The organism is Nannocystis sp., from assembly GCF_016714285.1.
In the GTDB taxonomy this organism is placed as follows: Bacteria; Myxococcota_A; Polyangia; order Nannocystales; family Nannocystaceae; genus Nannocystis.
In genome coordinates this window covers 1-57,671 of sequence record NZ_JADJNN010000011.1, presented here as the reverse complement: position 1 = coordinate 57,671, position 57,671 = coordinate 1, and the positions used below count along the sequence as shown (strand labels likewise).

Sequence of the window (57,671 nt, the reverse complement as noted above, 5' to 3'; positions counted from 1 at the left end):
ATGGTTGTCCGTTCCTCGTGATGGAGCTGCTGATCGGCGAGTCGCTCGCGGCTCATCTGCGCCGCCGCGGGCGCCTGGCGCCGCGCGAGGTGCTGGCGATCGGACACGCGCTGTGCGACGTGCTGGCGCGGGCCCACGCGTGTGGCGTGGTGCACCGGGACATCAAGCCGGACAACCTGTTCCTGACGACCTCCGGCGAGCTGAAGGTGCTGGACTTCGGCATCGCCCGGGTCGTCCAGGAGGGCCGCGAGTCGGCGACGCGGACCGGGCACATGCTCGGGACGCCGGCCTTCATGCCGCCGGAGCAGGCGTTGGGCCGCCGCCACGCGATCGACGGGCGGTCGGACCTGTGGGCGGTCGGAGCGACGATGTTCACGGCGATCGCCGGGCGTCCGGTCCACCAGGGCGACGCGCCGGAGGAGGTGATGGTCCGCTCGGCGACCGAGCCGGCGCCGGGGCTCGCGAGCGTCGCGCCGGAGGTGCCGGCGGCGATCGCCGCGGTCGTCGATCGGGCGCTGGCCTTCGCCCCGGACCAGCGCTTCGCCGACGCGGCGGCGATGCAGGCGGCGATCGCCGCGGCCCACCTCGCGGTGTTCGGCGCGGGGATCGAGGCGACGCCGCGGCCCCGCGGCGAGCCGACGACCGTCACCGAGCCCATCGCCACGACCGACACGCTGCCGTCGGATCCTGGCCATGCGCGCACGCTGGCGGGCACGCGCCCACCGTCGTCGCAGACCGGCGTCGATGCGCTCGGGGCGACGCGCGTCGCGGTCCGACCGAGCACCGTGAGCGGAGCAGATCGGGAGCTATCGCCGCCACCGCCGCCGCGACGCTCGCGGGCGCGGGTGCTCGCCGCGGCCGCGGTGATCCTCGCGGTGAGCGCCATGGGATTCGCCGCGTGGCGAGCGAGCGCCGGGTGCACGACGAACGCCGACTGCGCTGGCGGCGAGGGCCCGGCGATCTGCCGCGCCGATCAGGGCCGTTGCGTGCCGCTGACGACCGGGCTGTGCCGGGTGCTCGCGGACGACGACGCGGTGACCCGCGATGACACGCTGTGGATCGGCGCGATGTACCCGGAGCACGATCAGAGCTCGGACTACGGGCGTGAGGCCGGTCGCCTGCTGGAGCTGGCGCAGCGCGACTTCCAGGGCCTGACCGGCGGGTTGCCGCCGAGCCGGCCGGGCGGGCTGCCGCGGCCGATCGGGGTGATCGTCTGCGATGATACCGACGAGTATGAGGCGAGCGCGGCCCACCTCGTCGACGAGGTCGGGGTCCCGGCGATCCTCGGGTTCGGACGCAGCAAGGAGGTGCTCGACCTGGCGAATCGTCACTTCGTGCCGAAGGGGGTGCTGGCGCTGGCATCGAACACGGCGGCGATGCTGTCGAGCATCCCGCACCCGCAGGGCGAGGTCCGGCTGGTCTATCGGGTGACGACGAGCACGGCGCTGCGGGCCCCGCCGTCGGTCGCTCTGGTCCGTCAGGCGATCGAGCCGGGGCTCCGCGATCCGGGCGGCGCGCTCGGGCCGGACGGGACGCTGCGGGTGGCGATCTTGCAGTCCAGCGAGGCCGCGGGCACGAGCTACAGCGACGCGCTGCTGACGGAGATGAGGGCGACGCGCCCGGGCGGCCGCGAGGACGTGCGCCCATTTGTGATCGCCGACGACAGCGCCGTCGACCCGGCGCCGCTCGAGCGCGTCGCCGCCGAGGTCGCCGCCTTCGCGCCCCACGTGGTGTTCGACGGCGGAGCGCCCTCGCAGCTGCTCGCGCACATCGAAGCGGCGTGGCCTGGCGAGCCACGCCCGCAGTACGTGTACGGCGCCCGGGACTTCTCGACGGTGCTCGAGCTGGCCCGCGCGCACCCGGACTTCAGCGGCCGCTTCCACATGATCTCGAACCGCGACAACCCGACCCACGCCAAGGTGCGGGCGCACTACATGGCGATGTTCGGCGACGGCGGGGCCGAGTTCTCGCCGACGCCCTACGACGCGTTCTATGTCCTGGCATACGCGGCCGTGGCGGTCGGCGACGGGCCGCTGACCGGTCGCTCGCTGGCCCGGGCGATGCCCCGGCTGGGGCCGCCGGGCGTGGCGATCGGGGTCGGGCCCGCGGACATCTATCCGGCCCTCAAGGCGCTCGGCCGCGGCGACAACATCGATCTCCAGGGGACCCGGACCTCCCTCGACTTCGATCCGGAGACCGGCGACGCGACCGCCGACTTCGCGCTGTTCTGCATCGACGCCGCCGCAGGTCGGATGCGCGAGACGAACGCCCACTACGACGCGGCGAGCCGCAGGTACACAGCCCCGGCTCGCTGCCCGTGACGGCCGCTCGCGGGGCCCGTCAAGCCCTGGCGCGACGACGTCGGCGCCGCGCCAGCGCGAGCCCGGCGAGCGCGAACAGGGCCGGGCTCCCGCCGCCGGGCGTGTTGCAGCCGCAGCCCGCATCGCCGTCGCGCGGGCCCCCGGACAGCGCGGTGCCGTCGTCGGGGCCGGCGGAGCCGATGCCGTGGGTCGTGCCACCGGTCGATCCGTCGCTGTCACCCGAGCCGTCGCCGCCGCCCGAGCCGTCGCCGCCGCCCGAGCTGTCGCCGGTGCTGCTGTCGTCGGTCCCGCAGCCCTCGTCGGTGTCGCCGTCGCAGTCGTCGTCGATCCCGTTGCAGATCTCCTTGGCGCCGGGGTTGACCTTCGGATCGCCGTCGTCGCAGTCGGGGCCGTCGTTGACGCCATCGCCGTCGGCGTCGACGATCACGTAGTCGAGCTTGAGATAGGCCGCGTCGGCGGCCGAGCCCTCCTTCGACCAGAAGTGGGTGCCGTTGCCGTCGGTGGGCGGCGAGTACACCGCGTACGAGACGGTGCCGGAGCCGGCGAGCGGGGAGGCGAGCTCGACGGAGACGAGCACGTCCGCCGCCGCCGGGCCGATGCGGCCGAGCGAGGGCGCCTCGAAGGCCGGCCGGGTGTTCCAGGTCATCGTGCCCTCGGACCACGAGTTGTCGGTCACCGCGTGCACCTCGCCGCCGTCGCCGTCGGACGAGGGTGCGGTGCTGCTGTGCATGAACAGCCGGGTGCGCGTGACCTTGCCGTCGATCGGGGGCACGTTGAACTTGAGGTACGCGGCGGTGCCGTCGTTCTCGACCGCGAGGTCGGTGATGTCGGGGAACACGACGGCGGGCCAGCCCGGTCCGGTCGTGACGTCCTCGATCACGGGCACGGTGATGCTCATCATGTCGCTGGGCATCTGCTCCCAGCAGACCTGGTCGTTGCTCGCGGTCGCGTTGACGATCGGCCAGGTGCTGCCGCCGTCGGGCAAGAGGAAGATGAGGAGATTGATCTCGTTGACCGCGTTCGCCTCCGGGTTGCCGCCGAGCGCGTCAAACTGGTTGTCGCCGCACACGAGCGAGTAGCCGGCGTCCATGGGGTTGACCCACATCTTCACCGTGCACGCCTCGCTGCCGTCGACGAAGACGGTCGCCGACGCGTTGGGGTCGGCCCAGTTCTCGCCGCAGACCCCACCGCAGCAGGAATTGCCGTACTCCATCTTGAGCGTGCCGGCCGGGTGCGCGTCGTTGGGCGGATCGTCGGGCCCGTAGACCTTGATGCCCATGTCAGCACCCGTCGCGCAGCGGGTGTCGCGAAACTGGGCCAGCGAGCCCTTGGTCCCGAAGAAATCGCCCGGGTTCACGCCGACGACGTCGAAGGTGAGCGTCACGTCGGTCGAGGCGCTGCCGGCCTCGGCCATCGCCTGGTTGAACTCCGCGACGGTGCCGCAGACCTGCCCGGCCGCCGCCGTCGCCGGCATGAGCCCGATCGCGAGACATACGGGGGTGAGAGCGAATGCCGCGCGGTGCATCATCCTCGGAGGATAACATCGGGCCGCGCGCATGAGCGGGATCGAACGTCAGGGCAATTTCTACGTATCACATGCGGGATCGACCTCAAATACGCGGTCGCTGGCAAGGGTACTGGCGCCGCGACGTCGAGCCCGGCACCGCCCCGCTGCAGCGATTCGCAGATATCGCGCGTTTTTTGCGGCCCTCCGCGAGCTGGGGTAGTTTGTCAGCCCGATGTCGGGGGCTCTCACTGCCCTGCTGTTTCTCCTGCTCGAGGTCCTGAGCGCCGATCCAGCGGCGTCGTCGACCGGAGCTAACGGCGATCCAGCGTGCGATCGCTGGCGCGAGCAGACGACCTTGCTCGACCAGCCCGGGTGGATCGTCCACGTCGTCCGGCCGCGCGAGCGCGTCGGGCAGATCGCCGTCCGCTACGGCGTGAGCCGCGATGAGCTCGCGGCCTGGAACAGGCTCCCCAACCCGCGTGCCCGGGTGCGCGCCGGGACGAAGCTCAAGGTGCTCACGGATCGGGTGCCGCCGCCGCGCGAGCAGATCACATATACGGTGGCACCGGGCGACACCTGGACCGAGGTGGCGATCCGTCACCGCGTGGCCCCGGGCGACCTCAAGGGCTGGAATCTACGCAGCGCAGGGCGCCCGCTCGCGGCCGGAATGCACCTGAAAGTATGGATCGATCCCGGCGCCCCACGGACCGTCAATTGCCGCCGCGGCGAAGCGCCGTCGCCGATCGAATTCCGCAAGGACGCCGAGAGCCGCGGCAGCCCGTCGAGCGGGCGGCTGCTCCACGGGATCCTCCTCCCGCTCTCCGCGCTGTGGCGGCGCGGCAAGCAGGACGAGCTGTGGGCGAGCTCGCATACCCTGGCGACGATGATCGAGGCATTCACCCGGCTCCGGGTCGACAGCGGCTACGACGGCGAGGTCTTCATCGCCTCGATCAGCAGCCGACGGGGCGGTAAGTTCAGGCCGCATCGCTCGCACCGCACCGGCCTCGACATCGACATCCGCCTGCCCCTCCTGCCGACGGTCCCGATCGAGACATACCCGACCCCGGACACCGTCGACTGGCCGGCGCTCTGGGAGCTCATCGAGGCCCTCATCGACACCGGCGAGGTGTCCGTGATCTTCCTCGACCAGCGCCTCCAGGAGCACCTCTACTGGGCCGCGCGCTGGGACGGCAAGACGCCCGAGGAGCTGGCACCGATCATTCACTGGCCGCGCAAGGATCGGATCTGGGAGGTGATCGTCCGTCACGCGCGCAACCACAAGGGGCACATCCACGTGCGCCTCCTGTGCGGCCCCGACGAGGCCCGCTGCACGCCCCGACGCGACGAGACCCTCGCGCGGCGCGGCTGGATCGAGCCGCGCCCGAGCGGCAAGGAGTCGCGCGAGGGAGCCCGCGCGCGGCGAGAGGCGTGGGTCCTCGCGCAGCGCCAGGTCGACGGCGCAAGCGACAGCGGCGGCCCCGGCGACGACGCGCCCTGATCGGCCCTTCGCGTGGGACGCGTGCGCCGTATCGTCGGGCGGGCCCCGGGGTCGACGGCGCGGTCTCAGGGGACCGCGTCCGGGATCTCGTGGATCTCGAGGCGTGCGACACCCAGCCGGAGGCGGCGGGTCCCTGGGCGGCGCTCGATGATATTCCCGGCGTCGTGCACCCCCGCGGCGGCGAGCTGGCGCCGGACGCGATAGATATCAATGTACAGTCGGCTCGTGTCGGTGCGCATCTGATTGAGCAGCACCTCCTGATGGACCCAGCCCTGCTCGTCCGGGGGCAATGCGCGCGAGGCGAGGCGGATCCGGGCGAGCAGCAACAGCACATAATGGTGCGCCCGCGCCTTGAGGTCGATGGTGCCGCCGGGGTGGAGCGCGCGCAGCTCGATGTACTCCTCGTCGTGGCTGACGCTGAAGCACAGGGAGAGCGCGGAGATCGTGAGCTCGGCCCGGTTGTTGCCGGCGACGTCTGCCCCGGCCTGGTCCGGGCCGGGCGCAAGCTCGGCGGGGCTGTCGAGCCGGCGCCAGTTCCCTGCGCTGGACCCGGCCCGCTCGAGCTCGGAGGAGACGCGCTGGGCGAAGAGATTGGCCACCGATTCCACGCGCGCGGGGTGACGGATGGGCCTCCGGGCGATCACGCCGATATGGCCGACGATCGCACCAGTGGAATCAACGAGCGGTGAGGCGACATACGCCTCGGCGCTGTGCTGACGCAGGAATGGGTCGCCGGGAAGGTCCGCCGGACGCCGTCCGGGATCACCACCGCGCGGCGCGCGAGCATATGCTCGCAGGCGGTGCCGGGCAGTTCGTACTCGGTGGCGGGGGCCTCGTTGCCGTCGACGCCGAGGCCCACGGTGCGGACCTTGGCGGGCGACCCTGGCTGGAGGATTCCGACGAAGCCGACCTCCGCGCCGACGATCTCCGCGAGTTGCACCGCGACCTCGTTGCAGAACGCGGCGCCGCTCAGCAGCGCCAGGCCCGTCGATAGCACCTCCATGACGGCGCGGAGCTGGGCTTGCTCGGTGACATCACGGACCATCGATCGAAAGTGGGTGGTCATCCCGCGCCCGTCCCGGATCCTGCGCCCGAAGATCTCGACCGTGATCCGCTCGCCGCCCTGCTTGACCCACCGGGTGTTGGGGGCCGCGAGGGTATCCGCGCCCTCGTTGTCCGCGAGCAGTCGCTGCCGATCCTCCGGCGCGGCGTAGAAGTGCAGCACGTTGGTGCCGATCAGCTCGGCCGCCGAGTCGTGGCCGAGCATGCGCGCGAAGGCGGGGTTGGCGGCCTCGATGGTGCCGTCGATGCGGGTCTGGACGATGCCCTCGATGGCGTCCTCGAACAGGCGGCGATAGCGTTCCTCGCTCTCGCGCAGGGCGTCCTCGGCGGTCTTGCGCGTGGTGATGTCCGTGATCGTCCCGATGCTGCCGACGACGTCTCCGTGCGCGTCGCGCAGCGGCGCGGACTGGCCGAGCACGTGGACCTCCGGTCCGCCCGCGGCGAGGAAGCGAAACTCCATGCGAAAGGGGCGTCGCTCGCGGGTCGCAAGGCGCCACTGCGTGAGCACTGCGTGGCGATCCTCGGGGTGGATGGTGTCGAGCCAGCCGAGGCCGAGCGCCCGCTCCGGCGCGACGCCTGCGATCGTGCAATAGGTCGGGTTGGCGAACACGCAGGTGCCGTCGACGTCGGTGCGAAAGACGCCGACCGGGGCGGTCAGGGCGAGCCCCTCGTAGAGCTGCTGGCTCGCGTGAAGCGCCTGGTACGCGTCCTGAAGCCGGCGCTTCGCGCGTTGATGCGACACCGCCATCTCGATGCTGGCGTGCAGCACCTCGGGCAGGAAGGGCTTCACGACGTAGGCGAAGCCCTCGGTGGCGACCGCGCGCTCGGTGAGCATGGGGTCGGCGTACGCGGTGACGAAGACCACGGGCACGTCGATGACCGCGCGCAGCTGCTCGGCGACGTCGATCCCGTTCATCCCGGGGCCCAGGTTGATGTCCATGAGCACGGCATCCGGGCGGAGCGCGAGGATCTCGCGGAGCGCCGTCCTGGCGTTGGCCGCGTGGCCACAGACCTCGTAGCCGAGGCAGCGCAGCTGGTCCTGAATCTCGAGCGCGACGATGGCTTCGTCCTCGACCACAAACAACTTCGTCATGATGGTATCCGTATATCGTTATGGGATGATTGGTGGGCCGCCTCGTCGGCCGCGGCCACCGCGAAGGAGACGCGGACGTGGGCCCCGTGGTCGGTGGTGGCCGACACGGTGCCGTCGAGCTGGACGACCAGCGTGCGGACGAGCTCCCAGCCGAAGGAGGTCGCGGCGCGCAGGTCGAAGCCGTCCGGGAAGCCGACGCCGTCGTCGTCGACACTGAGCACGATGCGGCCGTCCTGCGCCCGCACGCTCACGCTCGCCGTGCCGGTGCGTGCGCCGGGATACGCGTACTTGAGCACGTTGGTCACGAGCTCGCACATGAGCATGCCGCTCGGTAAGGCGAGCTCGATGGGCAGGCGCACGTCGTCGCTGGTGACTTCGATGCGAATGCCATCATTGGGCGGGAAGGAGCGGGCGAGGTCGGTGATCAGGGCCTTCAGGTAGTCGCCGAAGTCGACGCGCGCGACGTCCCGGCTCTGGTAGAGCCGCTCGTGCACGAGGGTCATGGCGAAGATGCGGCGACGGAGCTCGGCGAAGGCGGCGCGGCCCTCCGGCGTCGGCACGCGCTTGTTCTGGAAGTACAGCAGGCTCGAGACCATCTGCAGGTTGTTCTTCACGCGGTGGTGGATCTCCCGCAGCAGGGTCTCCTTCTCGCGCAGGGACGAGGCGACCAGCAGCTCGGCGGTCTTGCGGTCGTCGATGTCCGTGTGGGTCCCGAGCAGCCGCAGCGGCCGGCCGTCGGCGGCGCGCTCGACGACCTTGCCGTTGGCGAGGATCCACTTCCAGGCGCCGCTCTTCGTCCGCGCCCGCAGCTCGGCCTGGAACTTCGCCGTCTCGCCGGCGAGGCACGCCTTGAAGGCGGCCACGACCCGCTCCAGGTCGGACGGGTGGATGTTGGCCACGCTGTCGGTGGCGGTCCGGTCGCGCAGGCCGTCGGTCGCGAAGCCGAGCATCTCGGCGTAGCCCGGGCTGTACTCGGCGGTCATGGTCTCGAGGTCCAGATCCCAGGTGCTCTGCCCGGAGGCCTCGAGGGCCAGCTGTAGCCGCTCCGTGCTCTCCTGCAACGATTGTTGCGCCTCGACGACATTCGTGACGTCGAGGACCAGGGAGACGACGCCGCTCCGGCCGCTCGCGTCGGGGAGCGGCACGTGGGTGACGTCGAACCAGCGTGAGCGAGATTGCAGCTGGACCGTGACGAGCTCGCCGGCGAGGGCGCGGCGCAGCCGGTCCGTGTAGTCGGGTCGATCCGCGTACAGCTCGAAGGCCGAGCGACCGAGGAGTTCGCCGGGACGCAGTCCCAGCACATTGAGTATGCTCCCCTCCATCAGGGTGAAGCGGCCCTCGGGGTCGAGGGCGAACAGCGCCATCGGTGCCGCGTCCATGGCGGCCCGGAGCAGGTTGTCGCGCTGCAGCAGCGCGTCCTGGGCGCGCCGGTGCTCGGTCACGTCCTTGAGGGTCAGGAGATACCACTCGATCTCGCCGGCGGCGTCGAGGATCGGCACCATGGCGAGGTCCCAGTAGGTGGTCCCCCACTCCGGGTGCGCCGGGAATTCGAAGGGGCGTTCGGACCGGCGGTAGATCTGCTTGCTCTGGCGGTAGGGCGCAATCTCCTCGGAGAAGGGCGACGGGAACACCGCGAAGTGGTTCTTGCCGATGAGGTCGGCGACCTCCATCTGGCAGGCGCGGGCGTAGGAGTCGCTGACGCGGACGAAGTTGTAGTCCCGGTCGAGGATCACGATGTTATCGATCGAATGGTGGAAGAGCAGCTCCAGCATGCGCGATTGCTCGGCGATCTGCCTCTCCGCGGCCACCTTCGTGGTGATGTCGAAGACCAGCGAGAAGTAGCCGACGACCACGCCGTGGTCGTCGAGGTCGGGCAGCAAGTTGACGGAATACTCGATCGGAGGCGCACCCGGAGCCGAGTGGGATTCAACGTAGGATTGGCGGTGCCCTGCGAGTACGCCTGCGATCCTGTCCCGGTGGCGTGCGTAGCTCTCCTCGCCGATGATCTCGCGCACCGTTCGGCCGATGGTCGAGTCGGGCGAGGGCCCCACGGCCTGGGCGTGGACGCGGTTGACGAAGCGGTAGCGCTGATGCCTGTCGACGTAGGTGAACGCGATCGGCAGGTTGTCGGCGATCACCCGGAGCTCGTTCTCCTTGGCCCGGCGGGCTTGATCTGCGCGCACGCGGTCGCTGACGTCGCGGGCGAGGAGGATGAAGCGCGAGGCCCCTGGCGAGGTCTTGCGCGCCACGGAGGGCTCGTACCAGCGTGCCCCGTCGGACATCTCGAGGCGATAGGCGCGGCCGAGGGCGTGACCCTCGCGGGCGGCCTCGCGGACCGCGGCGAGGCAGGCGTCGGCGGCGTCGGTCGGGAGCACGTCGTGGAAGGTGCGCCCCAGGAAGCGCTCGGGCGGGACCGCGAGCATGCTCGGGTGCGGGGCGTGGTAGTCGAAGAGGCGGCCGTCTTCATCGACCTCGAACATGAGGTCCGGCAGCGCCTTGAGCGTGGCGTCGAGCATGTCTCGCGCGCGTCGCTGGGCCTCCTCGACCTGCTTGCGCTCGGTGATGTCCTGGTTTGTGCCCGCCAGCTTGACGGGCAGGCCGCGCTCGTCGAGGGTCACCCTGGCTCTGCCGTGGAGGATCCGGACCTCGCCGTCCGGTCGGACGATGCGATACTCGTGATCACACTCGCCGGAGGCGATCGCGGTCCGGAACTCCCGCTCGAATCGGGCGCGATCGTCCGGATGGATCGTGGCGAGGAAGCGCTCCTGGCTGAGGGCGGTCCCGGGGGCGAGGCCGTGGATTTGGTATTGCTGCTCGGACCACCAGTTCGCGCCGCTCTGCAGGTCGAGCTCCCACGAGCCGAGGTGGGCGATCCGCTGCGCCTCGGCCAGGCGCTGCTCGCTGGTCCGCAGGGCCTCCCGGGCCGCCTGACGCTCCGTCACGTCCTGGCCGATGGCGAGGATGCAGGTGGCGCGTCCCTCGTCGTCGTGGAGGTGCTCGTCGGTCCACTTGATCTGCCGCTCCTCGCCGGTGCGGGTGACGATCGGGTTCACGTGGCCCCGCACGTGCTCACCGCCGCAGCTGCGGTCGAGGAGCGTCCGGATCAGTGCGTGGTCCCGCGGGGGTAAGAAGGCGTCGATCCAGTCCTTGCCGCGGACTTCATCCAGGCGGTATCCGGTCAGGCGCTCGAAGAATGGGTTGACATACTCAATCCGACCCTGGAGGTCGAGGACGAGGATCACCACCGGCGCGTCCTGCAGGACCCGGAGCGCGAAAACGGAGCAATCGAGGGGGTCCATTGGCACCGGACTGCCTTCTATCACGAAATCATACCGGGGATCGACGGGGGGGGGGCGACGGGTGCGACAACAGGGCCTGAAGACTCCGAGATGATTCCGATTCATCGACGGTCATGAATCTGACGTCAGGACATATATGTTTTGCCTTTGCGGGCTGCGCAGGGCTGCTCGCGGCCCACACTGTCCCACCTTGTCCGCGATCGCTTGTCGCGCACCGGCATTTACATTTGACCGTCATCCAGATGCCGACCGTCGCGGGCGCTGTCGCTCTCCACTCACTGCAAGAAGTTTGAAATGGACGTCCCGGTCAGTGGGAATATAGTCGGACTGAAGTCACATCGCTCGCATTAATTTCGCGACGCTGCTGCACCGACATCGTAGGAGTGCGCCGCGGCGCGCGGCTCTCTGCGCGCCGTTGCGGCCAGCCATAAATCACCGTAGTTATGCGGATGGATCACCACATCGAACATAAGCACGTATTGTTCGTGGACGACGATCCGGCGTCGCGGCGGCTCGTGGCGAAGATGCTGCGGAGCGGCGTGCCCGGGGTGCGGGTGACCTGCGCGGGCGACGGCTCACAGGCGCTCGATGTCCTCGGGCGCGAGCAGGTGGACCTCCTTATTACGGATCTGGCGATGCCGGTGGTCGACGGGATCGAGTTGCTGGTCCAGGTGGCGCGCCGACGGCTCGTGATCCCGCTGCTCGTGGTGACCGGGCACGGCTCGCCCGCGGCCGAGACGCGCGCCCTCTCGGGCGGTGCGATCGAGTACTTCGAGAAGCCGCTGCGGGCCGAGCCCTTCATCGCGTGCATCCTGAACCTGCTGCGCGCCGGCTCGCAGGGCTCGCAGCTGGACGTCGTGTCGCTGGCGGGGATCGTCCGCATCATCAGCATGGAGCGGAAGACCTGCGCGCTGCGTGTGACCTCGGACGGGGCGCTCGGCGTGCTGGTCTTCGCGTCGGGCGAGCTCGTCGACGCCCGCGAGGGCGAGCTCTGCGGCTTGCCTGCGGCTTTGGCGATCCTCGCCCGGCTCGACGCCTCGATCACCCTCGATATCCACGCTCGTGCCCGCACGCGGACGATCCACGCGAGCGTCACGGAGGTGCTGCGACAGGCGAGTGGCCGGGGCAATGTGGGCGAGGAGGTGTTCTTGAGCTCGCCTACCACGGGGTCGTCAGCGGCGGCGACGGGGGGGCCGCGCAGCCTGCCCGAGCTGCCGCCGGACTTCGCGGCGCGCCCGGGCCCGTCACGCGAGCACCCCGCGTCGGGCCCCGCCGTGGCACCGACCGCGCCGCGTCAGCCGATCGTCATGCCGGCGCCGATGCCTCCGCCGGCGGCGACGCGCCCGGTCATCGCGCCGCCGCGCCCGGTGGTGGGCTTTACGCCAGAGCGAGCGCATGCGGTCGCCGCTGCGCCGGAGCTGCCGCCCCCGCCGCGCCTGCCGTTGCGCTCGCCGCCGCTGGTCTCGCGACCCGGGACGCCGCCGCCAGTGCCGACGCCTCCGCGGGTCAGCGCAGTGCCCCGGGTTCCGTCGCCACCGCCGCCGGCCGCGGCCCCGCCGCGGGTGGTCGCGCCGCCGCCGACGGCGAGCGTGGCGACCGAGCCCGCGACGCTGGATACGGCGGTCCCTGCCGCGCCGCAGGTGCTGGTGACGCCGACGCAGGTCGCGTCACCGGCGGCGAGCGAGGCCCCGGCGCCCGCGGTGGCGCTGGTCGTCGATGCGCCTCCGGCCGCGGCCGCCGTCGCGTCGCCGCCGGAGACCGCGATCGTGCCCGCCCCGGAGCAGGCCGTGGTGCCGGCGTCGCCGGTGGTCCCGGCCGGCGACGATCTGCTGCCGGGCAGCGACTACTTCGAGCTCGTGGACCACGCGCGCGACCTCCTGCGCGTGGCGGAGTTCGACGTCGCCGAGCGGCTGCTGCGGCGGGCGCTGCAGCTGCGGCCAGGCGACCGCGTGGTCCAACAGAATTTGCGGGTGCTGGCCAAGCGACGCGGCTCCCGGCCGGAGATCAACCATTGATGGTACGCGGCTCGCCGCGAGGAAGAATGTGCACATGGCAAACAGTCGTTCCGAACAGATCAGCAAGCTCCTGAAGACCCTCTCCACGACCACGCCCGACATCGAGGCGGCGGCGGTCGTCGACAACGATGGCCTCATGATCGCCTCGGCGCTACCGGGCGATGTCGAGGACGATCGCGTCGCGGCGATGAGCGCGGCGCTCCTCGGCATGAGCGAGCGGATCGTCCGCGAGCTCGGCCGCGGCAGCTTCTCGCTGGCGATGCTGCGCGGCTCGGGGGGCTACACGATCCTCACGCGCTGCGGGGCAGAGGCGGTGCTGGCGGTGCTGGCCACCGACTCGGCCAAGCTCGGCCTCATCTTCCTCGATGTCTCGCGCGCCGCGAAGGACGTCGGTCGCCTGCTCGGCGGTTGAGGCAGGCAGGGGGCGTGGCGAGCATTCGTGGGCTGAAATTGGGATCGCAGGGATCCGACCGCTCGAGGCTCCTCGACCCGCCAGCGCCTGGCGCCGCGGCGCAGATCACCGCGAGCCTCCGCGCCATGAACGCGGCGGGCGGCTATCCGATGTCGCTCGTGTGCACCGATCGGGGGTTGCTGATCGCCTCCGAGGGTGAACTTGTCCGCTCCGAGGTCCTCGCGGGCCTCACCAGTCTATTCGACGATATCGCCGTGCGCGCCGCCCGGGACCTCGGGCTCGCGGATATCGACGAACTTTCCCTGTCCGACGCGCGCGTCGGTCGCCTGGTCGTGCGTCCCCTGACGCGCGACCACAACCCGAGATTGTTCCTGGTCGTGCAGGTGCCGCGGCACCGCTCATGGCGCAGGAACACCGCCATCGTCGCCCGCGGCCTGCTCGCGATCCTTCGCCCGCTGCTGACGGCGACCACTCCAGCGAAAGAATAGAGGGACCATGAACGAGACAAACGCGGTTTTTCAGGAGATCAAGACATTCATCGGCTTCACCGACGTCGACGTCGCCGCCCTTCAGGCCATCGCGCCGATCTTCGCGGCCCACGGGGCCGCGATCACCGACCTGTTCTACGTCAAGCTCGAGCGCGACCCGGAGCAGAGCAAGCTCATCGAGGGCCGGGTCGAAGCGCTCAAGCGCACCCACAACCGCTGGATGGCGGAGCTGTTCGCCGGCGAATACGGCGAGGCCTACTTCAACGATCGCTGGCGGATCGGCCTCGCCCACGTGCGCGTGGGGGTCAAGCCGTGGTGGGTCGAGGCGGTGACCAGCTTCCTGCGCACCGAGGGGCTCGGCCTGCTCACCAACGAGATCAGCGATCCGGCCCAGCGGACCCGCAGCGTGCAGGCGCTGGTCAAGATCCTCGACATCGACCTGATGATCATCAACCTGGCGTACTCACAGGAGACCATCGACCGGCTCAGCCAATTCACCGGCATGAGCCGCAAGCTGATCGAGCGCTGCGTCCAGCTGAAGAAGTGAGATGAATTGGCCGGCCCGCGGCGTCGCGGGCCGGCGGGTGCGCGTGATGACAGCGACCAGGGCGTTCGGCGATCGGCCGCGCGCCGGCAGGAGGTCAATCGTGGAGCCCTGGAACCCCATCGTCGGCGAGCGCTTCGGCCAGGAGGAGCGGCTCACGGTCCGCCTGCGCGGCCTCATTCGTGCCTATCCACGCAGCGTCGGGATCGTCAAGGAGTTCCTGCAGAACGCCGACGACGCGGGCGCGACCCTGCTGCGGGTGATCTGGGACGAGCGCGAGCACCCGCGCGAGCTGCTACCCGATCCGCGGCTGGCGACCTTGCAGGGGCCGGCGCTGCTGCTGGTCAACGATCAGGTGTTTCGCCCGGCCGACCTCGACGCGATCCGCCGCATCGGCGAGAGCTCGAAGTCCGCGCTCGGGCCCAAGACCGGGCGCTTCGGGCTCGGCTTCAACACGGCATACAACGTCAGCGATCATCCGAGCTTCGTCTCGGGCCGGCACGCGGTGGCCTTCGACCCGCACGGCCGCAGCGTCGGCGGCGAGGGGGAGGGCAGCGGCCGCCGCTGGGAGCTCGCCGACCTGTGGCAGTTCGCGCCGGACTGGCTGCAAGCGTTCTCCGCGGCGGGGCTGGTGGCGGGCGCGCCGGAGCATCCGGCGACGGTCTTCCGCCTGCCGGCCCGCGACGCGGCCCAGGCCAGCAGCAGCGAGATCTGCGACGAGCCCTTCGAGCGCGAGCACTTCGAGCAGATGCTGCACGACCTGACCGAGTGCGGCGATGAGCTGCTGCTGTTCGCGCGCAACGTCCTCGATCTGTACGTCGAGCGGGTCGACGCCGCGGGCGTGCACCACGAGCTGCTGCGGATCTCGACCCTCGAGCGTGAGGCGCTGCTCGCTCACCGGGCGCTCGGCAACGCGGCGGTGGAGGGCGACATCGCCGACAACCTCGCGGCCTGGCGGATCTCCGCCGACGAGCTGACGCAGACCAGCTACCGCCATACTCTCGAGCTCCGCACGCCGCGGCGCTGCGAGCAGCGCCCGTGGCAGATCGCGGCGGGCCTGTTCGTGGACGCGGTGGGCGAGCTCCTGGGCCTCAACGAGGTGATGTTGCGTCTGCACGAGAAGGCGATCCCGTGGGCAGGCGCGGCGATCCGCCTCGAGGTCCGCGAGGACGGCAGCGTCGTGGTCGCCAACCAGCGCGGCAAGCTGTTCTGCACCTTCCCGCTGGCGGACCAGCCCGAGGGGTTGCCGCTGCACTTCAACGCCTGCTTCGACCTCGACTCGTCGCGGCGGCAGCTGTCGATCGACGAGGCGGTCTACGCCGAGGCCGATCAGGTGCGGGTCGCCTGGAACCGGGCGCTGCTGCGGCACGCGCTGCCGCAAGCGGCCGCGCTGGCGATCGCGGCGCTGGTGCCCGAGGTCGCCGCGGCGAACCTCGGCCGCTTCTATGCCCTGTGGCCCGACCTCACCCGCGGGGAGGCGCAATGGCGGGACTTGCACGCGGGCCTGGTGGCGCGATTGGCCGAGCTGCCGCTGATCCGCACGCGCGCGGGGCACGAGCTGGGGTGGGGGACGCTGCTGACCAGCCGCCTGCCGCCGCCGCTGTTCGGGCCGGACCTGCAGGAGGCGCTGCGCGACGACGGGCTGCGCCTGCCCGACCCCGACCTGCCGGGGCGGATGGTCCGCGGCGCCGAGACGGCGGGGGTCCTGACGCGGCGCTATCGACCGGCCGAGCTGCGTGAGTGGCTGCGCTGCGAGGCGCCGCTCGGGGTGCCGCTGCCCGAGGCGCCGCGGGCCTGCCTGCGCGAGCGCTCGCACATCGTCGACCTGCTGCAGTTCTGCGTCTCGGACCGCAAGGACGACATCGCCGGGCTGCCGCTGGCGCTGACCTGCGACGAGCGGGTGCGGACCTTCGGCGCCGCCGGCGAGCTGTTCCTCGCCGACGACACGACGCGGCGGATCTTCGCCGACCAGGCGGCGTGGTTCATCGAGCCGGCGGTGCAGCTGCACACGCGCCTGCAGCCGTGCGAGGCGGCGCAGCTGCGCGAGATGGCGGCGGCGCAGGTCGTCGCGCGGTTGACGGACAGGCTGTCCCTAAAGCCAGGTGAGACGCTGGCGTGGCAGCCGGACGGCGAGGCGCCGCCGAACGCGGCGTGGCTGGCCGTGGTGCTGCGCTACCTCGCGGAGCGCGTGCCAGCCAGCCACGACGCGGCGCTCGCGACCCTGGCCTTGTTCCCCGATCCGGAGGGCCAGCTGCACTGCGCGGCCGGGGGGCAGCTGCTGATCCCCGGCGAGGACCTCGAGCGCGGGCTGCAGGCCGCGCTCGCGGCGATCGGGGTCCACCTGGTGGCCGGCGGTTACGAGGTCGTGGATGCGGTGCGCGCCTTTCATGCCCGCCACCCGGGGCCGATCGCGGCGCTCAGCGGGCCGAGCCTGGCGCTCCGGCTGCTCGGCGTCGGCGAGGCGCTCGCGCGCCTGGCGGGCGGCGCCAGCGAGCGCGCCGCGCTGCTCGACTACCTCGCGGCGCCGCGCTGGCTCGACCGCTATGGCACAGCAGAGCGGGCCGTCCTGCGCGAGCTACCGCTGCTGCGCACGCTCGAGGGCGGGGTGGCCTGCGCCGCGACGCCGGGGGTGTTTCTGCCGGGCGGCTTTCGTCCGCCGGCCGTGCTCGAGGTCGAAGTGCTGCTCGTCGACGCCGGCCCCGGCGGTCGCTGGCGGGCGTTCATCGCGCTGCTCGGGGTCCCCGAGATGGCCCCAGCGCACTACCTCGGCGCCGTGTTGATCCCGGCCTTCGCCGGGCTCGCGCCGGAGCTGCAGCGGGCCGCGCTGATGTGGCTGCGTGACGAGGTCGAGCTCCGCAGCCTCGACCCCGAGCTCGCCGCGCTGCTGCGACGCACGCCGCTGGTCCGCGCCCGCGACGGCGAGCTGTACCCGGCCGCCGAGCTGCACGCGGCCGACGATCAGGCCGGGCTCGCGCGCCAGGCCGCGAGCCCCGACATGGAATTCTATCGCGGCGACGCGGCCCGCTGGCGGGCGCTGTTTGTGTGGCTCGGGCTCGGCGAGGACCCGCCGCCGGCGCTGCTGCTGCGCGAGCTCGACGCGCTGCTCGAGCTGCACACCGCGGACCGCGAGGCCGCGCGGACGCAGCTGCTCGCCCTGTTCGTGCATGTGCATCGCCGGCTCGACGCGCTCCGCGGGGCCGACGCGGAGCTGCTGACGGCGGGGCTGCGCTCGCGGGCGTGGTTGCCGGCCCAGGTCACGCCGCCGCGGGAGGTCGCCGGCTTCGTCGCCGCGAGCGATCGCCTGTACCGCCCCGACGAGCTGTACCCGCCGGAGAGCCTCGAGCTGATCGCCAGCCAGGGCCCTGTGTTCGCCGCGCCGATCGATCGCCTGGGCCCGGGTCCGTGCGCCGCGCTCGGCTTTCGCCCGGTGAGCAGCGCCGCGATCGTGGCCCACCTCGAGCTGCTCGCCCGGCGCTGGACCGACGACGATCACGGCGGCCTCCGTCCGGCCAGCGTCGGCGTAGCGACGGCGGCGATCTACGCGGCGCTCGGCGATCCTGCCCGCGAGCTGTCCGCCGAGCTGCAGGCCGCGCTGGCGACCCGGGCCTGCATCTGGGATCCGGCGCGCCTGCGCTTCTGGCTGCCCGCGCATGCCTTCGCGGCGTCGGTCTCCGATCTGTTCGGCGAGCTGCGTGGGCAGGTGCCCGGCGACAGCGACGAGCAGCGCCGCGGGCTGGCGCGCCTCGGTCGCCGCGAGAGCCCGGACGCCGGTGACATCGTCGCGGCGCTCGCGGGCGTGCGCGACGCGGGCCGCGGACGCCCGCTCGGGGAGGCCGACCTGGCGCTGGTGCTGCGGCTGCTCCGGCGACTGCAAGACCTCGAGCTGCCGGACGAGGTGCGGGCGCGCTTGCTCGTGCCGACGAGCGCCGGCCAGCTGCGCCGCGCGGACGAGGTCCGGGTCGACGACGCCCCGTGGTACTCGGCCCGCGTCCCGGCCGACGCCCTCGCCTTCGTGCACCCGCGGGTGGGCGTCGAGCTGGTCGATCGCCTCGGCCTGCAGCGTCTGTCGAGCGCCACGCGCGAGGAGCTCGCGGAGCGTCCGGCGCTGTCGGGCGACGCCGACCGGCAGCACTTCTGCCGCCAGCTGACGACCACGATCCACGATCCAGCGTAGTCGGCCGCGTAGACCTTCCCGGTGACCTGCGTCGAGAGCGAGAAGACATTCGTGGGATCGAGGATCAGGGTGAAGCCCGTGATCGCGGTCGCGGCGGCCGGACTGACGCCGATATCTCCGGTCACGGCCGAGTTCGGCACCGTCGAGATCCCAGATTTACCGAGGATCACGAAGTTGCCCGCCGTGCCGAGGTTCACCGGGACCCCGGGCTCCTCGATCATGCCGGTGGTCCCGGTCGATGAGCTGTCACCGCCGGTCGAGCTGTCACCGCCGGTCGAGCTGTCACTGCCGGTCGAGCTGTCGCCGCCGGTCGAGCCGCCAGTCGAGCCGCCGGTCCCCTGCACGCTCCCCGTCGAGCTCTCGCCGTGCGACGCCCCGCTCATGCTGACGCCGCCGCTGATGTCGCTGCTGGCCGTGTCGCTCCCCTCGGTCGCGCTGTTGGCCTCCGTCGGGGTCTCACCGCCGGTGGCGCTCTCGCCGTCGGTACCGCTGTCGGTCGCGCCGCCGCTGTCCGTCGCGGTCGCGGCTCCGCCCGATCCGCAGGCCGCGGACAGCAAGGTTGATGAAAGCAGCATCGCCGCGAACTGAGCGATGTGGGGAGTACAATGAGCCATGAGGACCTTTCGTCGAGCGATATTCTATGGATGCGCCAAGAACGGCGGCGCATCGCCGCGTCACGCGAATGCGTGATCATCGGGCCTGGATATCACTGCGTCAAGGTCGCCGCGGTAACGCCGCCGCGGTGCCCTCACGCCGGATCGGTCCAATTACGAGATCTCAGACCCTGAAGCGACAGAAAATCGAGCCGGGCCTCGCTGTCGCTCGCGCCTCGACCGACTGCCCGATCACAGCACGCCGCCGCAGAGCCAACCTGGCGTCGGCGAAGGCGCGCGAAAATACTGTGATAGATCGACCGACGCCGTGGCACAAACCCGGTTGAGAGGTATCGAGCGGTTCATCGCCGCCTCGGATGCGTGTCGTGGATCCGGCCGGAGCCTCGCGGCCGATCTTGGCCAGTTGGGATAACAAAATGCTAGCAATCGCCGAACATTTCGACCATGACGGCTCCATCGATCCGATCGAGGCGCTGTCCCGGCGCCAGCTCGAGGTGCTCGAGCTGCTGGCCAAGGGCCTTACCAACGACGAGCTCGCCGGGATCCTCAAGATCTCCCCGACGACCGTCCGCACCCACATCACCGCGATCCTCGCCCGCCTTGACCTGACCAATCGAACCGAGGCCGCGACCGCGTATGTCGCCTGGAAGGCCGGGGCCCGGCCAAGCACCAGCCTTCGCCGCCGCCCGGCGATCGCCGTCTTGCCGCCCGTCGCGTTCGCCGAGGACCCGCGCACCCGCGCGGTCGCAACGGCGATCGGACACGACATCTCGGCCCTGTTCTCCCGTCGGTGCTGGTTCCCGGTGATCGCCCAGTCCGCGACCGCCCACGGCCCCGCCGCCACCTTCTTGCTGGAGTCCACGCTGCGCGGGTCGTCCCGGTGGCGGCTGTCCGTCTGCATCAACGCCGCGGCGACCGGTCACTGCCTGTGGACGGCCTGCCACGATATCGCCGAGGACCCGCTGTTCGCCGGCCAGGACGCGGTCTGCGAGGCGGTCGTCGCCGCGGCCTACCCCGTGCTCATCGCCCACACCGAGGCCGGCCTGCGCCGCGTCTCCGATCGCCGCGAGCTCCAAACCTGGGAGCTCGCCCTCGAGGGCATGCGGCTATACGGGACCCGCGTGGCGGACGCCAACACCGCGGCACGGTCGTGCTTCCGGGCGGCGATCGAGCGCGAGCCGGACCTCGTGCTCGCCCACTACGGCCTCGGCCTGACATGCCACGCCGACCTGCTCCATCAGTGGCGGCCCCGCGAGGACGCGCTCGGTGACCTCCGGGTCAGCGCCGAGCGCTGCGTCGCCCTCGCACCGCACTCCGCCGAGGGCCACTACCTGTTCGGCTGTTACTTCCTGACGCTCGGCGACGCCGGACCGGCGACGCGTTCGCTCGAGGCGGCGATCCGCCACGACCCGAGCTTCACCGCCGCGACCCTCCTGTTATCGCAGACGCTGAAGAGTCCGGGCGCTCCGAGGCTGTGAACGGTCACTGAAATGGACGCCAAATACTATACCCTGAGCATCTCGATCCACCGGATCTCGGAGACCTACTTGGTCGAGCTGTCGCACAGCGATCCCGACAGCCAGGCGCAGATAGCTCCGGTGCGGGGCGCGGCGGGCTTCGATCCTGCCGCGTTGCTGGGGCTCGAGGCGTCGCAGGAGCAGTATGGCAAGGCGCTGGCCCGGCAGTTATTCGCCGACAGGGAGGTGGCGGAGCGCTTCGTCCAGGTCGAGACGGCGGCCCAGGCGTCCAGCAGCTTTCTCCGGATCCTCGTAGGTATTGACCCCTCGGCGCAGGAGCTCCAGGGGCTGCGCTGGGAGCTGCTGCGACACCCGCAGTCGGGAGCGGCGCTCGGCACATCCGAGACGGTGCTGCTGTCGCGCTTCATGGTCGCCCGTGACTGGCGGCCGGTGAAGCTGCGGGCCCGCAGCGAGCTGACGGCGCTCATCGCCGTCTCGGCTCCGGCGCCGGACAAGCTGCAGCGCATGGCGCTCGCGCCGGTCGACTTTGAGGGCGAGGTGGGGCGCATCCGCACGGCGCTCGCGGGCGTCGAGCTTCGCACCCTTGGTGGCCCCGGCTCGCCCTTCACCCTCGATCGGCTGCTCACCGAGCTGCGGCGCGGTATCGACATTCTCTATCTGGTCAGTCACGGTGTATTCCCGCGTGGCACGGGGACCCCGGCGTTGATCCTGCAGGACGCCGCGGGCGAGGTGGCCGTGGTCAAGGGTGACGATCTGGCGCTGCGGATCGGCGAGCTGCAACGCGGGCCGCGACTCGTGGTGCTGGCCTCGTGTCAGAGCGCGGGCGATGGACAGCAGATCGCAGCGGGCCAGCGCGGCACGGCGCAGGCCTCGCTCGCGGGGCGTCTGGCCGACGCAGGGGTACCCGGGGTGATCGCGATGCAGGGCCTGATCACGATGGCGACGGTGGAGAAGATGATGCCGGCGTTCTTCAGCGAACTGCTGCGCGACGGGCAGATCGACCGCGCCCTGGCGGTGGCGCGCGGCAAGGTCCGTGAGCGCAGCGACGCGTGGATGCCGGCCCTGTACACCCGGTTGACCGCGGGTCGGCTGTGGTACACGCCGGGCTTTCGCGGCGAGAAGAGCAAGGAGGTGTGGCGGCGTCTGCTCAAGCCGGTCGCCAAGGGGAAGGTGGTGCCGATCGTCGGCCCGCGCCTGCTCGAGACGGCCTGCGGGACCTCGCACGAGATCGCTACGCGGCTGGCGGGGGCCCACCATTATCCGCTGGCGACGCACGAATGGGACGACCTGCCGCGCGTGACCGAATATATGAGCGTCAAGGAGTCGCGCTTCAACGTGATCCAGGCGTATCAGGATCAGCTGCTCCACGACCTGATCGAACAGCACCGCGGCTGGCTGCCGCCAGGAGAGATCCCGCCGGCGAACAAGAAGCCCAAGCTGGGCAAGTTGCTGGCGCTGGTCGGTGACCACCTGCGCGCGAGCACGACCGACCCCCATCGCATCCTGGCCGAGCTCGGCGCCTCGGTGTACGTGACCACCAACTTCGACCCGCTGCTCGAGCGCGCGCTCAAGGCCCGTGAGCGCGCGCCGCAGCAGGTGCTGACGCGCTGGCGCTATCAGCGGACGCCGCTCGGCGCCGACGAGGAGAGCCTCGCCGTACCCACCGTCAAGGCGCCGCTCGTGTATCACGTGTTCGGCGCGTTCGGGGCCCATACGGATGAGGGCCTGGTGCTCACCGAGAACGACTATTTCGATTATCTCATCACGACCTCGTCGGCCAAACTCATGCCGGCCGAGGTCGAGAGCGCGCTGGTCGACAACTCGCTGCTGTTCCTGGGCTTTCGCCTCACGGACTGGCACTTCCGGGTGCTGTTTCGCCTGATGATGAGCCTGCCGGGGCGTGAGCGGCTCAAGCAATACTGCCACGTGGCGGTGCAGCTCGACCCTGACATGCAGACGATGGCCGACGTCGAGGGGGCGAAGGTCTATCTCGCGGAGTACCTCGGAAAGGAGGCGAACATCGACATCTTCTGGGGCAGCTCCGAGGAGTTCCTGACGGCGCTGCGCGACGAGCTGGCCGCCGCCGGGGACCTGGACGCGGAGGACAGCGCGCCGAAGGAGAACGACCATGAGTGGGATTTCTGAGCGCAACCCCTTCGTCGGTCCGCGCCCGATCGAGCAGGGCGAGCCGCTGTATGGGCGAGATGTCGAGGTCCGGGAGTTGTACAATCGGCTGCAGGCGCGGCGGATCGTCGTGCTGCACTCGCCGTCGGGGGCGGGCAAGAGCTCGCTCGTGCAGGCGGGGCTGATCCCGCGGCTCGTCGCGGGGGGCTATGATGTTTGGAAGGCGATCCGCGTCAACCTCGACCCGGGCGATCTGGATGATATTCCGGAGGGCACCAATCGATTTCTATTGAGCGCGATGATCAGCCTCGAGGACGAGCTGCCCGAGGCCAACCGGCGCAGCCCGGCCGCGCTGGCGAGGATCGAATTTCTCGACTATTTGGAAAAACGACCGCGCCGCAAAGGCCGCGGTGGCCAGCCCGTGGTGCTGATCTTCGATCAATTCGAGGAGGTGCTCACGATGGCGCCGCTGGCGGTGGAGGCGAAGCGGGCGTTCTTCGCGGCGGTGGGAAAGGTGCTTGAGGGCGAGAAATACTGGGCCTTGTTCCTCGTCCGCGAGGACCACCTGGCCGCGTTCGCGTCACATCGATCGAGAGCCTGATCGATGCGGCTTGTCGACGCGTTGTCCGGAACATGACCACGGAAGAGTGGGCCCATTTCATGGCCGATGAGCCCTACCGCGAGACCTGTCCCGGCCGACATTGACCCCGTCGTCACACGACGTGGCTCGAGTGCGGCCAGTGCAGGTTGGTCAGCATGGCGCCCACGAGCTTGAACCGGTAGGCTGCCGGGCCCCGATCGGACGGCGGTGATACCGGTGCGGCCAAGAGTCCAGGCATGGAGGACGGTCTTGAGCCGCGGCGCTGGACCGCGAACATCTGGCTGACGTGAACGAGGCCTTGGGTTGCCCAGAATCGTGAGCCGGAGCACGAGATACGCGGCCGACCGGGCCCGTGGGTCCGGCGAAGGGCGTGCGGGGCCGAGCGCGACGCACGGGGCGCGCGGTCAGCAGGGGAACAGCAGGGCTTGACCCGGAGGATGGGGCCGAAGTGGTCGCGGCGGAGCTCGGGCGCCGTGGAGGATTCGGGCGATGTCGTCGGGGTCGCGGACGACGTCGAGGACGCGCATCCGCCCGCCGCACTTGCGGCAGACGGTCACGTCGACGGCGAACACTCGAGCGAGCAGATTGGCCCAGCCGAGACGGCGCGGGCTCGCCGCGTCGTCCTGTTCTGCCCCATATGCACCAGCGACGAGTATCTGATCTACGAGTGGGAGGACACGCTTTGGGCCGAGGGCCCCTGCTCGTGGTCGGCGCCTTCGTGGCCCGGCCTTGAGGAGCGCGAAGGTATTGCAGGTGATGTGCGCCGGCGACTTCGCCTGCCGCCCCTGAGACTGCCGCCCCTGACCCGGGCCGCGATATCCTATGGCCGCCATGATCACGGACGAGAAGGACCTGCTCGCTGCCCTCGCCGTCGCCAACGCCCGGCGGCGCAGCTCGGTCATCACGCTGCTCGTGGTGAACGGCCTGCTCGTGCTCGGCCTGGCGATCTTCTTCCTCGCGCCGGAGCTGCGCTGCGAGCCCGACCTCGGCCCGCCGGCGCCCGTGCCGGTCGACCCGCGCGACCTCCCCTTCGCGCCGACCACCGAGCTCGCGCTCGTCCCGGGCGCTCGGCGATCAGCATCCTAGAACGTCACGCCGATGAGGAGGCGGAAGTCGAGGTACAGGTTCGGGGTCATCAGCCCCGTGTGGCGACCCGGCGGTTGGATGAGGAGGCGAGCCTCTCCGCCGAGGAGGATCCTGCCGAGGAGCAATCGCTGGGCGCCACCACCGACAGCACCGTGCATGCTGACCCGGTCGCCGCCGGTGAAAGCTTCGATGTAGGCGGATTGGGCCATCAAGTCGAGGGCGAGGTCTATCGTGCCGTAGCCGAAGTTCTTCGCGTTGCCGCCGCCGAGTCGAAGCCGCGGGCCGAGTCGCAGCCAGTGGGCGATCGCCGGAGTGGCGTGGGCGCGTGCGGAGAATGGGGTGTGCTCGAAGAACCCTCCGGCCTGCAGCTTGATGCGTCCATCCATGGAGTGGAAGCCTGCTTCCACGCCCCAGGAATACATGGGGATGGGCGTGTTCAAGTAGAGGGTGAGGACGCCCGGTGAGACGATGGCGTATCCCCGCGGATTCCTGCGTGCGGCGGTCGCGGCGGAGCCAGCCTCGGCAAACGTGGGGCCTGACCCCGGAGCCGTCACGGACTCGGCGACGACCATCGGGTTTACGCCGAGGAGTGCGGACAGGGCGATGATCGTAAACATAGGAGCGCTCCGGTCACGTCCAGAGCAATTTGCGGGCCATCCCAAGATCACAGGTTGGTCATGCCCGGGGCCGTCGGTGTTTCAAGCCTCGATATCATCGTCCCGTGTCGCCAGCGGCGCGCAGCGAGCGATATCCGCCACGAATCGGCAATTGTGCCCGTGGAAGACCACCAGGGCCGTTCCGCACTCCGAGAAGACCTCGCAGACGCCGTAGCGACCGGACCCTCCTCGTGCGAGGGCGCTCGCCCGCCCCAGTACCCAGGGCCGTTGAGCGCACACCAACAGGAGGGATGTCGAGGAAGCGGGCGTAGCGGACGAGGCGGCCGGCGATGCAGGCGCGCAGAGCGATGGCGCCGAGGATGTGGCTCTTGCCGGTGCCGGGCTTGCCGGTGATGACGAGGTCCTGCTTGCGGGCGAGGAAGCCGAGGCCGGCGAGTTCCTCGACGACGCTGCGGTCGAGGCTCGGCTGGAAGTGCCAGTCGAAGGCCGCGAGGGTGTGGCAGACAGTTATGCCGCTGTCGTGGATCCTGCGCTCGCAGCAGCGCTCGCGGCGGATGCCGGCGGCGTGGCCGAGCACGCGCACGAGGATCTGGGTGTGCGAGGGATGATGACCAGCGGGTAGGCCATCGACGCCAGCGTCGCGCCGGTCAGATCGATACCCCAGGTCGACTGAAACGCCGGAGGATCGCGGTGTAGCGAGAATGTCTCGCATCCGGACCACAGGGTCGACGCACGCCGTGCGTGCGCGTGCACGGCGTGCGCGCCGGGTCGGCGGCAGTCGCCAGCGGCCTGTCCTGGACCCGCCCGCTATCGTCTACCTATGCGGATCTCAACACGGCGCGCCGCGGCGGAGCTCGGGCGCCGTGGAGGATTCGGGCGATGTCGTCGGGGTCGCGGACGACGTCGAGGACGCGCATCCGCCCGCCGCACTTGCGGCAGACGGTCCGGCGAGGTCGAGGTCGAGGGGGAGTTGCTGCCCAGGCGCGGGGACCCGAGACGGAGGGAGGATGCGAGCACGAAGGTGGTGGCGATTTGCGAACACACCGAAGTACCTGACGTGAACGAGGCGTTGGGTTGCCCAGAATCGTGAGCCGGAGCACGAGATACGCGGCCGACCGGGCCCGTGGGTCCGGCGAAGGGCGTGCGGGGCCGAGCGCGACGCACGGGGCGCGCGGTCAGCAGGGGAACAGCAGGGCTTGACCCGGAGGATGGGGCCGAGGTGGTCGCGGCGGAGCTCGGGCGCCGTGGAGGATTCGGGCGATGTCGTCGGGGTCGCGGACGACGTCGAGGACGCGCATCCGCCCGCCGCACTTGCGGCAGACGGTCACGTCGACGGCGAACACTCGAGCGAGCAGATTGGCCCAGCCGAGACGGCGCGGGCTCGCCGCGTCGTCCTGTTCTGCCCCATATGCACCAACGACGAGTATCTGATCTACGAGTGGGAGGACACGCTTTGGGCCGAGGGCCCCTGCTCGTGGTCGGCGCCTTCGTGGCCCGGCCTTGAGGAGCGCGAAGGTATTGCAGGTGATGTGCGCCGGCGACTTCGCCTGCCGCCCCTGAGACTGCCGCCCCTGACCCGGGCCGCGATATGCTATGGCCGCCATGATCACGGACGAGAAGGACCTGCTCGCTGCCCTCGCCGTCGCCAACGCCCGGCGGCGCAGCTCGGTCATCACGCTGCTCGTGGTGAACGGCCTGCTCGTGCTCGGCCTGGCGATCTTCTTCCTCGCGCCGGAGCTGCGCTGCGAGCCCGACCTCGGCCCGCCGGCGCCCGTGCCGGTCGACCCGCGCGACCTCCCCTTCGCGCCGACCACCGAGCTCGCGCTCGTCCCGGACCCCGGCAAGATCATCGGCATCAACTTCAAGGACCGCGGCTTCTACATCGCCCCGCGGCCCGATGGCGCCGGCTGGTACTACTTCAGCCTGACCCCGCCGTGGGAGGTCGCGCCCGACTACCGCGATCGGCTGCTGCAGCGCCTCGCGCACCTGCCCGCGGCCGCGATCGCCGATGTCTACTCGCCGACCCCGTTCGCCACGAAGATCACCCTCGAAGGCGCGGACGACCTCGACCTCTATCTCGGCGACATGAAACCCGAGCCGGACACCAGGCCCGTGTTCCTGCGCTTCGCCGACATGCGCCTCTATCTCATCAGCGCCGCCGACGCGCGCCTGCTCTACCCGACCAGCGAGACGGTGCTCGGCCCGACGCCGAAGCAGGTCGAACGACCCACGCCCTGACCTCCCCCGCGGCGTGGACATCGTTCGTTCCGCCGGGCTAGCATGATGGGCCGTCGCTATCGCGGGCTGGCGCGGTGCGTCAGCGCGTCGAGCTCGCGTCGGAGGATGGCCTCGACCTCCGTACCACCTGTGATCAGCACGCGGGCCTGCCGCAGATCCTCGGTAATAGCGACAGGATCGCCGCCGAGCGTGACCGCCACCTGTGCGCGGGTCAGGACTGCGAGGCCCCGCAGGTCGTCCGGCAAGGCCTCGACGTCGCCGAGCAGGGCGAGCGCCGCGGCGGGATCGCCAGCCGCGAGCGCGTGGGCGTACTTGATCCGCGCGGCGTTCGTCTCCGGGCTCGCCTCGCCGAGCTTGGCGCGGCGGAGCGTCCAGGCGTCGCGGTAGGGTGCGACGGCCTCGGCGATGCGGCGCCGATCATGGCAACGGCGCGAGCACCACGCCCTGCGCATCGAGCCAGCGACCGAGGTTCTGGCTCTCGACCAACGCGGCGGTGCCCTCGACGAGCTTCGTGCTGACGCGGCCATCGGCGGCGATCGTCAGCTCGAAGCGGGCCCGCTCGATCTTCGGCGGCGGCGCCTTCGTGACGCCGTCGCCGAGGGCCTGCTGGCGCCCCTCGATCTGCAGCGGCACCTCGAGCACACACTTCGCTGGCTCGCCCGAGCCGGGCGTGCGCACGCACAGGTGGGCCGACTGCGTCGCCATCGAATAGGCGATGTCCGCCCGGTTGTCCTGCTCGCCCTCGGTCTGCTCGCCGTCGATGCGCAGCAGCTCACGCCCGTCGCTCAGGGTCCTTCGCTCGCCGCGCAGATAGCGAAACGCGTAGAAGCCATAGTCCCAGCCCGCCATCTCGAGCACCGAATAGCCGCGGTCGCTGCCCTCGACGAGATAATACTGCTTGCCACCGAGCTCGTCCTCGACGGTGAGGGTGTGGAGATCGGCGTCGGCGAGCTCCTTCAGCGGCGCGAGCTTGCAGGGGTCGCTCAGCTCCGGTCCGTTGATGCAGCCACACAGCGCGGCCTTCGGACGCCACGCGTGGCAGGCGTCGGGACCGGTCGCGGCGTCGGCCGGCTGCAGCTTGCCGAGCCGCGCCTGCACGATCTTGTTGGGGCGCAGCGTCAGCGACTCCTTGTACGCGGTCGCGGCCGCGGCGACGTCGCCCCCCGCCTCGGCGATGCGCCCGAGGTTGTACAACATCGCCGCGCGGCGCCGCGGCTCGCTGACCTTCGCCAGCGCCGCATCGGTGTGGCTGCGCGCGCCCGTCAGGTCGCCCGCGTTGAACTCGGCCCAGCCGAGCTCGGCGAGCAGCGCTGCGTCTTCCGGCGTACGCTCGACCGCCGCTGCGAAGCCCGCCCGCGCCGCCGCCCAATCGCCGCGCTTCGCCGCCGCGTGGGCCGCCGCGAGATCGTCGGCGCCCTGCGCCGGCTTCGGCTCCTCGCCGCTCGCGGGCTTCGTCAGCGTGCTGTCGGTCACCGGTATGACCGGCATGACCGGCACGACCGGCACGACCGGCACGACCGACACGACCGGCACAGCCGGCGCGGGCGTCTGCGCGGCGACCGGGGCGGCCTGCTCCGGCCCAGGCGTCGGCGCCCCGGAGGTACATGAGCACAGCACCAAACCCGGCAGCCAGGCCGCCCACCCCCTGCATCCACGAGTCACGGCGACCCCTATAACTCGGTGTCTCCGCCGCTGGCGCGGGCCACCGTGATATTGTCGCGTCCTGCTTGAATGCGCGCCGTGAGCGACATGACGAGCGCCGAGCTGGACGCGGTGCAGCTGTGCAGATCAAGCGGCGAACAGCTGGAGCCCCCGAGGCCAGACGCTCGCAGAGCCGCGGGCGCACGCGTGCGCGGCGCATAGTACGATGCGGCATGAACCGCCGACGTGTCGCTACGCTCGTCCTGTTCGCCTTACCGCTCGCTTGCACATCGAGTGGGCCGAGCGCCGTCGAGGACCGGGTGCGGGAGCCGTGGGTGACGCTCAAGGGGGCGGGCTCCTGCGAGTCGAGGATGGCGAGGGATCCCGCCAGCATCTCGACGCCGATCACGTGGGAGGCGTGCGTCGGGGATCCGACGCCCGGGTGTCAGCGCTTCGTGATCGCGAAGCCCCCGGAGGGCGAGTACATCCATTTTCGCGGGGTCGAGGGCGATCAAGCGGCGCTCCTGCGCGCCGAGTGGTCGCGCGGACAGGCGACCCGGGGAAATGACAACCCGAGCGACCCGATTCGCAACGACAGTTATTACGACGAGGACGGCCGGCCGCTGCTCGCGCTGCAGACGAAGGCGATGATCGCCGACTGTCCGCTAGAGACCGCGTTTAGCCGGCGGTCGGCGGCGGTCCTCTCCACCGACTTAAGCGGCATGTCGCCCAGGTTCGGGCCCGACGGGTCGGAGGTCGACGCCGAGTTCATGGTCGTGTTCGCGGGGCCGCCGGAGGCCGCGAGCGAGTGGAGCACCCGCCGCTCGCTGTTCATGGCCAGCGACAAGGTGATCAACGCGAAGCCGGGGATCCTCCCCGACGGGCGCGTGGTGCTGTTCCAGCACGACGAGCCGCAGGTGATCTTGACCGACCCGGACGCCGGCACATGGCGCGGGGTGCGAAGCACGACGACCAACCTGATGGACGCGATGATCGTCGGCGACCGGGCCATGCTGCAGACGGATACGGACGAGCTGCGGTTCATGCGGTTCACCGGGGCCGACAAGGACCTCGTACACGCGGCGCCGGAGCGGGAGTTCGGCGCGCTGGCCAGCAACGGCGTCGACGAGGTGTACTGGCTCGAGCTGCCGAAGTACGGCCCCGACGCGTCGCGGACCGGGCCGGAGCTTGCCACGATCGAGCTGCGCGCGGCGAAGATCCCGGCGAACAACGAGCCGCTCGCGCCGCGGACGCTGGCCAGGTTCGTCGACTGGCGCGACAGCTACCTGTTCAGCGGGAGCCGACCGTTCACCGCGTCGTTTCACTCGTCGCAGCTGCCGCACCTGGGGGTCGGACCGGGCGGCGTGTTCGTGCATGTCGACCGCGAGACCGAGGATGTGGTCATCCTGGCGCGGCCGCAGGAAGACAAGGCGTGGGCCTGGATGATCGGCGACGGGACCCGCACACCCGGGCTCGGATCCGAGACGCTAGTGTGGGTTGATCGAGATGAGCGCACCCCGGTCGCGGAGTTTCGCAGCGTCCTGTTCTACGGGGAGCGCTTCCTCGCGCTGCAGTATCAGCGAGACCGCGATGAGATCCGTCGGTACCCGCTGTCCGGCCTGCAAGTGCCGGCGGCCGAGCTGCACCTGTGACTCACAGCGGTGCGCAAGCGATTGGATCGCAGCGCGGAGAACGAGACTGCCGCCTTCGCGAAACCGGTGATCCAGCGGACTCGGACTGGGGGTCAGCGCGGCGTGGGTACGCCACGTCGGGGGCGTGACAGCTCCAGGCGGGTCGCAGAGGCCCCATAGCGGCGTCCCGCGGGCGGCGGCGCAGCTGCTGAGCGCAGGTCGCTTGTCCTGTCTGGTCTTGTGCGAGAAACCAACCTTGACTAGACAGGATCTACCAATGCGAAGTACGGCGATGCGGCTCGTTGGGGCCATGGGGATCCTCGGGAGCGTGGGCTCGTGCGGCGGGCCGACGGCGCCGCCGGCGATGGAGGTGCCGGTGGTCGCTGCGCCGGTGCAGGCGGCTCCGGTGGCGGCTCCGGTGGCGGCTCCGGTGGCGCCGGTGCAGTCGTGGGTCGACGCGGATCTGGCGGGGCGGGGGGCGTGGGGGGGGTTTCGCGACGACGCGCGGGTGCTGGTGGCGAGCGAGCGGCGCGGGGAGGGGAACTCGCTGGCCGAGCACGATGCGGCGACGGGGCAGCGGACGACGACGATCGTGACGCCGACGTGGGCGGGGCCGCCGGCGGCGTACTCGGCGACGACGCAGACGCTGGCGTTTTGCACGGAGGAGGCGGTGATCGTGCGCTCGCTGGTGGACGGGAAGGAGCGGACGATCGCGGCGGCGCTGCCGGACGAGCTCGCGTTCTCGCCGGCTGGGGACCGGCTGGCGATCACGTGGTCGGAGCCGGGCATCGCAGCGCGCGTCGAGGTGTTCGTGGTCGCCGACGGCAAGCGGATCGCGCGGGCCTTTCCGTTCGGGGCGCGGCGCCTCGACTACGACAGCGGGACGCGCGTGGCGGTGGCGTTCGTCGGCGGCGCCGAGCGCCTGGCGCTGCAGCTGGCCAGCGACACGCCGGCGTACGCGACGCTGGCGGTCGGTGCGGTGCCGGCGAAGCGCTGGACGCTGCGTTCGCTGCGATCCACCGAGGAGGACGAGTTCGGCGGCATGGCGGCGTCGCTGGGGCAGGCGCTGGCGGTCAGCCCGGACGGGAGCTGGCTGGCGGTCGGCAACTTCGAGAAGCGCGCGCTGCTGCTGGCGCCGACGCTGCAGGGCGAGCCGGTCGCGCTGCCGGGGACGGCGATAGCGACGGCGCTGGCGTTCGTACCGGACGGGACGCTCGTCGCGGCGGCCGGGGAGGACGGTCCGCTGCGCCTGTACGCGGTGCCGGCCGGGACCTTGCGGGCGCAGGCGGAGGCGCCCCGGCAGTGTCAGTCGCTGGCGGTGTCGCCGGACGGGCGGCGGATCGCGGGCGGCTGCGACGGGACGCTGCGGATCTGGGACGTGCCGGCGATGCTCGCGGCGCGGTGAGGATCCGGTCGCTCGCCATCCCACCGCTCGGCTGCGGGCTCGGGGGGCGAAGACGCGGGTGTCGTCGGACAGGTCGCTCGCCACGCCCAGGCGCCCGACCCACGCGTCGCCAGGATGATTGCGTGGGTGACGGCGCGGCTCGACCAGGCCGTCAGCTTGGACAACGTCGCCGCGCTCGTCGGCCTGTCGCCTGGACGGGCCCGCCACCTGGCCCGCTTGAAACCCCTATCGAGGGTGTGCTCGTCTCATCGGATGCGGTGGGTCCGGCCGGCGAAACCGTGAGGCGGATGAGCTCTGCCCGCGATGAAGCGCGCACGGCCCCTGTCCGGCGCCAAAACAGGAAGGACGGGTGCGCCTGGGCGGCCCGTCCTCCTGCTCCGTCTGCCGACGCGCCTCCGGCTACTTGGGTCGCTCGACGTAGGTGATGCGGTGGAGCACGCGCCAGGTCTCGTTCGGCTTGAGCCGGTCGATTTGGCGCAGGGCGTACGCCTCCTCGCTGGTGCCGGCGAGCCACTCGGGGTCGACGACCTGGGCGAAGAAGTCGATGAAATGGGCAGTCGCGGGCTCGAGCGCGAAGCTCATGAAGCGGTAGCGATCGACCTTTTCGCCGGGGACGATCGGGCGGTCACGGTTATCGGTGATGCCCTGGTTCTCGCCGTCGACGGTGACGTTGAGCTCGATCGCCCGCGAGCCGACGTTGGTGGTGGTCATCGTGTGCCGGATGCTGAAGCTCGCCATCAGGCTGAGCTCCAGCGTAGCGATGAAGTTGTTCACGGACTCATGCCCGACCATGATCTCGAAGCTCCAGCCCCCGCCGAGGACGTTCGTCCACGAGGTTGCCAGGCTCTGGGACTCCGAGCGGAGGCCGCCGTCGCCGTCCCAGACATAGGTGTTGACGATGTTGCTCATCGGGGTGCGCCCGACGGCGTCGGCCAGCTTCTTCTCCTTGTCGGCGCCGAGGGTCTCATTCCCGGACGCTCCCTGGCCCACCGATGGGATCAGGTCAGACCTGCGATTGATCGCCAGAGCCGCGGCGCGGCTGTTGGCGCGGTCGATCGCGGTCTTGAGCGCGTAGGCCTCGGCGAGCCGGTAGTAGCTGGCCGGGATCGCCGAACCGTACTGACCGCGGGCGTCGGGGATGTGCCCGTATAAGCGGGGGTCGGCGGCGCTGGTTCCGATCTGGCCGTCGAGCGATCCGTTCATCGTGTAGGCGGGGTTGAGCATGAAGGTGATCACGTTGACGTCCGGCGGCACGTTCTTGACCGGCGAGATCTGGAAGCCGACCATCCGCTTGCTGCCCCGCATGCGCATCACGAACATATCGGCGAGCGACGACACCACGCTCGCGTAGCCGACGTTCTTCGGGATGAAGCGCCGGCCGAGCTGCGGCAGGCGAGCCACCGCCTCGAAGCTGCCCTTGAGGGCGAGCCGCTCGCTGGTGATCACGCTGGCGGCCTCGGTGTAGCTGGACTGGTGGACGATGTGACCGCCGATGGTTGTCGAGAGCTTGTCGACCTCGCGCTTCTCGCCGAGGTCGAGGAAGCCGACCTGCACGCCCCAAGCCGCCTCGGCGGTGACGTTGGCCTCGGCCACGACGTCGTGGGTGAAGGAATACGTCGACTCGTTGGTGACCTTGAACTCGACGCTGCTCGCGCCGTTGTAGTCGTCCTTGATCGTGAGGTTCTCGCTCGGCACCGGGGGTGCGCCCTCGATGTAGCCGACCAGCGTGGGCTTCGACTGGACGTTGCCGAGCCAGCGGAGCTCGAGGGAGTCGACGCGCTGCCCGAAGAGCACCTCGGCGCCGCCGTTGCGCGGCCAGGCGACGAAGCGGCGGAGGATGGCCTCCCGATCGTCGCCCGCCAGAGTGCCGTACTCGCCCACCAACGGCGCGCCGGAGTTCGTCGGGAGGCCGGCCGCCGGGCGGCCGATCGGCGCGGTCGACGGGTACCACAGCGGGCCCTTGATCGCGCCGTCGCGGGCGGCGGGCGGCAAGTCGCGGGCGGCCAGGTCGCTGGCGTTCGCGCCGGCGCCCTCGCGCAGCGGCCAGCAGCCGACCAGGCCGGGCTCGTGCCCGGACAGCCGGAGATGCATCTGCGCGGCGATCTCGTCGCCGGTCAGGGCGATGTTCCACAGCCGGACCTCGGCCATCTCGCCCGCGAGAGGGAAGCTGCCGTCGCCGCGTAGGCCGAGGCGGAGCGGGCGATCGCTCAGCTTTTGTTGCGTCCCCTCGCCGCCGGCACGGGTGAGGGTGACGTTCTTGCCGTCGAGGTAGATCTCGGCGGTGCTCGCGTGGCCCGCGTACACGCAGGCGACGTGGACCCACCGGCCCTTCCGCAGCACGCCGCTCTCGCTGTCGACGTGGACCCCGGGGACCGGGATGAAGCGCAGGCCGTCGGGGACCGCGCCGCCAGTGTGGATCTCGAGCTCCTCGATGCCCCTGCCCGTCAGGAAGTGGATGTCAGAGCCAGTGCCGCGCCAGCGCACCCACAGCTCGATCGTGAAGGCCTTGTTGATGAACGCAGTGCGGTGCGGGATCTCGACGTGCGCACCACCGCCGTCAAAGCGCAGGCAGGCCCCGAGCAGATCGGCGCGCCAGCGCTGGTCAACTGCGTCGTAAGTGCAGCGGCGCAAACGACCCTCGGTGCCGATGAAGTAGAGGTTGACGGCGCCTGTGAGGCTGTCGATCGCGGTCGGGCTCGCGTGCGTGCGGGCGAAGCCCAGCAGGGCGCCCTGGACAGTGAGCGGGTCCGCGGCGAGCGCGGAGACCTTCGGCATGCTCATCGCCCGGTCATCGATCGCCCGGGTGGCAGTGAGGTGGTTCGTGATCTCGCCGGAGATCTGAGTGTTGACGGCGACGAGCCTGGCCACCAGATCGTCGCGCCTCCGCTGGATGTCCTGGTAGTTGGCCAGCAACTCCCGCGCGAACGCCAGCTCCTGGTTGCGGTGGTCGAGACTCGCCAGCGCGGCGTTGTGGCGGTCGCGGGCAGCGGTGACCTCCGGGGCCTCCCCTCCCCCCTGCCACTCGGCGCAGAACCTGGTGTTCTCCCACGCTGGCGCTCCGCCGCCCCACGCCACCCCGTGGGTGTGCGAGCCGGGGTCCGTGTCGTAGGTCAGGCAGCCGCCACGGCTCATCAGGGCCAGCTGTGCGCCGAAGGGGATCGGTCCCTGATCGGCGGGGTCGTCGGGGTTGAAGATCCACCAGTTCGCGCCCGGCTCGGTTGTCGTCGTGACCCGGACTCCGTCGGAGGTCAGGAACCTCCCGGTGTGGCCGTATAGCGCGACGTCGTCGCCGTAGTGGACCCGGGCCCGGCCGGCAGTGCTCCAGATCAAGAACAGCTCCCACGGGCCGGGCTCGCTCGCACGGACGTCGACCTGGTCGCCGTCGACCCGCAGGTAGCCCGAGAAGGTCGAATGGCTGGTGCGTAGCGCAATCGTGCCGAGGTGCCCGACGTGCCCCTCGAGGTCTTGCAGCTCCGCCCCGAACTGCCTGCCGCGTGCGTCGGCGAGGTTCGCCGCCTGCTCCTTCTGGGCGACGGCGGCATTTGGTTCGCCGACGAGCAGCGCCTCGACGGCGCGCAGTTGTTCGGCGAGGCCCTGCTCCTGCGCCTCGAGTGAATCGAGGGTCTGCTCGACCTGCATGAGCCCGGCGAACTCCGGCGCGAGCTCGGTCAGCGAGGCGGCAGCGGCGTGGCTGGATTCGGTGACGGTGCTGCGAAGCCGCATGAGCCGGTGCTTGCGGATCTCGAGCGGGTTCCAGGTGCCCCCGCCCGGCGTGAACTCGAGGGTGCGCAGGCGGGTCATGCCGGGCTGGGTGGTGAAGCGGGCGGTCACCCGGACCCAGCCGTCGGGGAGTGTCTCGAACTGGCCCGCGACGCGGGCCGGGGCCGTCCGTTCGCCGCGGACCGTCTCGCCCCAGAACACGACGTCGAACGGAGGGCCGCCGGAGGCCGACTTGAGCTCGAACGACTCGACGTAGGTTGCACGCTCGGCGACCGGGACGAGCGCCGGGTTGCTGTAGCGGTCGACGAGGAGCTGGCCGTCGGCGAGCTTCCGCGCGAGCGGGCGGCCGCTGCGGTGGACTGCGCCGACGACGAGGCCCGCCGTCTGGCCGACGGTGTTGAAGACCCGGCCGTCGACGATGGCGTCGAGCGGCCAGTGGGCGACGAGGCCGAGCTCGCGGCCGGTCAGGCGGTGGCTCATGGTGGCCTGGATCTCGGCCGCGGTCCGGGCGCGCCGCCAGACCCGCACGTCAGCGAGCGTGCCGGGGAATCCGTGGTCGAAGGCGCCGCCGAGGGTGAGCGGCCCCTTGCCGAGGTACGACTGCGGCGGCCTGTCCTCCGCGATCACGAGGCCATCGCGGTAGATCTGCCGGAGGCCGCCCACCTGGTAGACGCAGGCCCAATGGTGCCACTCGAGGTCCTGCTCGGGCGGGCCCTCGAGGTCGTTGTTCCAGAAGCCGAACAACAATTTCGTATGGTCGCGGAAGCCGATGTGGAGCCCCCTGTCCCGCGCCGGATCGCCCTGGCCGACGAGCAGTGAGGTCCTTCCGCTGCCGGCCGTGCGCTTCGCCCAGAATTCGATCGTGAAGCTCGCCTCGGCGAGCGCCGGTGCGACGCCGACGTCGATGCGCTGCGCGTCGCCGTCGAACACCAGGCCGTAGCGGATCGCGGAAGGCGGTGGCTCTCGGTGGTCGTCACGGCAGGTCTCGAGGCGATCGAGCGTGTTCGCCGGGAGGTCGATGTCCTCGGTGCGCTCGAGCAGGAGCTGGTCGGTGTGCGTCGGATCGACCGGGGCGAGCGAGCCGTCGCGGTGAAGCCCGAAGCTGAGGGCAGCGACCTTGCCGTCGGGGCCGGCGGGCACGGCGACGAGAACCCGCCGCTCGACCTTGATGTAGTGGCTCTCGCCGTCGTCGCCTGCGAGCTCACGCTGGAGGTCGTGGACGATCGCACTGATCCCCACGCGCGCCTCGAGGCACCCCTCGGGGCCGTGCAGGGCGACGGCCTGGCGGATAACGCCTGGGATCTGGCGGTAGATGGGGTCGTCGGGGTCGCCCTCGACGGCAAGCCAGTCGCGGAGATCGAAGAGGCTCTCGGCGGTCCGGGACACGGTCGTGCTGCGCAGCAGCTTGGCGGGGCCGTCCACGGTGAAGATGTGCCAACGGTGCCGGTCGAGCTCGTGGGTCGGGGTCAGCACGACAGCGAAGCGGCCGGCCTCGAGCACGCCGAACAGGCGCAGCTCGATGCTCGGCTCGAGGAAGAAGTCGCCGTTGGCGTCGCGGAAGTCGAGAGAGTCGAGCTCCTTGACGGACGCGCCGCGCAGGGGCTCGTGGCGCTTGCGGCTGCGCTTGAAGCGGACCTCGATCTTGCGGACCAGGCGGGACGCCTCCGAATCGAGGGCGAAGCGGTCGACGAGCAGGGTGCCCTCGTCGCTCTGGCGGAACAGGTGGAGGTGCGCGCCGTCCGAGATCACCTGCATGGGCGCGACCGCCGTACGCTTGTGCGACCGGTAGACCGAGCGGGCGAGGCCGTCGATCCCATCGGCGTGCTCGCGCTCGATCACGGAGGTGTCGTCGGCTTCGTTCGGGAGGGGTACCAGCAACCACGGGGTCCAGTGGATCGTGTCGACGACCCTGGCGTGCTCGACGAGGTCGGCCTCGTACCTCCCGGTCTCGACGGCGCCGAGCTTCTCGCGGACGGCGGCGAGGTAGGTGTCCCGGGCCAGGGCTCCCTCCCTGTCGACGAAGTTCTGGCCGACGAGGGGCTCGAGCCGGGCCCCGACGGCGAACGGCGGCGACTTCGCCAGCAACGCCTGCTTGAGCCGGTACATGCCGGCCGGGGCCAACATATAGGCCTTGACCGTCTCACCCGGCGGATCGAGCTTGGCGCAGTAGTAGATCGCCCGATCCGAATCGATCCCGAACAGGAGGATCCGACCCTGGTGCGTCGCGGAGGTCATGTGCTGGAATTGTTTGCCTGGCAGTTGCATCGGATCGCATGGTGGGACCAGACGACCGCGGGGGACCATTGTCAGGGGCTCGTAAGCGCCTTGTCGTACGACGATTCGCGCAGCGCATGGGGCGGGTACTTGCGGCGAGAGCGGCACGTTCGGGGCCCACCGCGTAGGCGGTCGAGCTGGTCGAGCACGAGGTGCGGCATCCGGGTCCGCGCATCCGAGGGAGCCCGATTGAGAGCTCTCGAGCGGTTGAGTCGCGTGACGACGGCAATTTTGAGATAGCTCGCCATCGCGCCCGGTGCGGTGCGACACTCCGGGCGTGGACCGACCGTCGGCGCATCAACCCCGGGCCGCCCTCGGGCTCGCCGTCCTCGCGGCGTGTACGTCGTACATCGATGTCCTTGGGCCGTCGTCGAGCACGATGGACGGGTCCGGCGGCGGTGATACGATCACCGGGCAGCCTTCGAGCACGACGGCCCCGACCAGCGGCGACTCGACCGACCAGGCCGACTCGGCCGGCGGATCGACCTGCCCGGTTAAGCCCCGCGAGGGTGCCATGCTCTGCGACGCGGGGACCTGCGCTTATCCGATCAGCTGCAACGCCCTCAAGCTCGCGTGTCCCGACACCGTCAGCGGCGACTACACGATCGATCCAGACGGCTACGGAGCGTCGAGCCGCTCGTTGTCCACTGCGAGACGGACGTCGACGAGTGCGGGTACACGATGGTCCGCCTGGAAGACGTCGCGCTGGCGAATCACCAGGACAAGTACACCATCAAGTGCGCGGCGGCCGGGATGGAGGTGATCGTGCCCCGGACCAAGGCGCATGCGACCGCGATTTACGTGTGGAACGGCAACATCGTGCCCAATCTCTACAACGTCTACCCGATGTTCGCGGGCGCGACGCCCATCGACTCCTGGCAAGGGATCTGCCGGGGCGCGCCCTGCACGTTCTGGATGACCGACAACGCCGACGGCAACGTCGCCTGCACGCAGAACCTCGAGCCCAACGGCGACAATTCCGTCAATTATCGGATCTACAAGAACAACGACGGCTGCGGGGTCGAGGGCGGCTGGAACGACGCCGACGCCCTCGTGGAGTATGCCGGGTGGGTGATCTGCTCGACCAACGATTGCTGACGTCGAGCGATCGCGCCCTCGTGGAACGCGTGATGGATCGGCCACGGCCGCGGCACCAACCCTCAATGAGGCACTACATCCATATCCTCGGCATCGCGCTCGCCGCCTGTCACACCGACCTCACGGTAGGCAAGCTGTCCGTGACCGACACCGGCGCCGCGTCCGACACCGGGGATGCGTCGACGGCCGACACCGGCGGGCCGCCGACGACGGGCGGTTCGGAGGCGCCGGGGGCCCCGCCCGTCCTCGAATGGACACTGTCGCCCATCAAGCAATTCCACTTCTCGTGGACCCCGATCGTCGCCGGGGCCTATCATCTGTGGGAGAGCGCCGACGTCGGCCTGCCGTACGTGCAGGTGGGGGAGGACATCGCCGCGGACGTGACGACGGTCGCCCTCACCGTGCCGCTGCATGCCCGGTTGAACGCGAGCTACGTCGTGCGCGGGTGCACCGGCATGACCTGCAGCGAGTCGGAGCCGGTGACGATCGGCGGCTCGTTGACCGGGGCGATCGGTTACGTCAAGGCGTCCAACACCGGGGCCGGCGACAGCTTCGGCCGCAGGGTCGCGCTGTCGGCCGACGGCAACACGATGGCGGTCAGCGCTGTCCTGGAGGACAGCGCCGCGATCGGGATCGACGGCGACCAGGCCGACGACGCCGCGGTCGACGCCGGGGCGGTCTACGTGTTCGTGCGGACGAACGACGGCTGGTCGCAGCAGGCCTACGTCAAGGCGTCGAACCCCGGCGAGGGCGACCAGTTCGGGGGGGCGCTCGCGCTGTCGGCCGACGGTGACACGCTCGCGGTGGGCGCCCGCCGGGAAGCGAGCGAGGCCACCGGGATCGACGGCGACCCGCTCAACAATGCCGCCTCGCATGCGGGTGCCGCGTATGTGTTTGTGCGAGTGAACGACGCCTGGTCGCAGCAGGCCTACGTGAAGGCGTCCAATACAGACGACTACAATGAATTCGGGGCGAGCATCGCGCTGTCGGCCGACGGCGACACCCTGGCGATCGGCGCGATCTTCGAGGACAGCGCCGCGACCGGCATCGACGGCGATCAGGCCGACGACTCCGCCTCCGGGGCGGGCGCCGCGTACGTGTTCGTGCGCAAGGACGGGGCCTGGTCGCAACGCGCCTACGTCAAGGCGTCCAACCCGGGGATCAACGACCACTTCGGGGCGAGCGTCACGTTGTCGGCCGACGGCACCACCCTCGCCGTCGGCGCGGTCCAGGAAAGCAGCGAAGCGACCGGCGTCGACGGCGACCAGGCCAACGACGAGGCGCTCGCGGCCGGGGCCGTGTATGTGTACGTGCAGGCGCAGAACGTCTGGTCGCAACAGGCCTACGTCAAGGCCCCCGACAGCTTCCCGTTCGACAATTTCGGGGCGAGCGTCGCGTTGTCGGCCGACGGCGACACCCTCGCCGTCGGGGCCATTTACGAGGCCAGCGCCGCCGGCGGCATCGGCCAGGGTCAGAACAATGTATCGGCCCCTGACGCCGGGGCCGTATACGTGTACGTGCGGGCGAGCGGCATCTGGTCGGCTCAGGAGTACATCAAGGCCTCGAACACCGGCCAAGGCGATCGATTTGGCGGATCGATCGCGCTGTCGGCCGACGGGAACATCCTTGCGGTCGGCGCCGATGGCGAGGACAGCGAGGCCACTGGTGTTGGTGGCGAGCAGGACAGCGACGGCTTCCCCGAGTGTGGGGCGGTCTATGTGTATATTAGGAGGGATGATATCTGGTCGCAGCGGTCGTACGTCAAGGCGTCCGACGCCGCGACACCCGATGGCTTCGGGCACAGCGTCGCGTTGTCGGGCGACGGCGACACGCTCGTCGTCGGCGCGCCCAATGAGGACAGCGCCTCGGTGGGCGTCGGCGGCGAGGAGGCCAACCACGCCGCCCTGTCCGCCGGGGCGGTGTATCTGTACTGATGGCCGCGGAGCCGGCGCGTCGGCTCCGATCGTGCGCGCCATCGAGCATCGAATTGAGGGTGATGGATCCGCGGAAGCCGCGGAACCAACCGGGATGCGACGTCCCCCTTGTTTCCCTGTGCTCGGTTTGATCGCGCTCGCCGCCTGTCCCGCCGACGTCAACCTGGGCCAGCTCTCTCTCACGGACAGCGACGGCAGCTCGTCGGACGCCACCGACAGCGCCGACGTCCCGACCACCGGTGAGCCCACGGCCCCGGAGGACCAGCCGGTGCTCGAGTGGACCCTGTCGCCCATCAAACAATTCCGATTCTCGTGGGCACCGGTCGTTGCTGGCCATTATCAGCTGATGGAGAGCCCGGACGTGGCCGAGCCCTACGTGCAGGTGGGCGAGGACATCGCGGGGGACGCGGCCGAGGTCGCCATCACGGTGCCGCTGTATGCCCGGCTGAACGCGCGCTACGTCCTGCGAGCGTGCAACGGCATGGCGTGCAGCGAGAGCGAGCCGGTGGCGATCTCTGGTTCGCTCGCCGAGGCGGTCGGGTACATCAAGGCCTCGAACACCGGCGTGGACGACTCGTTCGGCTCTCGCGTGGCGATCAGCGGCGATGGAGGCACGCTCGCTGTCTCCGCTCCGTTGGAGGGCAGCGGCGCGGCGGGCGTCGACGGCGACCAGACCGACAACTCGGCCGTCGGTGCGGGTGCCGTCTATCTGTTCACCCGGGTCGACGACGCCTGGGCGCAGGAGGCTTATCTCAAGGCCGCGAATCCCGACCCGGGGGACCAGTTCGGGTTCAAGCTCGCCCTGAGCGGCGACGGTGCCACGCTCGCCGTCGCCGCACTCTACGAGGACAGCCTCGCCGCCGGGATCGACGGCGACCCGGGCAACGCCGGCGTCGACGTTGGCGCCGTCTATGTGTTCGCGCGGACGGGTGGTGCCTGGTCGCAGCAGGCCTATGTCAAAGCCTCGAATTCGGGGTCGGAGGACCGGTTCGGGTACAGCGTCGCGCTGAGCAGCGATGGCGACACGCTCGCCGTTGGGGCCCTCCTTGAAGAGGATAGCCCCACGGGCGGGGCCGCGTATGTGTTCACGCGCACGGGCGTGCTCTGGTCAGAGGAGGCCTACCTCAAGGCCTCGAACGCGAGCGCCTACTCTTTTTTCGGCGGAGACGTCGCGCTCGACGACAGCGGCGACACGCTCGCCGTCGGCGCCTCGGTCGAGTCGTTGACGGGCGCCGTCTATATGTTTGCGCGGGTTGACGGAGTCTGGTCGGAACAGGCCTATCTCCGGGCCGCGATTCCGATCGAACTCGAGACCTTCGGTCACGCCGTCGGGCTGAGCGGCGACGGCAACACCCTGGGTGTCGGCGCTATCGGGGCCACCTTCGTCCCGGTCGGCTATCCGTTCGTGCTCGGCTCCGTGTACGTGTTTCGCCGCGAGGGATCGGCGTGGGCGCAGGAGGCCATCGTCAAGACCGGGAGCCTCGGCGATGACTTCGGGACCGAGGTGCGGTTCTGCACCGACGGGACGATCATGGCCGTCGGCAGCGTGTACGAGGACAGCTATTCGATCGGTCTCAACGGCGATCAGGACGACGATTTCGCGCCGCAGGCGGGCGCCGCCTACGTGTTCCGGCGCGAGGGGGACGCCTGGTGGCAACAGGCCTATGTCAAGGCGCCGAATACCGAGGGTAGCGACTACTTCGGCAGCAGCGTCGCGCTGAGCGACGATGGTAGCATCTTGGCCGTCGGTGCCGCGAAGGAGGCCGGTGGATCGTCGGGCATCGGCGGCGACCAGGCCGACAACGCGGCGCCCGGGGCCGGCGCGGTCTATCTCTATTGATCGCCGCTGCGATCAGGACTGCGTCGTGCTCACCCGGGCAGCGGCGATAGTCATCGCCATCACGATCGATCCGGGCGCGGGGGGACAGGGGTTGGCGACCTGAACGACGCCGCCGCGGCGGTCCAGAAAATCCGGCGGATCGCCGGCAGCCCCGAGAACCTGTTCACCATCTGTCGGTCTCGGTGAGGCAGCCGTCGAAGAAGGCGGTACCCGATTGCCCGCTGACCTAAGGCGTGGGCGCGGCCTTGGGGTCAGGTTCGCGACCATGCTGGCGTTCGCAGGCATGGTACGCCCGGGTTGCGTCGGTCTCACTCTCGAGTAGATATTTTTGGCGTTGGTCGATGGAGAGGCAACTGATCGTGGCTTCGCGAATGGCTTCCAGGAGGAGTGTGAGGTCGAAGAGGAAGACCGTGGTCGTGTTGTCCTCCGAAGCAGTGAGGATGCGCTTGCCGTCGGGGCTCCAGGTGGCGTTGACGACGAGGTCGTCGGTAAGTCTGAAAGAAGTGCCTGAATCATCGGCGTTCCACACCGCGGTCTCGTCCACGGAAATCGTGATGATATGTTCGCCATCGGGGCTCCATCTCGGAGGGGCGAGGAGGCGCCCGACGCCATCGAGGACGATGGGAGGGCGTGAGCCATCGACCTTCCATATCATCGCGTCCTTGTCATCGGAGGCGGTGAGGATGCGTTCGCCGTCGGGGCTCCACGCCACGAATTCGACCGCCTTCTCGTGGCCCTTGAGGATGATGGGAGAGCTCGAGCCATCGGCGTTCCACACCCTGGCTGTCTTGTCACCGGAGGCGGTGACGATGTGTTTGCCGTCGGGGCTCCACGCGGCAGAGCCAATACCTCTCTCGTGGCCTTTGAGGACGAGGGCAACGCTGGGGGCTCCAGCGTCCCAGACCCTGGCCGTGCCGTCCTTGGAAGTGGTGAGGATGCGTTTGCCGTCGGGGCTCCAGGCGCCAGACCAGACGGTGTCGTCGTGGCCGTCAAGGATGATGGGAGAGCCCGAGCCATCGGCGTTCCAGACCCTGGCCGTATTGTCGCCGGAAATCGTGAGGACGCGTGTGCCGTCGGGGCCCCAGGCGGCGAAGAGGACGGAATCTTCGTGGCCTTTGAGGATGATGGGGGCGCCGGAGACATCGGTGTTCCAGACCCTGGCCGTTCTATCATCGGAGGTGGTGATGATGCGCTTGCCGTCGGGGCTCCACGCGGCGGACAGGACGTGACCCTTGTGGCCTTCAAGGAGGAGGACAGTACCGGTGCGATCGACATTCCAGACCGTGGCTATTTTGCCGTCGGTAGGAAATGTGATAATGCGTGTACCGTCGGGGCTCCACTCGGCGGAGTCGAGCGTAACTTCGTCGTCCGTGGGGATGATGGGAGCGCCGGGGGCATCGACGTTCCAGACCATGGCGGTGTTGTCGTCGGAAACAGTGAGGACGCGCTTGCCGTCGGGACTCCATGCGGCGGAATCGACGGAGCCCGCGTGGCTGGCGAGGCTGATGGGAGAACCTGGGCCATCAACGTTCCAGACCATGGCGGTGTTGTCGTCGGAACCGGTGAGGATATGCTTGCCGTCAGGGCTCCACCTGGCGACAAGGACATCGCTGTTATGCTCCGTGAAGGTGAAGGGAGAGCCCGAGCCGTCGGCGTTCCAGACCTTGGCGTTCATGTCAGTCGAAACCGTGACAATGCGCTTGCCGTCCGGGCTCCAGGCGACGGAGTTGATGGTGTCATCGTGGCCCTCGTAGCCTCCGAGGATGATGACCTTGCCCAAGCCATTGGCTTTCCAGACCCTGGCCGTGCAGTCTTCGGAAGCCGTGAGGACGTATTTGCCGTCGGGGCTCCAAACGGCCGCGGTGATGGTGTCATCGTGGCCCTTGAGGATGAGGGGCGAGCCGGAGCCATCGGCGTTCCATACCCTGGCCGTTGCCTCGTAGATAGCCGTGGTGAGGATGCGTTTGCCGTCGGGGCTCCAGGCGGCCGAGGTCACGGACCCCTCGTGGCCCTCGAAGATGAAGGCAACACCGGAGCCATCGGCGTGCCAGACTCTGGCCGTGTTGTCGTCGGAGGCGGTGACGACGCGCGTGCCGTCGGGGCTCCACGCGGCCGAGAGCACGGAGTCTTCGTGGCCCTCGAGGATGAAGGGCGTGCCCGAGCCATCGGCGTTCCAGATCCTGGCTGTGTTGTCATTCGAAGCGGTCACAATGCGTTTGCCGTCGGGGCTCCACGCGGCGAAATTGATGGATCCCTCGTGGCCTGTGAAAATGATGGGAATGCCGGCGCCGTCGGCGTTCCACACCCTGGCCAACTTGTCCTTGGAGGCAATCAGGATGCGTTCGCCGTCGGGCTCCACACGGCGGAATTCACGCGGTCCGCACGGCCGAGGACGAACTTTGGAAGCGGGCGCGAGTTAGTGGAACTTGCGAATTCTCGCCACCGAGGCACGTTCTCGGGCCGTGGCACCTCGACGATCACCATCGATGCCAGACCATGCTGGCCCGTGGCCAGGAGTTCCCCGACGCTCGCTATCATGGTGGCCAGCCGAGCCGCATCCCGCTGTTCGACGGCCTCCGCCTTGGCCTTCACGGCCTCCGCCCCGGCCCTCACGGCCTCCGCCTCGGCCCTCACGGCCACGTGGAGTTGCCTGATGGCCTCCTCCTTGGCAGCCATCGTCTCCTCCTCGGCAGCCAGCGCCGCTACCCCCAACGCTGCCACGACCATCGCCACGACCACCGCCACTGTCGCCAGCACGACCAGGCGGCGTCGCGCAGCCAGGTCCTTCGCCCGCTGCTCGCGTGACGCCGCCAGGAATTCGCGCTCCCCCTCGGTCACCAGGCCCCGATGCTCCTTCGCCCACCTCACGGCCTCCGGCAACGTCTCCGCCCCCAGCAACAGGCCGCGATCGCGTCGCCCGTTCTCCCATAACCGGGCCTGCACTTGCAGCGGATGCAGGTTTGCCTGCTCCCACTGCTGATTGTCCTCCTGCACCGGATCCACCAACCGGTCGTGGCTCAGCTCGAACCAGGTTCCGCCCGCCCGCTGCTCGCTGCGCACCAGGTAGCTGTCGAGCAATTGCAGCACGATGCGATTGTCGAGCCCCGCGCTGCGCCCCGCCTCTTGCCGCACTTGCGAGCGGATCCCCGCCACGATGAGCTTTTCACCGACCCATTCTCGAACGCTGCGCTCGATCGTGCGGTCGCCCCCGGCGACCTTGAGCACGGCGTCCGCGTAGTAACTGGCGAGTGACCTGGACACGTCGCCATACTGCTGGATGTCGCCGGGGTCGATGCTTCGATCGTCTTCGGGCATGGCCGCCCACAGGCGGCGACAGACCACTTGCAGTTGGACCGGCTCCACGTGCAGGCCCTGCTCGGTGACGAAGCTGCCATCGGGCTGCTGCACCTTCACCGCCGAGAGGTCACGGACCAACTGATCGACCGCCGGAAAGCTGCGTCCGCCTTGTTCGGCCAGCCTTACGGCCACCTCTGCGGCGCCTTGCAGCCCGAGGAGGTCGAGGCGAAAGGTATTGGCCATCTGTGTGGGGATATGGTCGCGGTAGGGCGCCAGAGCGCCCAAATAGTCCTCGCGGAGGATGAACAACGCCCAGTATTTTCCGGTGTCCAGCGCCCGGCCAAGCGCGGCAAAGAACTCCTGCCTGGCCTCGGCCTCGCGTGGCGCGGCTGTGAGGATCTCCTCGAATTGATCGAAGAGCAACACCACCGGACGGTCGGCTCGACTCCTGCGACGCGGCCGGCTCTCCACATACTCGAGGAAGTCGACCCTGGCCAACGCTGCGGGGCTCTGGTGGCGGTCGGGGGGCAGTTCGTCCTCGAGGCTGACGATCGCGCTCAGGAGAAAGCGGTTCGTCTGCTCGGGCGCACCGAGATCGTGCGGATCGAGGTTGACGCGGATCGGCTTCCAGACATCGAAGCCGGCCGCCTTCAGCCGCGGGATCAACCCCGCGTGCACCAGCGAGCTCTTGCCGGCGCCTGAGGGCGAGTGCAGCACGACGATACGGCGCGCCTGCAGCTGGTTGTACAGGTCGCGGACCTCCGTCTCGCGGCCATACAGCGTCTCACCCTGCTGAATGGGGCGCGGGCCCACAAAAGGGTTGCCGTCCGATGCCCGGCCTACATGCGACGTCCCAGGCTCCATTCGTCGTCCTCGTCTTCCGTTGGAGTATCTTCGGCGTCGAGGTTGCCAGCGGCGGCCAGCTCGTCGCGCAGGGCGCAGAGGAACTCCTCGGAGCTGCCCCAGAAGATGTTGATATTGGCCTCTTTGCCGAGGTACTCGGCCAGGTACACCTTGGCGCCCTCGACGTCGGCCATTGTCTGCATGTCGGGGTCGAGCTGCACCGCCACATGGCAGTAGTCGCGCAGCTTCTCGCGCCCTGGCAGGCCCATCATCAAGCGAAACAGCACGCGAAAATGCCAGTCCGTCAGACGAAAGCCCAAGAACAGCAACGAGTTGTCGACCAGCGCGCTCTCGACCTCGGAGGGGATCAGCTTGGCCGCGTTGGCGGTGAGGAGGTAATCGAAATAGTCGTTCTCTGTCAGCACCAGACCGTCGTCGGCCTGGGGCCCGAAGGCTCCAAACACGTGATAGACGAGCGGCGCCTTGGGGGTGGGTACTTTGACACCGAGCTCGGCGGCGCTCAGTGGCTTTCGCTTGTGCCGCCAGGGCGTGCGGACCTGCTGCGGGGTCCTGGCGTGGGCCTCGAGGGCCCACTCGAGCAGCGGGTCGAAGTTGGTGGTCACGTAGACCGAGGCGCCCAGCTCGGCCAGGATCCGGTGGGGCTCGGTCGCATTCTGGCGCAGGTGCGCGCCGACCAGGCCGAGCAACCTGCCGAGCTTGGGCTTCTTGTTCGCGGGCGGGATCTCTGCGGGCGGCAACCAGTCACGGTGTTGTTCGATCAAGTCGTGCAGCAGCTGATCCTGGTAGGCCTGGACCACGTTGTAGCGCGACTCTTTGACGCCCATGAATTCGGTCACCCGCGGGAGGTCGTCCCACTCGTGCGCGGCCATGGGATAGTGATGGGCGCCCGCCAGCCGGAGCGCGGTCTCGTGCGAGGACCCGTGCGCCGCCTCGAGCAGGCGTGGGCCGATGATCGGCACCACCTTGCCCCTGGCGACCGGCGCCAGCAGACGACGCCAGACGTCCTTGCCCGTGGTGCCGTGAAAACCCTGCATGTACCACAGGCAGCCCGCAGTCAGGCGCGAGTAGAGGGCCGGCATCCAGGCGTCGCTGCGGCCCTGCACCTTGCCACGTGCGACCGCGAGGGCGCGGTCGATCTGGCCGTCGCGCAGCAGCTCGCTGAAGAATGTGGGCATCATCGCCGCCACGGTCTGCATCGTGATGAAGCCCTGCATCGCCAGCACGCCGGGGACCCCGGCGTCGGCGAGACGGCCAGCGAGCGTGGCCTGAACGGTGGTGCGCTCAGGGGCCGCGAGCTGCTGGCCATCACCGGCGCTCTGGCACGAGGCGAGCACCACCAAGCGTGGGCCCTTTTGGAGCTCGCCGATACGGGTCGCCAACTCCTCACCGGAGACCGGTTTGGCCGCGCCTGCGTCGTCTTGCAGGATCAGCGCCGGGACCCCGGTGCTGCGTTGAAAAACGCCATGGCTGACGAGATATACGATGTCGACACCGTGGCGCAGCTCGTCGATCAGGCGGTCGAGCGTAAATGGCGAGCCCGGACCGCCGAGCGTGCGCACCGCGATGCCGCCGAGCGCCGCTCGGACGCGACCGACTTCACCTTCGTAGTCGACCGGAGCCAGCCCCATGCTCTGCAACCTGGCAGGGGCCGAGACGGCGATCAGGGCGCTGAGCTCGGTGCGGGCGCGCAGCTTCACCGGCCGCCAGTCGCGGGAGACCATGAAGCGCGACAGCAGCACGGTTTCGGATGTGCCGAGGGCGGCGCCGGAACGGGGATGCCGCAGCAGCTCCCAGCGCAGGGCCTGCAGTTCTTGGGCGGAGGGATCGATGCACACGAGCACCCGCAAGAAGCTGTTTGAGGCCTGAGCGGCGGTCTCGACCTGAATGAAGCGCTGCGTGACCTCGGCGTCGGAGAAAAGCTGACTGGCCAGTGTCTTGCCATAGTCGGCGGGCTTCGCCTCGTGCTGCAGAAGTGCGGGCGGATCGATGGCAGCGATGCCACGCAGCGGAGCGACCTGGGCCTGGCTCCCCGGGTCGCTGTGCGCCAACTCGACCTGATAGGTCTCGGCGATCCGATGGATCGAGATGCTCAGCGTGAAATACTTGGTATCCATCGAGATAACCGCCAATGTCCGCATTGGAACACAAGGAGTTAGTCTGGGTTAATATTTGGTATCTAGTGGGGGCGAGTCCGGGTTGGCGACGGGTCTCGTCGTGCACCGCAGGTCGCTTTCGCGCGGCGATCTGGTTAGCGGTCCGGCGGGCCGAGTACGCGGGAACAGCAGTGCCTCGCCGGGAGGGGTCAGGGCGGGAACCGCAGAGCCCGGCCACGAGGATGACGTGGGGGCGACGCTCTGGCTCCGTGGAAGACACGGACGATATCGTCGGCGGTCGCGGTGAATGAGTGGCTCATGCTCTTGGTGCCACGGCGCCAACGGATCCATCACCCCATCGCATAAGAATCGCGGCCGACCCGGTCGCGTGGTCTTGCGGCTACCCTCGCTCTCTGGGCATGCGTCACGTCCTTTGGTCTTGGTTGGTCAACGCCCGGTCAACGACCGCGGTGCCCGCTTGACGAGGACGATCAGCGCGATCGCCAGCGCGGTCAGACCCAGCGAGATCGACTGGCTGGTGGTCAGCATGACCGGGATGGTGGGGTCGAGCCCGAGGCTCGCGTTGAGCCCCGGCGTGTCGAGCTCGAGCACGTAGCCGCGCACGGCGTCGCCGCGGAACATCTCGAGCACGAAGCGCGCCGCCGGGTAGAGGAGGATGTAGTGGAGGGTGACCTGGCCGTGGAACTGCTTGTGCAGGCGCAGGTGTGCGAGCCACAGGAACACCATGAATTCGACGCCCGATTCGGCGAGCGGGATCGGATAGCGGCCCCAACCTTCGACCAGGTAGGCCCTCGAGTTCTCGGGATAATGGACGGAGAGGATACCCTCATGCGGCGCCCCGTAGCAGCAGCCAGCGGCGAGGCAACCGAGCCGGCCGATGGCGTGGGCGAGCGCGAGGTAGGGTGTGCCGAGGTCGAAGAAGCGACGAAAGCGCAGCCAGCCCTCGCGCAGTGGGGCCCTCGATCCGACGAGGAAGTGGTAGGCCAGGTAGGCCGCCGCGCCGAGCGGGCCGCCATAGAATACGAGCCCGCCCTCCCAGACCGTGAGGATCGCGGCGGGATGGGCCAGGAAATGCCGGAGGTTGGCCGCCACGAAGAACAACCGCGCGGTGATCAGGCCCCACAGCAACATCAAGAGCACGAGCTTCTCGAACGCGGCGGGGGTCATCAGCTGGATGCGCTGATTCTCCCGATTGCTGCCGACCATCGCCGCGAGGATGCCGAGCGCTGCCATGACGCCGTAGACGGTGAAGTGAAGCGGGCCGATGTGGATGGGTTCGGGGAACATGGCGGCGGAGACCTGGCGGTGTGGCGGGTCGCGCGGATCGAGTGAAGCGTGCGACCCGCCGCTGGTGCCTGGCGACTACTTGGCCAGCGGGCGGCTACTCGGCGCCTGCTGCTTGTACCCCTCGTACCCGCTGTCACAGGCGGTGAAGGTGGCGAGGGTGGCGAGGGCGACAAGGAGCATCGAGAGGATCTTCATGGTGGACTCGTTTTCCGAGGGTTGGGTGTGATGTTCAGGTCGGCCCCACGAGGAGCCCACGTGCTTTGTTCCCCGGCCCTGGCGGATCCATCACCGAAGATTTCAACAATGACGCGGCGCTGATACGCGCCTGCGGGCCGCAGGGGCACCAGTCGTCGTGCTCGACTGGGGGCACGCCCAGCTCCGAGAGCAGCTGGTCCCAGCCGTGGGCCCGGCCGCGATGGAGGCCATCGACGCACTGGCGATACGACGCGAGGCTACGCGCTCCACCCCGAGCGTTTCGTCCACGGCCCGCCCAGCACCCGCCTGCCGCCTGAAGCCGTCTACATCAACCCCCCGGAGGACATGGCCAAGAGCCAGATCAAGGGTTCACTAAATTGATCCCGGCTGTGTCTCAAAATCGTTGACAGGTACCGACAGGTGCTGCAGATCGGCTCACCGCACGCTTACCGCACCTCGGCCATCGACGAGGTGCACTCGAAAGGCGCCATGTTCGTTGGTACGCGCAATACCCCGTGCGGCGATCACGGGCGACCGATGCGGTCGCGCAGCTCACGGGCCCAGCGTTCGATGTCCTCGATGCTGGGTTCGCCGAGCCCTGGGCCGAGCGTCTGGAGCTGCTGTGCGAGCAGCTCTCGCGCGCGACGGAGGCGGCTGCGCACGGTGCCCTCGGGCACGCCCAGCACGCTGCCGATCTCGCCGGCCGCGAGTTCCTCCCAGTAGAACAGCTCGACAGCGATCTGAAGGTCGAGCGGCAGCGCCTGAAGGGCCGAGTAGAGCAGGGCGAGCTGCTTGCGCTGGTCGTGCAGCACGCTCGGCGTGATGCCGAGGTCCGCCACCGAGGTGGTGAGCTCATCGATATAGCGGCCGTCGCGATACTCATCGCGGAAGCGTCGCAGCAGCAGATTGCGGGCGATGCCGAAGAGGTAGGCCCGAACCACCACCCCCGACGGGATCTCGGCGCTGCGCTCGAGCAGGCCGAGGAAGCTGCGCTGGACCAGGTCGTCGACCCCGGAAGAGACCTTGCTGAAGAAGAAGCGGGAGACGCCGTCGACGTGGCGGGCGAACAGCGCCCGCCCGGCGCGCTGGTCCCCGCCGCGCCAGGATGCGAGCAGGGCCGCGTCGGAGTCCATGCGACGACATTATCCCGGCGGAGCGTGGGCGCGAAATAAAATCTTCGCCTGGCCGTGATCGATGAGCGTCCTCGTGGAACGTGGCAAACAGGAGCTGACGACCATGCGAACAGATGCGATCCTGCCGGCCCGGGCCGTGACGAACACCTCGAGCACTCTGGCGAGCGGCCCGACCGAGGCGGCCCTGGGTCTGGCGCCGATCGACCAGGTGCGACGCCAGGTTTCCGCCGCCCTGTTCGGCCCCGACGCTGCGCCCACGCAGGTCGGCCGCTTTCAGGTCCAGCGACTGCTCGGGGCCGGCGGGATGGGGGTGGTATTCGCCGCCCATGATCCGCAGCTCGGCCGGACCGTCGCGCTCAAGCTGCTCCAGCCGATGAGCAGCGACGAGCGAGCCCGCGAGCGTCTGCTGCGCGAGGCCCAGGCCATGGCCAGGCTGCAACACCCCAACGTCATCGGCGTCCACGAGACCGGCGTCCACGGCGATCAGGTCTACGTCGTGATGGAGTACGTCGAGGAGGGCACGCTGGCCGACTGGCTGCGCGTGCACCCGCGGAGCTGGCAGGAGACCGTCGACATGCTCATCCAGGCCGGCGAGGGCCTGGCGGCCGCGCACGCCGCGGGTCTGGTGCACCGCGACTTCAAACCGGCGAACATTCTCGTCGGCGGCGGCCGGGCGCGAATCTCGGACTTCGGGCTCGCCCGTGCGGCGGTGATGATCGAGGAGATGGAGCGCACCAGCGCGGACGATGGATCGCTGCTGACCTCGCCGCTGACGCGAACTGGGGCGCTCCTGGGCACGCCTGCCTACATGGCGCCGGAGCAGATCCGCGGCGAGGCGGTGCTTGCGAGCAGCGATCAATTCGCCTTCGCCATCGTGCTGTACGAGGCGTTGTTCGGTCACCGCCCCTTCCTCGGCGCGTCGATCGGTGCCCTCGTCCTGGCGATCGATGGTGGACAGATCGCTCGCCCGTCGCGCAAGGTGCCGCTGCCCTCGGCCCTGTTCGCGGTGATCCGCCGCGCCTCTCGCCGGGCCCCGCGCAGCGCTTTCCCAATATGCGCGCGCTGCTCGACGCGCTGCGGGCGGCACGGCGGCCAGCTTGGCGACCACGCCTGATCGTCGGCGGCCTGGTCCTGATCGTCGGCGGCCTGGTCCTCGCCGCCCTCAGCCAGCCCACCGGGGAGACCCCGCCCATAGCGATCGCCGGCGCCATCTGCGACGCCGAGCCGCTCGCCGACGTCTGGGACCCCGCCCGCCGCGATCAACTCGCCGGCCTCCTCCCACCGCAGACCGCCGGCCTCCTCCCCACGCTCGACGACTACGCCGCGCAATGGACCCGCCGCCACGACGATCGCTGCGCCGCCGGTCCCCACACCGCGCAGTGGGCCGACAGCTGCCTCGCCGACCGCCGCAGCGCCCTCGCCGATCTCGTGCAGGCCGTCGTCGACGCCGATGATCACGTTAGAGCCCGCGCCCACCTCGCCCCCGAGCTGCTCCCCGCCCTCGCCGACTGCGACGCCCCGTCCAACTACACGACCCTCGTCAGCGAGGGCGACCCGGACCAGCGAGCCTCCCGCTGGCGCCTCCGCCTCGCCGCCGCCGAGGCGTTCGCGCCCCGCATCGCAACCCGTCCCGCCAGCCAGGACACCCACGACGAGATTAGCCAGCTGCTCAACGCCGGAAGCAAGGACCGCCGCGTCTACGTCGAGGCCCTGTTCGCCCTCGCCGTCGGCAACCTCCGTGTGGGTCTCGGCCAGCAAGCGAAGCAGGCCGACGCCTTCAGTCGCCTCCAGCGCATCGGCAAGCCAACACCGATGGCTTCGCCGACCTCGCCGCCCGCGCCTCGGTGCTCGCCGCCGAGGTGCTGGAGGCCGGTCCCCACGCCGACGAGCAGCGCACCCGTGTCTGGAGCCTCGCCGACGCAGCCCTCGCCCGCCTCCCGGACGCCCATCCGCTGCGCCTCCGCCTCCAGCGCGACCTCGGCTACATCGCCCTCGCCCACGCCCGCCACGTCACGCCGGAGGGCACCTGCACCGGCGACGCCGTCGACTTCCAGCGCTGTGGCGAGCTGTTCACCGCCACCCGTCGCCTCGCCGCGATCGCCCGCGATCCCGCCGCCATGGCCACCGACCACGAGCTGCTCGCCCGGGCCCACCGCTGGGCCGGCAACGAGGCCGCCGCCGCCGTCGCCCGCGCTGGCGCCGATCCCCAGCCCCTCGTCGAGTCCGGGCTCGGCTACCTCGACTTCAGCCGCGCCGAGGTCGTCGCCCCAACCCCTTCGCTCGCCGATCACGTTCGCTGCAACGCCGACCTCAGCGTCTGCGAGGTCGACCGGGCATTCGTCACCGCCGCCGGCATGTTCGCCGACATGAGGATCATGGACTCCGTGGCAGACGGCGTCACCCGCGGCCCCAAGCTCTACGCCATCACCCCCGACAGCCCCTTCTCGATCCTCGGCCTCAAGAACGGCGACCTGGTCGTCGATCTCGCCGGCACGCCGATCGAGGCTAGCAACTTCCTCCCCAGCTTCGAGCGCTTCATCGCCGCCGGTGGCGGCACGATCCGCATCGAACGCAAGGGCGAAGCGATCGAGCGCCGCTTCATCGTGAAGTGACCCGACCCTTCTCGAAGTCGCCGCACCCGGCGAAGCCCTCGAGCTCGGCCTTCACGAACTCGGGCAGCGGACCCTGCCCGCTCTCCTCGAGGCGCGCGAGGAACCCCAGGAGGTGCCGACAGCACCGGACCGCAGGCGACGCGCACGACAAGTCCGCACCGACGGTTCACAGCGAGAGCGGGAGGTCCCAGGCGAGGATATCGCCGGGTGCGAAGTAGTCGGCGGGCATGAAGTAGAGCTTGCCGCTGGGGCTGACGGCGACGCGGCCCTTGCCGGGCATCATCTGGAAGTCCTCGATGTCGCCGGTGAAGGCGTCGACGATGACGACCTCGAGGGTGGACAGGGAGGCATAGACCTTGTTGGTGAAGGGGTCGTGGCTGAGCGAGGTGGCGTGCGCGCCGAGCTCGGCCACGGGCGTGGCGATCTGGGTGACGACGTTGTAGCGCTGGAGGGCGCCGCCCTCGAGCGCGACGAGCAGGTGCACCGGGCTGACCGGCGCCGAGGCGTGCACGCGGGCGGGGAATTTGTTGACGACCTCCTGGGTCCCGCCCACGAGGTCGGCGCGGTTGAACTCGCCGTTGGCGGTGGAGTTGCCGACATACAGCACGCGGGTCCGAAGCCAACCCCCCAGCCAAGAATCGAGAACGCTGTTTGAAGCCATCCCGGCCCCCGCAAGGGGGCTTTTCGGTTTTACGGATTGTCCGCGGTATTACGCCCGAGTACGCGGGAGTTGGCACGGGTACTGGCACGGATACGTCACGGATTTCGGCGGCGAAGTGCCAACGAGGTTGGCGATTCCGCGCCAACCTGTCGCTTATTTCACATCATTCATGTGGATTTTAGCCGGCGAGCTCTGCCTGGCGAGCCGCGGGGCGTACCGCCTGGAGGGCGGAGAGGGTCATCGGCGGCGGCGCGGACGGTGAGTCGGGCGCGGGGCGCGGGCCGGCGAGCGAGAGCTGCACGCAGGCGGCCAGCGCGGGTCGAGAGTCGAGGTCGTCGTCGGCGGCACGAACGACCTCGTGGACCTGCGCGAGCACGGCGGTCATGCGCTCCGGCGTCGGCGGCGGCGCGGCCAGGAAGCGCAGCTCGCCGTCGTTCTGCTCCTCGTACGCGCCGTCGGTGACGAGGCAGTGCAGGTGAACGTAGAGGCCGAGGTCGCTGCGGAAGCGCTGGACGACAGTGACCACGCCCGCGTGCAACGACGCGACCGAGGCCAGGCCCGTGCTGCTGCTTCACGCTGCGCCGCATGTCCTGCATCACCGCCCGCGCCAGCCGCCCGGCGATGGCGGGCCAGCAGCGGCGCGTCGTAGCCCAAACGCACCGCCATCGGGCCCGGGAACGAGCACCACTGCCGGTAACCCCACCGCCGGCAGCACGTGGTCCACCAGCAACGCCGCGCCCTCGGCCATCCGCCGGCCCATACACGAGGGACAGCATCCGCGCGGCCGCGTCGCCCCGAGCTTGACGGGCGCGGACGGCCTTTCAGGGCCACGCTCGTCTGTTGAGCCGCGGATGCCGTGTCATTCGGGGCGGCGTTAGAAGGGCACGGGCCCCCAGCTCGCCGGGGTCTCGTCGTCGCCGAGGTCGGCCAGGCCGCCATATCCGAGCGCGCCCTCGCTGCCCATGCCCCAGCAGTGGACGGCGCCGCTCGTAGCGATCGCGCAGGTGTGGTAGCCGTGGCCGCTGACGTCGGCGATCGGGGCGCCGAGCTGGACGGGGGCCGCGAAGCTGGTGGCCTCGAGGGTGTGCCCGAGGCCGAGCTGCCCGTGGTCGTTGCGTCCGGCGCAGCGCACCTCGCCGGACTCGAGGAGGACGCAGGTGAAGGAGAGCCCGAGGGCCAGGTCGATCACCTTGGCGCCGTTGATGGGCACGTCGCCCGCGTCGCTCGGATCCTCGTCATCGCCGATCGCGTCGGTATGACCATAGCCGAGCTGGCCGTTGAAATTCATGCCCCAGCAGCGGAGGTCGCCCGAGGTCGTGATCGCGCAGTTGTGGTGCGCACCGCTGGCGATCGTCGCCGCCTCGGCGCCGAGCTCGACGGTCTCGGCGTCGGCGGCGAGGGGGATCGGGTCGACGTGGCCGACCCCCAGGCGGCCGTCGTTGGCCCCCCAGCAGCGGACCGTCCGGTCGTCCATCCGCAGGCAGTTGTGGAACATCCCCGAGCTGACCTCCGCGACCACGCCGGCGATCGGCAGGTCGCCGACCGAGGCGGGGTCTCGTCGTCGCCGATCGACTGGCCGGTGCCGTAGCCGAGCACACCTCCTATATCCTCGAGGCCCCAGCAGCGGACCTTTCCGCCGACCACGACCGCGCAATTGTGGCGAGTGCCGGCGGCGAGCTGCACCGCGACCGCGCCGAGGTCGACGTCGCCAGCGACCGCCGGCGCCTCGTCGTCGCCGACGTTCGCGGTGTTGCCATAGCCGAGCTGGCCCTCGAGGCCCCACCCCCAGCAGCGCACCTTGCCCCCGACGACCAGCGCGCAGGTGTGCCCCTGACCGCCCGCGAAGGCCAGGGGCGCCGCGCCGAGGTCGACCGGCGCGGTCGCCGAGGCCGGCTCGTCGCTCAGGTCGAGGGTGTGGCCCTGTCCGAGGTTCCCGACGTTGTTGGCGCCCCAGCAGCGCACCGCGCCGCCCTCGGCGAGCACGCAGCTCGTGTGCCACGAGACGCCGACCAGGAGCGCCCGCGCCGGCTCGCCTGGGGGCGGGCCCCCGAGCGTACAGGCGTTCGAGCAGGCGTCATCATTGTTTGTGTTGCCGTCGTCGCAGGCCTCGACGCCGACGTGGACGTGGCCGTCCCCGCAGAGCGCGAGGAGGCAGGCGCTGGTGCAGGCGTCACCGTCGTCCGCGTTGCCATCGTCACAAGCCTCATCCGGGTCGACGACCCCGTTCCCGCAGTTGTCCGCGTAACCGGTGGTCGGGGGAGCCATCATCATCAGGAGCCATCGTCGTAGGAGCCATCGTCGTAGGAGCCATCATCGTAGCTACAGCCAGAGACGCAATCGCCGTCATCGATACCACCGTCGTCCATACCACCGTCGTCCATACTACCGGAGCCGCAGCCGCCCGCGGTAAAGCTGAGGCCAAGAAATGCGATAAGGATCGCGGTGCGTGAGCGTGGTTCGATATTTGCCATGAATAATCACAGGCATCATCCGACCCGCAACCCTGGGCGTCAAGGCACGCAATCGCGCAGCGTGCATCGCGGCAGTGCCGCGTCACGGGAGGGCCAACATGGAGTCGGACGGCAACCTGCGCGCACGCCAGGCCACCCAGTCGCCGCCAACATGGACGCCGGGCCTGACCGGGCGCTTCGTCACGCTCGCGCTTCCCCTCGCCCTTTAGTGCTGGTGAGGTGGACCCTGAAGGGATGAGCAGGACCACGCAGGGAGCGCGTCGGCGGTGCACGGAGTGCCGGTGCTGGTATCACGCGGAGCCGAGGACGGGGGCGCGCCAGCG

General features: G+C 70.0%; 39 protein-coding genes and 2 pseudogenes (1 of these 41 running past the window's edge). 19 read left to right on the top strand and 22 right to left on the bottom strand.

All coding sequences use genetic code 11. From position 1 onward, the window contains the following. On the top strand, positions 1 to 2,321 hold the 3' portion of the coding sequence (locus IPJ59_RS19825) for a bifunctional serine/threonine-protein kinase/ABC transporter substrate-binding protein (RefSeq protein WP_293272893.1). 280 nt of this gene lie to the left of the window's left edge; the window shows 2,321 of its 2,601 coding nt (coding positions 281-2,601); the start codon falls outside the window, past its left edge; its stop codon occupies positions 2,319 to 2,321. A gap of 19 nt (positions 2,322 to 2,340) precedes the next feature. Here the strand turns inward: IPJ59_RS19825 and IPJ59_RS19820 are convergent, their stop codons facing one another. Then, positions 2,341 to 3,846: a CBM96 family carbohydrate-binding protein gene (locus IPJ59_RS19820; protein WP_293272892.1), complete on the bottom strand. Its 1,506-nt coding sequence runs from the start codon at positions 3,844 to 3,846 to the stop codon at positions 2,341 to 2,343. 214 nt (positions 3,847 to 4,060) lie between these two features. Here IPJ59_RS19820 and IPJ59_RS19815 point away from each other — a divergent pair, with 214 nt between their 5' ends. Further along, complete coding sequence (locus tag IPJ59_RS19815) at positions 4,061 to 5,326, top strand: LysM peptidoglycan-binding domain-containing protein (protein WP_293272891.1); 1,266 nt, start codon at positions 4,061 to 4,063, stop codon at positions 5,324 to 5,326. 65 nt (positions 5,327 to 5,391) lie between these two features. Here the strand turns inward: IPJ59_RS19815 and IPJ59_RS19810 are convergent, their stop codons facing one another. The 3 genes from IPJ59_RS19810 to IPJ59_RS19800 are packed head-to-tail and all read right to left on the bottom strand — an operon-like array spanning position 5,392 to position 10,780. Then, a complete protein-coding gene (locus IPJ59_RS19810) occupies positions 5,392 to 5,925 on the bottom strand; it encodes a hypothetical protein (protein WP_293272890.1) in 534 nt (177 codons plus the stop codon). Between the two features lie 41 nt (positions 5,926 to 5,966). Beyond that, on the bottom strand, positions 5,967 to 7,481 hold the full coding sequence (locus tag IPJ59_RS19805) for a PAS domain S-box protein (RefSeq protein ID WP_293272889.1): 1,515 nt from the start codon (positions 7,479 to 7,481) through the stop codon (positions 5,967 to 5,969). Continuing rightward, complete coding sequence (locus tag IPJ59_RS19800) at positions 7,478 to 10,780, bottom strand: PAS domain S-box protein (RefSeq protein ID WP_293273040.1); 3,303 nt, start codon at positions 10,778 to 10,780, stop codon at positions 7,478 to 7,480. The genes IPJ59_RS19805 and IPJ59_RS19800 overlap by 4 nt, the downstream gene beginning before the upstream one ends. 485 nt (positions 10,781 to 11,265) lie before the next feature. On the opposite strand from IPJ59_RS19800, the gene IPJ59_RS19795 reads away from it, so the two are divergent. The 5 genes from IPJ59_RS19795 to IPJ59_RS19775 all read left to right on the top strand — a co-directional run bounded on the left by IPJ59_RS19795 (position 11,266) and on the right by IPJ59_RS19775 (position 18,413). After that, positions 11,266 to 12,795: a response regulator gene (locus IPJ59_RS19795; protein ID WP_293272888.1), complete on the top strand. Its 1,530-nt coding sequence runs from the start codon at positions 11,266 to 11,268 to the stop codon at positions 12,793 to 12,795. A gap of 34 nt (positions 12,796 to 12,829) precedes the next feature. Then, entirely contained in the window at positions 12,830 to 13,207 is a 378-nt protein-coding gene (locus tag IPJ59_RS19790) for a roadblock/LC7 domain-containing protein (RefSeq protein WP_293258005.1), read from the top strand. A 125-nt stretch (positions 13,208 to 13,332) separates the two neighbouring features. Next, positions 13,333 to 13,695, top strand: a complete 363-nt coding sequence (locus IPJ59_RS19785) for a hypothetical protein (RefSeq protein WP_293258003.1) — start codon at positions 13,333 to 13,335, stop codon at positions 13,693 to 13,695. A 7-nt stretch (positions 13,696 to 13,702) separates the two neighbouring features. Next, positions 13,703 to 14,242 (top strand): protoglobin domain-containing protein, encoded by a 540-nt coding sequence (locus tag IPJ59_RS19780; RefSeq protein WP_293258001.1) that lies wholly within the window; start codon positions 13,703 to 13,705, stop codon positions 14,240 to 14,242. 100 nt (positions 14,243 to 14,342) lie between these two features. Next, on the top strand, positions 14,343 to 18,413 hold the full coding sequence (locus IPJ59_RS19775) for a sacsin N-terminal ATP-binding-like domain-containing protein (RefSeq protein WP_293272887.1): 4,071 nt from the start codon (positions 14,343 to 14,345) through the stop codon (positions 18,411 to 18,413). 29 nt (positions 18,414 to 18,442) lie between these two features. On the opposite strand, the pseudogene IPJ59_RS37960 reads toward IPJ59_RS19775, so the two are convergent. After that, positions 18,443 to 18,538, bottom strand: a pseudogene (locus tag IPJ59_RS37960) (DUF3494 domain-containing protein); the annotation flags it as partial. 905 nt (positions 18,539 to 19,443) lie between these two features. Here IPJ59_RS37960 and IPJ59_RS19765 point away from each other — a divergent pair. From IPJ59_RS19765 to IPJ59_RS19755, 3 genes are read left to right on the top strand one after another with little or no spacing between them, the layout of a single operon-like run. After that, positions 19,444 to 20,505 carry a LuxR C-terminal-related transcriptional regulator gene (locus tag IPJ59_RS19765; RefSeq protein WP_293272885.1) on the top strand — a complete coding sequence of 354 codons (1,062 nt, stop codon included), beginning with the start codon at positions 19,444 to 19,446 and terminating at the stop codon, positions 20,503 to 20,505. A gap of 12 nt (positions 20,506 to 20,517) precedes the next feature. Continuing rightward, a complete protein-coding gene (locus IPJ59_RS19760) occupies positions 20,518 to 22,650 on the top strand; it encodes a CHAT domain-containing protein (RefSeq protein ID WP_293272884.1) in 2,133 nt (710 codons plus the stop codon). Next, positions 22,634 to 23,230, top strand: a complete 597-nt coding sequence (locus IPJ59_RS19755; protein WP_366524643.1) for an ATP-binding protein — start codon at positions 22,634 to 22,636, stop codon at positions 23,228 to 23,230. The genes IPJ59_RS19760 and IPJ59_RS19755 overlap by 17 nt, the downstream gene beginning before the upstream one ends. 404 nt (positions 23,231 to 23,634) lie before the next feature. Here the strand turns inward: IPJ59_RS19755 and IPJ59_RS19750 are convergent, their stop codons facing one another. Then, on the bottom strand, positions 23,635 to 23,802 hold the full coding sequence (locus IPJ59_RS19750) for a hypothetical protein (protein ID WP_293257988.1): 168 nt from the start codon (positions 23,800 to 23,802) through the stop codon (positions 23,635 to 23,637). Positions 23,803 to 24,061: 259 nt separating this feature from the next. On the opposite strand from IPJ59_RS19750, the gene IPJ59_RS19745 reads away from it, so the two are divergent. Further along, positions 24,062 to 24,316, top strand: coding sequence for a hypothetical protein (locus tag IPJ59_RS19745; RefSeq protein ID WP_293272882.1), 255 nt, complete (start codon positions 24,062 to 24,064; stop codon positions 24,314 to 24,316). Here the strand turns inward: IPJ59_RS19745 and IPJ59_RS19740 are convergent. The 3 genes from IPJ59_RS19740 to IPJ59_RS19730 form a co-directional block, all read right to left on the bottom strand. Beyond that, positions 24,313 to 24,933 carry a hypothetical protein gene (locus tag IPJ59_RS19740; RefSeq protein ID WP_293257985.1) on the bottom strand — a complete coding sequence of 207 codons (621 nt, stop codon included), beginning with the start codon at positions 24,931 to 24,933 and terminating at the stop codon, positions 24,313 to 24,315. The genes IPJ59_RS19745 and IPJ59_RS19740 overlap by 4 nt on opposite strands. Positions 24,934 to 25,027: 94 nt before the next feature. Then, positions 25,028 to 25,645 carry an ATP-binding protein gene (locus tag IPJ59_RS19735; RefSeq protein WP_293257983.1) on the bottom strand — a complete coding sequence of 206 codons (618 nt, stop codon included), beginning with the start codon at positions 25,643 to 25,645 and terminating at the stop codon, positions 25,028 to 25,030. A 463-nt stretch (positions 25,646 to 26,108) separates the two neighbouring features. Then, a complete protein-coding gene (locus tag IPJ59_RS19730; RefSeq protein WP_293272881.1) occupies positions 26,109 to 26,276 on the bottom strand; it encodes a hypothetical protein in 168 nt (55 codons plus the stop codon). A 259-nt stretch (positions 26,277 to 26,535) separates the two neighbouring features. Between IPJ59_RS19730 and IPJ59_RS19725 the strand changes: the two genes are divergently transcribed. After that, on the top strand, positions 26,536 to 27,171 hold the full coding sequence (locus IPJ59_RS19725) for a hypothetical protein (RefSeq protein WP_293272880.1): 636 nt from the start codon (positions 26,536 to 26,538) through the stop codon (positions 27,169 to 27,171). A gap of 56 nt (positions 27,172 to 27,227) precedes the next feature. Here IPJ59_RS19725 and IPJ59_RS19720 read toward each other — a convergent pair whose 3' ends face one another. Continuing rightward, the gene (locus IPJ59_RS19720) at positions 27,228 to 27,623 is read right to left on the bottom strand and encodes a hypothetical protein (protein ID WP_293272879.1); all 396 of its coding nucleotides are present in this window, start codon (positions 27,621 to 27,623) and stop codon (positions 27,228 to 27,230) included. Further along, positions 27,589 to 28,695, bottom strand: coding sequence for a tetratricopeptide repeat protein (locus IPJ59_RS19715; protein WP_293272878.1), 1,107 nt, complete (start codon positions 28,693 to 28,695; stop codon positions 27,589 to 27,591). Before IPJ59_RS19715 ends, IPJ59_RS19720 begins: the two co-directional genes overlap by 35 nt. Positions 28,696 to 29,045: 350 nt before the next feature. On the opposite strand from IPJ59_RS19715, the gene IPJ59_RS19710 reads away from it, so the two are divergent. Together IPJ59_RS19710 and IPJ59_RS19705 are read left to right on the top strand one after the other, a co-directional pair. Then, on the top strand, positions 29,046 to 30,464 hold the full coding sequence (locus tag IPJ59_RS19710; protein WP_293272877.1) for a hypothetical protein: 1,419 nt from the start codon (positions 29,046 to 29,048) through the stop codon (positions 30,462 to 30,464). 289 nt (positions 30,465 to 30,753) lie between these two features. Continuing rightward, positions 30,754 to 31,848, top strand: a complete 1,095-nt coding sequence (locus tag IPJ59_RS19705) for a WD40 repeat domain-containing protein (RefSeq protein WP_293272876.1) — start codon at positions 30,754 to 30,756, stop codon at positions 31,846 to 31,848. 399 nt (positions 31,849 to 32,247) lie between these two features. Here IPJ59_RS19705 and IPJ59_RS19700 read toward each other — a convergent pair whose 3' ends face one another. After that, a complete protein-coding gene (locus IPJ59_RS19700; RefSeq protein WP_293272875.1) occupies positions 32,248 to 37,833 on the bottom strand; it encodes a LamG domain-containing protein in 5,586 nt (1,861 codons plus the stop codon). A gap of 690 nt (positions 37,834 to 38,523) precedes the next feature. On the opposite strand from IPJ59_RS19700, the gene IPJ59_RS19695 reads away from it, so the two are divergent. The 3 genes from IPJ59_RS19695 (at position 38,524) to IPJ59_RS19685 (ending at position 42,714) form a co-directional block, all read left to right on the top strand. Next, complete coding sequence (locus IPJ59_RS19695) at positions 38,524 to 38,940, top strand: hypothetical protein (protein WP_293272874.1); 417 nt, start codon at positions 38,524 to 38,526, stop codon at positions 38,938 to 38,940. A 65-nt stretch (positions 38,941 to 39,005) separates the two neighbouring features. After that, positions 39,006 to 40,874, top strand: coding sequence for a hypothetical protein (locus tag IPJ59_RS19690; RefSeq protein ID WP_293272873.1), 1,869 nt, complete (start codon positions 39,006 to 39,008; stop codon positions 40,872 to 40,874). 127 nt (positions 40,875 to 41,001) lie between these two features. Beyond that, positions 41,002 to 42,714 (top strand): hypothetical protein, encoded by a 1,713-nt coding sequence (locus tag IPJ59_RS19685; protein WP_293272872.1) that lies wholly within the window; start codon positions 41,002 to 41,004, stop codon positions 42,712 to 42,714. Positions 42,715 to 42,940: 226 nt separating this feature from the next. Here IPJ59_RS19685 and IPJ59_RS19680 read toward each other — a convergent pair whose 3' ends face one another. From IPJ59_RS19680 to IPJ59_RS19660, 5 genes are all read right to left on the bottom strand, one after another. After that, entirely contained in the window at positions 42,941 to 45,073 is a 2,133-nt protein-coding gene (locus tag IPJ59_RS19680) for a WD40 repeat domain-containing protein (protein WP_293272871.1), read from the bottom strand. Next, positions 45,046 to 46,824 carry an nSTAND1 domain-containing NTPase gene (locus tag IPJ59_RS19675; RefSeq protein WP_293272870.1) on the bottom strand — a complete coding sequence of 593 codons (1,779 nt, stop codon included), beginning with the start codon at positions 46,822 to 46,824 and terminating at the stop codon, positions 45,046 to 45,048. The genes IPJ59_RS19680 and IPJ59_RS19675 overlap by 28 nt, the downstream gene beginning before the upstream one ends. 26 nt (positions 46,825 to 46,850) lie before the next feature. Beyond that, positions 46,851 to 48,989 (bottom strand): CHAT domain-containing protein, encoded by a 2,139-nt coding sequence (locus IPJ59_RS19670; protein WP_293272869.1) that lies wholly within the window; start codon positions 48,987 to 48,989, stop codon positions 46,851 to 46,853. A gap of 426 nt (positions 48,990 to 49,415) precedes the next feature. Beyond that, the gene (locus IPJ59_RS19665) at positions 49,416 to 50,276 is read right to left on the bottom strand and encodes a prolipoprotein diacylglyceryl transferase (protein WP_293272868.1); all 861 of its coding nucleotides are present in this window, start codon (positions 50,274 to 50,276) and stop codon (positions 49,416 to 49,418) included. A 719-nt stretch (positions 50,277 to 50,995) separates the two neighbouring features. Then, positions 50,996 to 51,604, bottom strand: a complete 609-nt coding sequence (locus IPJ59_RS19660; RefSeq protein WP_293272867.1) for an RNA polymerase sigma factor — start codon at positions 51,602 to 51,604, stop codon at positions 50,996 to 50,998. A 103-nt stretch (positions 51,605 to 51,707) separates the two neighbouring features. Here IPJ59_RS19660 and IPJ59_RS19655 point away from each other — a divergent pair, with 103 nt between their 5' ends. Together IPJ59_RS19655 and IPJ59_RS19650 are read left to right on the top strand one after the other, a co-directional pair. Next, positions 51,708 to 52,718 (top strand): serine/threonine-protein kinase, encoded by a 1,011-nt coding sequence (locus IPJ59_RS19655; RefSeq protein ID WP_293272866.1) that lies wholly within the window; start codon positions 51,708 to 51,710, stop codon positions 52,716 to 52,718. 730 nt (positions 52,719 to 53,448) lie between these two features. After that, positions 53,449 to 54,216 carry a PDZ domain-containing protein gene (locus IPJ59_RS19650; protein WP_293272865.1) on the top strand — a complete coding sequence of 256 codons (768 nt, stop codon included), beginning with the start codon at positions 53,449 to 53,451 and terminating at the stop codon, positions 54,214 to 54,216. A gap of 166 nt (positions 54,217 to 54,382) precedes the next feature. Here the strand turns inward: IPJ59_RS19650 and IPJ59_RS19645 are convergent, their stop codons facing one another. From IPJ59_RS19645 to IPJ59_RS19625, 5 genes and pseudogenes are all read right to left on the bottom strand, one after another. Next, positions 54,383 to 54,823 carry a hypothetical protein gene (locus tag IPJ59_RS19645; protein ID WP_293272864.1) on the bottom strand — a complete coding sequence of 147 codons (441 nt, stop codon included), beginning with the start codon at positions 54,821 to 54,823 and terminating at the stop codon, positions 54,383 to 54,385. Positions 54,824 to 55,055: 232 nt separating this feature from the next. After that, positions 55,056 to 55,403: a transposase gene (locus IPJ59_RS19640; protein ID WP_293272863.1), complete on the bottom strand. Its 348-nt coding sequence runs from the start codon at positions 55,401 to 55,403 to the stop codon at positions 55,056 to 55,058. Positions 55,404 to 55,751: 348 nt separating this feature from the next. Further along, on the bottom strand, positions 55,752 to 56,396 hold the full coding sequence (locus tag IPJ59_RS19635; protein ID WP_293272862.1) for an RCC1 domain-containing protein: 645 nt from the start codon (positions 56,394 to 56,396) through the stop codon (positions 55,752 to 55,754). Positions 56,397 to 56,497: 101 nt separating this feature from the next. Continuing rightward, positions 56,498 to 57,142, bottom strand: a pseudogene (locus tag IPJ59_RS37955) (DUF4215 domain-containing protein); the annotation flags it as partial. Between the two features lie 5 nt (positions 57,143 to 57,147). Beyond that, on the bottom strand, positions 57,148 to 57,348 hold the full coding sequence (locus IPJ59_RS19625; protein ID WP_293272861.1) for a hypothetical protein: 201 nt from the start codon (positions 57,346 to 57,348) through the stop codon (positions 57,148 to 57,150). Positions 57,349 to 57,671: the final 323 nt, after the last annotated feature.

Coding starts and splice junctions, on each gene's coding strand:
- IPJ59_RS19755 (WP_366524643.1), top strand. CDS start 22,634: ATGAGTGGGATTTCTGAGCGCAACCCCTTCGTCGGTCCGCGCCCGATC.
- IPJ59_RS19800 (WP_293273040.1), bottom strand. CDS start 10,780: ATGGACCCCCTCGATTGCTCCGTTTTCGCGCTCCGGGTCCTGCAGGAC.
- IPJ59_RS19820 (WP_293272892.1), bottom strand. CDS start 3,846: ATGCACCGCGCGGCATTCGCTCTCACCCCCGTATGTCTCGCGATCGGG.
- IPJ59_RS19665 (WP_293272868.1), bottom strand. CDS start 50,276: ATGTTCCCCGAACCCATCCACATCGGCCCGCTTCACTTCACCGTCTAC.
- IPJ59_RS19805 (WP_293272889.1), bottom strand. CDS start 7,481: ATGACGAAGTTGTTTGTGGTCGAGGACGAAGCCATCGTCGCGCTCGAG.
- IPJ59_RS19735 (WP_293257983.1), bottom strand. CDS start 25,645: ATGCGAGACATTCTCGCTACACCGCGATCCTCCGGCGTTTCAGTCGAC.
- IPJ59_RS19655 (WP_293272866.1), top strand. CDS start 51,708: ATGCGAACAGATGCGATCCTGCCGGCCCGGGCCGTGACGAACACCTCG.
- IPJ59_RS19695 (WP_293272874.1), top strand. CDS start 38,524: ATGGTCCGCCTGGAAGACGTCGCGCTGGCGAATCACCAGGACAAGTAC.
- IPJ59_RS19790 (WP_293258005.1), top strand. CDS start 12,830: ATGGCAAACAGTCGTTCCGAACAGATCAGCAAGCTCCTGAAGACCCTC.
- IPJ59_RS19710 (WP_293272877.1), top strand. CDS start 29,046: ATGAACCGCCGACGTGTCGCTACGCTCGTCCTGTTCGCCTTACCGCTC.
- IPJ59_RS19625 (WP_293272861.1), bottom strand. CDS start 57,348: ATGGCAAATATCGAACCACGCTCACGCACCGCGATCCTTATCGCATTT.
- IPJ59_RS19745 (WP_293272882.1), top strand. CDS start 24,062: ATGATCACGGACGAGAAGGACCTGCTCGCTGCCCTCGCCGTCGCCAAC.
- IPJ59_RS19705 (WP_293272876.1), top strand. CDS start 30,754: ATGGGGATCCTCGGGAGCGTGGGCTCGTGCGGCGGGCCGACGGCGCCG.
- IPJ59_RS19765 (WP_293272885.1), top strand. CDS start 19,444: ATGCTAGCAATCGCCGAACATTTCGACCATGACGGCTCCATCGATCCG.
- IPJ59_RS19760 (WP_293272884.1), top strand. CDS start 20,518: ATGGACGCCAAATACTATACCCTGAGCATCTCGATCCACCGGATCTCG.
- IPJ59_RS19725 (WP_293272880.1), top strand. CDS start 26,536: ATGATCACGGACGAGAAGGACCTGCTCGCTGCCCTCGCCGTCGCCAAC.
- IPJ59_RS19780 (WP_293258001.1), top strand. CDS start 13,703: ATGAACGAGACAAACGCGGTTTTTCAGGAGATCAAGACATTCATCGGC.
- IPJ59_RS19700 (WP_293272875.1), bottom strand. CDS start 37,833: ATGCAACTGCCAGGCAAACAATTCCAGCACATGACCTCCGCGACGCAC.
- IPJ59_RS19670 (WP_293272869.1), bottom strand. CDS start 48,989: ATGGATACCAAGTATTTCACGCTGAGCATCTCGATCCATCGGATCGCC.
- IPJ59_RS19660 (WP_293272867.1), bottom strand. CDS start 51,604: ATGGACTCCGACGCGGCCCTGCTCGCATCCTGGCGCGGCGGGGACCAG.
- IPJ59_RS19815 (WP_293272891.1), top strand. CDS start 4,061: ATGTCGGGGGCTCTCACTGCCCTGCTGTTTCTCCTGCTCGAGGTCCTG.
- IPJ59_RS19690 (WP_293272873.1), top strand. CDS start 39,006: ATGAGGCACTACATCCATATCCTCGGCATCGCGCTCGCCGCCTGTCAC.
- IPJ59_RS19785 (WP_293258003.1), top strand. CDS start 13,333: ATGAACGCGGCGGGCGGCTATCCGATGTCGCTCGTGTGCACCGATCGG.
- IPJ59_RS19720 (WP_293272879.1), bottom strand. CDS start 27,623: ATGCGCAGGGCGTGGTGCTCGCGCCGTTGCCATGATCGGCGCCGCATC.
- IPJ59_RS19740 (WP_293257985.1), bottom strand. CDS start 24,933: ATGTTTACGATCATCGCCCTGTCCGCACTCCTCGGCGTAAACCCGATG.